Origin of the sequence: Acidovorax sp. Root70 (assembly GCF_001428225.1) — a bacterium.
Classification (GTDB): Bacteria; Pseudomonadota; Gammaproteobacteria; order Burkholderiales; family Burkholderiaceae_C; genus Acidovorax.
On sequence record NZ_LMHQ01000032.1, the window covers coordinates 221,886 to 273,785 of the forward strand.

A 51,900-nucleotide genomic window follows, 5' to 3' on the forward strand; every position below is an offset into this window, starting at 1 on the left:
GGTCACGCCATTGCTGGCGGTCTGGCCGGGCAGGCCATCAAAGACGTAGTCGGGACTGCTGCTGAGGGGCCCCAGGAACGGCGCCAGGGCGCTGCCCAGCGCGCCCAGCAACGGGATGCCATTGGTGTCCTTGCGGTTGGCCACTTCCACCAGCTGTTCGCGCAGGCCCTGCAGCTGGTTGGCGATGGTGGCGCGGTCGTTGGTGGTGAGCGTGGCGCTGCCCGCATTCACCACCAGCTCGCGGAAGCTCTGCACCAGGCCCACCGCGTCGCCCAGCGTCGATTCGGCCTGCGCGATGGCATTGCGCTGGGTTTCCAGCGCGCGCTGCTCCGTCTGGATGCGCGACAGGCGGTTGAGCGCACGCTCGGCCTGTGCGGCCGACACCGGGTCGTCGCTGGCACGTACCACGCGTTTGCCCGAAGTCAGGTTCTCCTGCAACGTGGTCAGGCTGGTCTGGCGCGCGCCCAGATTGCGCAGCGCGTTGTCATACATGTTGGCCGTGCCGACGCGGTAGATATTTGTGCTCATGTCGAACTCCTCACACTGGGGCGGCGGTTAGCGGCCCAGGCCCTGGATCAGCGAATCAAAAATGTTCTGTGCAATCTGGATCATCTTGGCGGATGCCTGGTAGGCCTGCTGGTATTGGATCAGCTTGGCCGCCTCTTCGTCCAGGTTCACGCCCGAGACCGCCGTGCGGTCGCGCTCCAGGTTGGCCGCGATGGTGGAAGACAGCTGTTCCGCAAACTTGGCGCTCTGGGTGCGCGTGCCCACCTGGGCAATGGCGCCCGCGTACCCGTCGGTGAGGGTGGATTCGTCAAACATTTTCACGTCGCGCAGGCCCATCAGCGCACTGGCATTGCCCGCGTTGCGGGTAAAGGTGTCGCCGTATTGCGGGTCCACCGCATTGCCGATCACCACGGTATCGCCCGTCTTGGGCGTGCCCTGCAGCGTGATCTCCCAGCCGTTGATCGAGATGGGCTGGCCCGAGGTGTAGGGCTGCGCGGTGGCCAGCGACGTGGGGGGTGCGGTGCCCCGGTCCAGCACGTCGTACGTCGTGGGCGGCCCGGCGTTGAACTGCAGCTGGATACCCCCCAGGATGGGCGGAATGATGGCCGGATTGGCGTTGGCTGGCAGCACCAGCCCCGGCGGGTTGGGCAGGCCCGTGGCCTTGAGGTTGCCCAACTGCATGGTGCCGCCGTTGGCGGTGCCCATGGCCGCGTTGATGGGGTTGGCGGCGGCCAGGTCGCGCGGCGAATACACCAGCGCCTGGATGTTGTTGGCGGCCGTGCTGAACGGCTTGAACAGCATGCGCTCGCCGGGGTTGCCCGGATTGCCGGGAGGGGTCAGGTTGAAGGTGAGCCCGTCAATCTGCAGCGTGGCCAGATTGGCCGCGTCAGTGAACGGGGTCGATTTGCCATCGGACAGGCGCACCACCTGCCCGGCGGTACCTGTGGTGAAGCGGATTTCATAGTCCGAGGCCGCGAATTGCGTAGGGCCGGTGAACGACACCGTGCCCACACCTGCACCGTTGGTGTACCCCGGCATGCTGGTGGGCAAGGCGAACAGGTCCTTGCCCGGCACGCCGTCGAGCGTCAGGCCCAGGTTCTGCTGGTCGTTCATCGTCATGCCGATGGCCAGCGCCATGCGGCCCAGCAGGTTGCGTCCTTCGCTCAGGTCGGTGTTCTGAAAGCGCAGCAGGCCCGAGACAGTGCCGCCGCCCAGCACGTTCTCGTCCAGTTCGACGGGGGTGGCTCCGGGGCGATTGAAAAACAGCTTGGACTGGCCGCTGCCCGGGAAGGCCGTCGCATCCCCGATCGACAGGCTGGTGGCCGTGGAGCCCAGCACCAAGGGCTGGCTGCCCGCCACAAAGAGGCCCACGGTGCCGTCATCCGCCGGGATCTGGGTGGTCTGCACGTACTGGTTGATGTCGCGGATGATCTGGTCGCGCTGGTCCAGCAGGTCGTTGGGGCTCTGGCCATTGCCGGTGGCACGGGCGATCTGCTCATTGATGGCCGCCATCTGGGTGGCCAGGCTGTTGATCGCGGTCACGCTGCTCTGCAGCTGTTCCTTGACGGTGTACTCGATCTCGTTGATCCGGTCGCTGGCCGTGCGCATGCGTGCGGCCGTTTCGTCCAGCCGCGTGAGCACCACCGTGCGTGCGGTGATGTCGGTGGGGCTGCTGACCACGTCCGAGAACGCGTTCATCATGTCGTTGATGGCGGCGCCCAGGCCCTGGGTGCCGCCGCTGAACACTTCCTGCAACTGGCTCAGGCGCTCGGCGCGCACGGCGTCGGCCGCCTGGGTCGATCCGGCAGCGGCCGATTGGCGCGTGAGCAGCTCGCTCTGGTTGCGCAGGATGGTCTGCACGTCCACGCCCTGGCCGATGTAGCCACCGCCCGTGAACTGGCCCTGCACGGTTTGCAGCACCACGGTCTGGCGCGAATAGCCGGGCGTGTTGACGTTGGCAATGTTGTGGCCCGCCGTCTGCAAAGCCACCTGGTTGGCCAGCAGGGCGCGGGCGCCGACGTTGAGCAGACTCATGGCTTACCTCGGTTCTTCTGGTCCATCATGCCTGGGCGCGCTGCACGCGCAGTGCGCTGTTGATGGCGCCGCTGAGTTTCTTGGCGTACTCGGGGTCGGTCGCGTAGCCCGCCTTTTGCAGCTCGGCCGCGTAGGCCACGGCAGAGCCCGTCTTGGCGGTGGCCTGGGCTTTTTCGTAGCGCGGGTTGTCGGTGATCAGCTTGGCGTAGTCGCGGAACGAGTCCTCGTACGAGTCGTACGCACGGAACTTGGCCACCACCTTGCGGGGGGTACCGTTGATGTATTCGGTGGTGGTGATCTCGGCCACCTTGCCGGTCCAGCCCTTGCCTGCCTTGATGCCGAACAGGTTGAACGAGTTGCCGCCGCTGGCGGTCTTGATTTCGCTCTTGCCCCAGCCGGTTTCGTGTCCGGCCTGGCCAAGCATGAAGCTGGCGGGAATGCCGCTCTCCTGTGCCACGCGCTCGGCGGTGCCGCTCAGGTGCTGCACAAAGCCTTCGCGGCCTTTGGGGACCGGCAGGGTGGTATCGACGGACGACGTGGTGGAGGAGGTCGCAGACCGGGGCTGGGCCTGCGGCAGGCTCAGCGTGGAAGGCACCGAAAAGTTGGCGTCTGCGCCCCCCATCTGGCGCGAGAGCTGGCGGGCAATGGCTTCCGACAGGCCGCCCTGCTGGCCCGACATGTTGACCGACAGCTGCTGGTCCAGCATGTCCTGGCCCAGATTGGCCTGCTCGCCTTCCATGAGGCCCGACTTCATCGTGGCGTCGCGCATGCTCTTGATGAGTTCGCGCATGAACAGCGACTCAAACTGCTTGGCCGCCTCGCGCGTGACCTGTGCGCTGTTGGCGGTGCCCGCGTCGTACTTGAGGGAATTGAGCGAGCGGATATCGACCGCCAGCGCGTTCGATGGGCTGGTGGTGCTACCGGAGGAGGGGAGGGTGAGGGCCATGGTCAAGCCTCTTGCGGTGGGTCACCCACAGGCCGTGAATCCGGCGCGGCGCAGGCCAGCGCACCCGCGGAACTGGCTTTGCCAGGCCACCGGGTGCGTTCCCCTCCCGCAGGAGAGGGGGAAGGCGCGAAGCGACGCAGGGGGTGCTTCATTCAGATCACCTCGAGCTCGGCGTTCAGTGCGCCGGCGGCCTTGATGGCCTGCAGGATGGCCAGCAGGTCGCCCGGCGTGGCGCCCAGCGTGTTGAGGGCCTTGACCACGTCGGCCAGCTGCGGCGACGCGGGCATCTGGATCACGTTGCCCGGCTCCTGGTTGATGGTGATGTCGCTCTTTTGCGTGACCACCGTCTGCCCTTGCGAGAACGCATTGGGCTGGCTGACCACCGGTGTGGAGCTGATGGTGATGGACAGGTTGCCGTGGGCAATCGCGCAAGGCCCCAGCGTGACTGACTGGTTGAGCACCACCGACCCTGTGCGTGCGTTGATGACCACCTTGGCCGCGGGGGTGGACGATTCAAGCGGCAGCTCTTCCAGGTCGGCGATGAAGCCCACGCGGGCGCCGGGGTCGATGGGAGCCCGCACCTGTACCGTGCGGCCGTCCAGTGCGGTGGCCAGGCCTTGGCCCAGCTTGGCGTTGATCACCTGCGCCACGCGGCGGGCGGTCTGGAAGTCCGAGGCGTTCAGGCCCAGGTTGATGGTGTCGCCTTCGTTCAGGGGCGTGGGCACGGCCCGTTCCACCTGCGCACCCAGCGGAATGCGGCCTGCGCTGAGGTGGTTGATTTGCACCTTGCTGCCACCGGCCGACGCACCAGCGCCGCCGACCACCATGTTGCCCTGGGCCAGGGCATAGATCTCGCCGTCGGCGCCGCGCAGCGGCGTGACGATGAGCGTGCCGCCCTTGAGCGACTTGGCATTGCCCATGGACGAGACGTTCACGTCGATTTGCTGGCCTGGCTGGGCAAAGGCAGGCAGTTGCGCCGTGACGATCACCGCCGCCACGTTCTTGAGCTGCAGCTGCGACGCCGTGCCGGGTGGCAGGCTGATACCCATCTGTTGCAGGTAATTGGACATGGCCTGCGTGGTGTAGGGCATCTGCGTGGTCTGGTCACCCGTGCCGTCCAGCCCGACGACCAGGCCGTAGCCCGTCAACTGGTTGCTGCGCACACCCTGCACCGCCGCCACTTCCTTGACGCGCAAGGCCTGCGCGGGCGTTGCCAAGCCTGCGGCCACCAGGGCCAGCAGCAGCCACAGGGCGCGCACGGTGCGGGGCAGGGGGGAGTGGGACGAGGCTTTCATGGCATCCATTGTGGTGGGCCATGGCCAGAACTAAAACCCAAAAAGAAGCAGGTTCACCGGCTTATTGGATGGGTCTGGAGCGCGCTTTCCCAGGGTGAGCGCAGGCGTGGGCTGTACGCGCTCTGGCGAATGAATTTTGAACAAAAACAGCCGGATGTGCTGGTGCTATATGCGCAAGCAGCTATCAAATTGGTAGTGATGACTGGCGCGCGCGCCGCCGCCGCCCGAGAGGGCGCCGATGGGGCGCAGCGCGCAGCGCCGATGTCCCGGCGGCAAGGGCGTGGGAATGCCAGCGCCCTGGGCGGTCAGAACGGCGTGACGGTGTTGAAGAACCTGCCCAGCCACCCCATGGCCTGGGCTTCGTTCTGCGCGCCGCGTCCGCGCGACTCGACGCGCACGTTGGCCACCTGGGTCGAGTTCACGATGCTGCCGGGCTGCAGCGCGCGTGGGTCCACCGTGCCCGAAAAGCGCAGCACATCCACGTTCTGGTTCACGCCGATCTGCTTCTCGCCGGCGATGACCAGGTGGCCGTTGGGCAGCACATCCACCACCGTGGCGGTGATGGAGCCGGTGAAGGTGTTGGCGCTTTCGGTGCCACCCTTGCCCGAGAACGCGTTGCCGGACGAAGCACCCACGCCCAGCTTGTCGGTGAAGCTGGTGCTGGTGAAGGGCAGGGCGGTCACGCCCGCGGAGACCTTGGAGTCGCGGTCCACCGTGGACGAGGACTTCTGGCTGGCCGTCACGTTCTCCACGATCTGGACGGTCACGTTGTCGCCCACCAGGCGTGCGCGGCGGTCTTCAAACGCGGGGCGGTAGCTGGCGTTGTGGAACAGCCCGCCGGTCACCGGGGGCGGGGTGCGCGGTGCAGCGGCCAGCGGCGGCGGAGTGGTGGGCAGGATATCCACCGGCGGCGGTGGCGACAGGGTGGCGCAACCGGCGCACAGCAGTGCTGCGCCCAGGGCGGGAACGCCCGCGCGCAGCGAGCCAAGTGCCTGCAGCAGGCGAAGGGAGCGTGTGAAAGTGCGCATGGCGAAGGTCCTGGGCGAAAGCGCGGGCGAAAGGGAGGTCACAAGGGGGGTCACAGCTGGGCCAGCTTGGCCAGCATCTGGTCCGAGGTCTGAATGGCCTTGGAATTCATCTCGTAGGCGCGCTGGGTCTGGATCATGGTGACCAGCTCTTCCACCACGTTCACGTTGGAGGCTTCCAGAAAGCCTTGCTTGATGATGCCCAGGCCGTTCGTGCCAGGGGTGCCTTGCTGGGGCTGGCCGGACGCGGCGGATTCCTTGAACAGGTTCTGCCCGATAGGCTCCAGGCCGGCCGGGTTGATGAAGCTGGCCATGGCCAGGTTACCCACGGTCTGCGGTTGCGTATTGCCCGGGACGGTAACAGCCACGGCGCCTTCGGCGCTGATGCTGACGCTGGTGGCGTTGGCCGGAATGGTGATGCCGTTGACCACGGGCAGCCCGCTGGATGTGACCATGCGGCCCTGCGCATCGACCTGGAAGGAGCCGTCGCGGGTGTAGCCCACGGTGCCGTCGGGCATGGTCACTTCAAAGAAGCCGTTGCCGTTGATGGCGACATCCAGGTTGTTCTTGGACTCCTGCAGGCTGCCCTGCATGAAGTTGCGGCTGGTCGCCACGGTGCGCACGCCCAGGCCCAGGTGCAGGCCGGTGGGCAGCTGGTTCTGCTCGGTGGTGTTGGCGCCCACCTGGCGCAGGTTCTGGTAGATCAGGTCTTCGAACACCGCGTTGTTGCGCTTGTAGCCGGTGGTGGAGACGTTGGCCAGGTTGTGCGAGATGACGTCGAGCTGGGTCTGTTGGGCAGACATGCCGGTCTTGGCGATCCAGAGGGAGTTGATCATGGTGCTTCCTTATGGCGGGTGCGTGCGTGGGGTGGCAGCGGCATCAGCCGTTCATGCTCAGCAACTGGCTGGCGGTCTTGTCGTTGGTTTCGGCGGTCTGCAGCAGCTTCATCTGCTGCTCGAACTGGCGCGATGCAGCGATCATCCCGACCATGCATTCGACCGGGTTCACGTTCGAGCCCTCCAGCGCCCCTGACAGCATGCGCGCGTTGGCGTCATTGGGCATGGGGTCGCCCGAGGTGGTGCGAAACAGCCCGTCGTCGCCGCGCTTGAGCGGATCTTCGGGCGCGGGCGTGGCCAGCTTGAGGCGGCCGATGGCCTGGGCGGGTTGGCCCGGAATCTTGGAGGTCACGGTGCCGTCCGACCCGAGCGATACATCGGCCCCGGGTGGCACGTCGATGGGCGCGCCGCCGTCCGACAGCACGGGCAGTCCGGTGGGGGTGAGCAGCTGGCCCGTGGCCGACACTTCAAAGCTGCCGGCGCGGGTGTAGGCCTCGGTGCCATCCAGCCCCTGCACGGCAAACCAGGCGTTGCCCGCGGCCATCGCGTCGAGGTTGCGGCCGGTGCGCTGCACGGGGCCAGGGGTGTTGACGTAGCCCGAAGTGGCCTCCAGCGCAAACACGCGCGTCTTGGCGCCGTCGCCCTGCAGGGGCACCGAGCGGAAGGTGGACATCTCGGCGCGGAACCCGCCGGTGGACACGTTGGCGAGGTTGTTGGACAGCACCGCCTGCCGGTGGGCGGCGGCGTTGGCGCCTGTCATCGAGGTGTAGATGATGCGGTCCATGGGGGCTCTCCGGTGTCCTGTACGGGTTCAGTAGGGGCTCAGCCGGTCAGCGCAGGTTGACCAGGGTGGACATCACCTGGTCTTGCGTCTTGATGGTCTGTGCGTTGGCCTGGTAGGCGCGCTGGGCGGTCATCATGTTCACCAGCTCGGCCGTGAGGTCCACGTTGGAGTCTTCGAGGGCGCCCGAGCGCAGCGAACCAAAGCTGCCATCCGTGGCGGTGCCGACGACTGGCTGGCCCGACTCGAACGTGGCCACCCAGTTGTTGCTGCCCACCGAGGCCAGGCCCTGCGTGTTGCGGAAGCTGGACAGCGCGAGCTGGCCCTCGGCACGCGTCACACCGTTGGAGTAACGGGTCATGATCATCCCGTTGTTCTCGATGTTGATGCCGGTCAGCTCGCCCGAGGTGTAGCCGTCCTGGCTCAGGTTGGACACCGCGAACTTGGTGCCGAACTGGGTCACCTTGTCCAGGCTCACGTCCACCGTGTAGGTGGGCAGGTTGTTGGGGTTGGGCGGCGTGGGGTTGACGGTGAGCGGCAGCGAGAAGCCGGTGGCGGGTGGCGTGGCCACCGGGCCGGTGATGGCGCCGTTGTTGTCGAACGTGATCTGGCCGATGGGCGTGGCCACCACAGGCGGCACGGCCGTGGGGTCGTCCAGGGCGTCGTACACGTCCCAGGTGTTGTCGGTGGCGGTTTTCTGGAAGTACAGGCTCACCGGCTTGGCAACCCCCTGGCTGTCGAACACGTTGATCGACGTGCCATAGGTGGCGCGTGGCGTGGCCGGGATGGGGGGCGTGGCCGCAGGGTCGCCCGCGGCGTCGGTGGCGCGGGCGTCCAGGTTGAAGGCTGCCGTGATCTTGGTGGTCTGCTTGGCAGGGATCGGCTCGGAGGTCGGGAACACCATGGGGATGGGGTCGGTGCCGGAGCGCAGGCCGGTGACCGGGTCCACCGGGAAGCCCATCACCTTGGCGTTGTCGTTGGTGATCATGTTGCCCTCCTTGTCCAGCTTGAAGTTGCCGGAGCGGGTGTAGGCGGCGGTGCCATCGGGCAGGGTCAGGCTGAAGAACCCGTTGCCGTTGATGGCCACATCCAGGCTGTTGCCGGTGATGGTCAGGTTGCCCTGGGTGAACTGCTGCGCCACGGCAGCGACTTCCACCCCGATGCCCGCGTTGGAGCCACCGGCAGAGCCGATGGCCGAGGCCACCATCTCGGCAAACTCGGCCCGCGAGGCCTTGAACCCGACGGTGTTGGAGTTGGCAATGTTGTGCCCGATGACATCGAGGTTCTTGCTGGCGGCGTTCAAGCCGGACAGGCCTTGCTGAAAACTCATGGTGTTCTCCTGTTGACGCGATACGAAGCGGGCTGGTGTTACACCAAGGCCTTGATCTGGCTGTAGTTGATGGTTTTTCCGTTGGACAGGCTCAGCACCAGCTGTCCGTCCTCGGCGCCTGCGGCCGTGACCTTGGCCAGGCTCAGAGCGGTGGAATCCAGCTTGGTGGAGCCATTGACGGCGGTCACGCGGAACTGCAGTGCATCGGTGGCGCCGGTGTACTTGCTGGCGTCCCAGTCGAAGGTGTGGCGGCCTGCTGCCTTGGCGCCCAGGTCGATGGTGTCCACCACCTGCCCGCCTGCGGTCGTGACCTCGATCTTCACGTTGGTGGCAGCCGAGCCCAGCTCGAAGCCGCCCTTGCCCGCCTTGTCCGCCACCGCCAGGTTGGAGCCCTCGGTCAGCACGTTGCGGCCGACCAGCGCGGTGCCCTGCATGACCTGCAGCGAGTTGAACTGCGCGGCCATGCTCTGCATGGTCTGGTTCAGCTGCTGGATGCCGGTCACCGTGTTGATCTGCGCGATCTGCGAGGTCATCTGGGCGTTGTCCAGGGGGTTCATCGGGTCCTGGTTGTTCAGCTGCGCCACCAGCAGTTTCAAGAAGCGGTCCTGGGCCGCCGAGGGGTCGCTTGCGGCATTGGCTTTGGTGGACGCATCCGTGGTGGTGGTAACGGCGTTGGTGGCACTGAGAATCATGGTGGGGTCTCCCGGGAATTACTGGCCCATCTGCAGGGTCTTGAGGAGCAGCGACTTGGCCGTGTTCATGACCTCGACGTTGTTCTGGTACGAGCGCGAGGCGGAGATCATGTTGACCATCTCCTCCACCGCATTGACGTTGGAGTGGGTCACGTAGCCCTCGGCGTCTGCCGACGGGTGGCTGGGGTCGTGCACGCGGCGGCCGGGCACATTGCTTTCGCTGACGCCGCTGACCTTGACGCCCGCAGAGCTGTCGGCCCCCATGGGTGCCGTCTGGAAAACCACCTGGCGTGCCTTGTAGGCCTGTCCGTCGGGGCCAGCCACGGCATCCACGTTGGCCAGGTTGCTGGCCACCACGTTGAGCCGCTGCGACTGCGCACTGATGGCGCTGCCCGACACGTTGAAGATCGAAAACATGGACATGGGGTGGCTCGCTTTCTGCGCTGCAGGTCTGGCTGCTTACTGGCCCTGGATGGCGCTGAGCATGGTTTTGGCGTTGCCGTTGATGAACCGCAGCGTGGCTTCGTAGCGCACAGCGTTGTCCACGAAGTTGGCGCGCTCGCGGTCCAGGTCCACCGAGTTGTTGTCCAGGCTGGGTTGCGTTTGCACGGCATAGCCCAGTGCGCCCTGCCGGTCGATGCTGGTGCTGGAATTCACGGTGGGCAGCGGGATATGGTGCGGATCGGTGGTGCCTGCGGTTCCGTACGAGCCGCCGGTGGCCAGCCGCGTGACCGCTGCTCCAGCGGTGCCCGTGGCGGAAGAGGTCATGCCCGTGGCCTCGCGCAGCGCGTCGCCAAACTTGAAGTCGCGGGCCACGTAGCCGGGCGTGTCGGCATTGGCAATGTTGCTGGCGATGGCGCGCTGGCGTTCCCCGCGCAACACCAGGGCGTTGCCGTGAAAATTCAGCTGGTTGGTCATCTTGTCAAGCATGTGTGCCTCACACCGTCGGTTGCAAAGTCGCCAGCCCCGGGGGGCTTTTTGGCGTTGCTCGATTATGGAAACCGCGCCCTTTTTCTAAAGCGCGAAGAACTGGCAAATGGATGCGCAGTTCCGGGTTTTGCGCATGGGCCATCTGCCTATAGTTCCAGGGGTGAAATGGCCCCTGCCTTCCGTAGCGCACCGTGCGCGGGCAGCCTGGCCAGCCGATGCCCAGGAGGCTCCCATGACCATCCGTTCCTTTTTCTCTCCTGCCAACCATGGCGCCGCGCTGCGCAGCACCACCCGGTCGTTGCTGGCTGCGCGTACCCGCGCCGCCGTGTTGCGTCGGTTGTGCCTGGTGGGCGCCGTGGCTGGGGCCGCGCTGGGCGCGGGTGGTGCTGTACACGCCCAGTCGGCGGCAGACCCCGCGGCAGATCTGGGCCCACTCACCCAGCGCTGGCTGGACGATGCGATGTCCCGCAACCCGTCCTCTGCACTGCCTCTGCGTATGGAAGTAAGTGTTGGCTCACTGGATTCGCGCCTGCGGCTGGCGCCCTGCGCGCGCGTTGAACCTTATCTCCCCGTGGGGGCCCGCCTGTGGGGTCGCACACGCCTGGGGCTGCGCTGCGTGGAGGGCGCCACCGCATGGAATGTGTTTTTGCCAGTGACCATCAAGGCGTTTGGCCCGGCCTGGGTACTGACCAACAATGTGGCACCGGGCGCCGTGCTGACGGCCAATGACGCCACCGAGGCCGAGGTAGACTGGGCGGCCGATGCCTCTCCTGTCATGGCCAATCCCGACCTGTGGGTGGGCCAGACCGCTGCCCGCCAGCTGGTGGCAGGGCAGGCGGTGCGCCAGGCCATGGTGCGAGCCCCTCTGCTGTTCAAGGCCGGCGCACAGGTGAAGGTGGTGGCCCAGGGGCCGGGTTATGCGGTCAGTTCAGCGGGTCAGGCACTGACCGCAGGCTCTTCCGGGCAGACTGTACGCGTTCGCATGGAGAATGGACGCATAGTAAGTGGAACTGTGAATGATTCTGGGACAGTGGACGTCACTCTGTGATGACGCCCTGGCAATAAATGGCTAAAGTCCGGGCCAAATGGGTCGAAAACATTGCTACTGATGCCCCACATCCAACGGGGTGGTGGAGAGAGCGATGAAGATAGGTCAAACACCGGAACTGCCGGGCGGGTTGCCGCCGACGGGGCTTGCCAAGCAAGCCAAGGCCCCAGCAAGCGCTGCTGAAGGCGCCGCCAAAGACGCGCTCGTTGCGTCATCCGCCGGTGTGCCTGTCACTGTTTCTACCGCTGCCCGGGCGCTCAGCCCTTCCACCCGCAGCACGGCTGATTTTGATGCGGGCAAGGTCAAGGCCGTGCGCGCTGCCATCGAAAAGGGCGAATTTTCGGTGGATGCCGAAGCCATCGCCGACAAGCTGTTGTCCAACGCCCAGGAGATCCTGTCCCGCTCGCGGGGCTGATCGGCGTTTTGCTCCCCGGCGCAATCCATCGCACAATGCGCCATGTCTCTGGAAGAATCCCTCTCTGCTGTTGAGCAGCTGATCGAACAAGTCTCGACCGCACTCCTGGCGGCAGACCCTACCTCCCTGGAAAAACACAGTACGGCCTTGCGTGATGCAGCGGCCGATTTTTCGCGCGCTCTGGAGCAAGCGGCCGCGCGTGGCATGCCCCTGCCGGCGTCGCTGCAAAAGCGCGCGGATGCTATCCGCACCATGCTGGCCCTGCATCGTGAAAGCCTGGCCCGGCTTGCCGCCAGCACTGACCGCCAGGCCGCCGGCCTGCTGCCTCCGTCCAATGCGGCGTCTACCTACGGTGATGGCCTGGGCACGCGTGGTGCTGCGCCGGGCGTCGCGCGCATCTACCGCTCAGCGGGCTGAGCGCGCCTCATTTCTCAAAAGGGGTTTTGTGGCCGGGGGCCACATGCGACACCCTAGGAGCCTAGTTGGCACACGCCACGGCCCTCGCGGCGCCCGGCGTGGTTGGCGTACGCGCTCAGTGCGCGCGCATCTTGGCCCGCAGCCGGGCGATGGACTGGCTGTGTAGCTGGCACACGCGCGACTCGGTGACGCCGAGCACGGCGGCGATCTCCTTGAGGTTCATGTCATGTTCGTAGTACATGCCCATGATGTGCTGCTCGCGCTCTGGCAAGGTTTTGATGGCGTTCACCAGCGATGTCTTGAGCCGCTGATCGCGCAGCAACTCCACCGGGTCGGCTGCGCTGTCGGCAACGTGGCGGTCCAGAAAACCATCCTCGTCGTCGTTGCCATGCGTCATGTCTTCCAGGTACACCAGCTGGGTACCCCGCACCTTGCCCAGCAGATTCTGGTAGTCCGCCAGGCCCATGCCCATTTCGCCCGCTATCTCTGACTCCAGCGGGCTGCGGCCCAGCTTTTGCTCCAGCCGGTGCACGGCATGTTCAATGTCTTTCTGGCTCTTGCGCGAGCTGCGGCTCATCCAGTCACCCTCGCGCAGCTCGTCGAGCATGGCGCCCCGGATGCGTTGGGTGGCAAAGGTTTCAAACTGCACGCCCTGGGCGACTTCGTAGCGGGACAGTGCTTCGGCCAGGCCCATCATGCCGACCTGGATCAAGTCGTCCAGCTCGACGTTGGGAGGCAGCTTGGCGATCATGTGGTGCGCAATCCTCCGCACCAGCGGTACATGCTGGCGGATCATGGCATCGCGATCAAGCTGGCCTTTGGCGGTGTACATAGAGAGAGTGTTATGCACTGGTAGGGCGAGTAGGCAATCTTGTTCTCAAGCCGCAGGAGGGGCCATCGGAGTGCTTCGGGTCAACGTGGGTACGTAGAGATGCATCACAGGCGCTGTTCAATGGCTCCGCACAAAATGCGCAGGCATGCCTGCCAGGTTGCTGGTGGGCAGCGCAGCCAGCGCTCCGTTCATAGTGCCCGCATTTTCCAGCAGTTGCAAGGCCAGGCGCTGTAGCTCCTGGGGGCTCTGCGTGGCAATGGTGGTGGTCCGTATGGGGCCGCCCAGATGGCGCTCGGCACAGGCCTGCAGCGTCATCAACTGGGACTGGGCCTTGCGGCGTTCAGCGGCCGTGTTGTTGTGCAGCAAAGCCGCCACCATGCACGGCAACCCGGTGTGCAGTGCAATCTGCTTGAGGCTCTTGTAGCTGGTCATCACGCCCGCTGCGCCGCTGCCCATGACCACCAGTGGCACCGTGGCCGTGTGGGTAAGGAGGGGCCCCAGGGTGGAGGCGGGGGCGTGAATCACCATCAGGCCGTAGGTTCTGAAGTAGGGCAGCAGGCTCTCCATGGGCGAGCGTGTGTCGCCGCTTGCCTTGCGGCTCAGGTGCTGCAGCCCCTTGGCCGCCGGAATCACGGCGAGCGAAGAGGCCGTGGCGCCCAGGTTGAGGCTGGCACCGTCGTTCCATGTGGCATGTTGCAGCAGGTGCAGCAGCCCGGGGCTGTCGTCGGATTCCTGCGCCGTTCCGTCAAGCACCACCACCGGATAGCCCAGCCGCTGCAGGCTCGCACAGATCTGCCACAGCGTTTCCAGTCCGTTCGCCGTGTTGCCCTGGCTGGCGACCGCCAGCAACCGCAGCTCCGCCTGCGGAGTGAGGCTGTGCAGACTCGCGGCTTGGTGAAAACCCAGATCAAGCATCGACCAGCCCCCCCTCCGTCACCGTGTCGGGAGAGTGCGAGAAAAAGAAGTTCAGGTCCGTGGCCTTGGGATCGAACGCCGACTTGGCCGGCGCACGCATGGACGCGCTGATGAGCTGGTGCGCGTTGGCACGTTCCCAGTCCTCGGGTACGCGCTGGCCGTTGGTCACGCCGCGCAGCACCATCTGGTGGCGGATCAGTGCATCGATGGCGGGGCCCAGCTTCACGGCTTCGTCCACCTTGGACAGGATGGCTTGCTGCGATCCGTCGGTTTTGAAGGCGGTCAGCACGTCGTCCAGCGTGTCGCCGTGGCAGCCCGCATTGAGCACCAGCAGACGGTTCACGTTGGGCAGGTCCAGCACGTCCAGCATGTCGCGCTTGCGCGGGTCGCGGGGTGCCACACCGGTGGTGTCGATCAGTACCATCTTCTTGCCGCTGAGCAGGCCCAGTAGGTCTTGCAGGGCAGCGCGGTCGTGCGCCAGGTGGGCCACGATGCCCAGCATGCGGCCATAGGTGCGCAACTGGTCGTGGGCGCCCACGCGGTAGGTGTCGAGTGTGATCAGGCCCACGCTGCCAGGGCCGTGGATGCGTGCGCACATCGCTGCCAGCTTGGCGGTGGTGGTGGTCTTGCCCACACCGGTGGAGCCGACCATGGCGAAGATGCCGCCCTGTTCGTAGAGGGGTGGATCGGTCTGGTCGGTCTTGAGGTTGCGCTCCAGCACCTCCATCAGCCAGCGCACCGATTCGCCGGCCGACAAGTCTTCCGGCATGCGTTCGAGCACAGCACGGGCCAGCGACGGGGAGTACCCGGCACGGATCATCTTGAGCATCAGGTTGGACTGGATCGGGTTCTGGCGCGCTTGACCCAGCCAGGCCAGCGTGTTGAAGCGGTCTTCGATCAGTTCCTTCATCGCGTGCAGTTCGTTCATCACGCTCTGCTGATTGTTCGACTGGATCAGGTGGGCGCTGGGGGCCTCTTGCCGACGGCGCGGTGGCTCGGGCGGGATGTCCATCGGGATGGTGCGCAGCGGGTTGTGGCGTGCCACGGAAGGCGCGGGCATGCGCTCGCGTTCGGGCTCCTGGTCGCGGCTGCGTTCAGACAGTGTCTGGGGCTCCGACGGGCCGTTCAGTGCCTCGTGGCGGCGGCGCAGCATGCGTTCGCGCACATAGTCCTGGAACGACAGGGTGCTCATGGCCAGCTGCTCGGTGTCTTCCTCGACCGGGTTGCGGCCCAGGCCCGACGCCGCTGCCGGCTGGCTGGCGCGTTGTAGGGCGCTGCGCGCGGTGCTGGGCGCCAGCAGGGGCGCGTTGGAAGAGGCCATGGGCGCACCACCGTCCAGGGCTGACAGTGTGTCCTCGGCCGTGGCCACCACTTCGACGCCGTTGGCCGTGGGGCGGTTGGACAGGATCAGCGTGCCGTCGCCAAAGGCCATGCGCGCCTTGGCCAGAGCCTCCCGGGAGGTGGGGGCGGTAAAGCGTTTGATGTTCATGCTGATGCACCTTTAAGGATCGGCCCAATACGGATGGTGTGGGTCTCTGGAATTTCACTGTGTGCCAGCACCTGCAGGCGGGGCGCTACGCGGCGCACCAGGCGGGAGATGGCATTGCGGATCTGGTCGGGAACCAGCAGGCAGGCGGGCAGGCCCATCTCTTCCTGCTTGAGGGCCACTTCGGCGGCCTTCTGTGTGAGGATGTCGGCCACGCCCGGGTCCAGCGCGGGCCCGGCGGTGTTGCCCAGGGCTTGCACCAGCAGGCGCTCCAGGCCGGGCTCGATGGCAATGACGTTGAGCTCGCGGGTGGGGCCGTAGATCTGTTGCACGATGGCGGGCGAGAGCGCGATCCGCACGCGGCGGGCCAGCTCGACGGGGTCCGAGACACCACCGGCATGCTCGGCCAGCGTTTCGATGATGGTGCGGATATCGCGGATGTGCACAGACTCTTCCAGCAGCAGCTGGAGGACTTTCTGGAACGTTGCGATGGAGACCATTTTCGGAACCACTTCTTCGATGAGCTTGGGGGCCAGCTTGGCCACGTGTTCCACCAGCTGCTGCGTTTCGGTGCGGCTGAGGAGCTTGGCGGCTTGCACTTGCATCAAGTGTGACAAATGGGTGGCCATCACGGTTTCGGAATCAACGACGGTAAAACCCGCCATTTGTGCGGCTTCCTTTTGCCGGTCGTCGATCCAGTGTGCTGGCAGACCAAAGGCGGGGTCGGTGGTGGCCGTGCCGATCAGTGGTGTGGTGATGCCGCCGGGGTTGATGGCCAGGAACATGCCGGGGAAGGCCTCGCCTTCGCCCACCACCACGCCACGCAGCGTGATGCGGTAACCGCTGGGCTTGAGTTCGAGGTTGTCGCGCACGTGCACGGCAGGGGGAAGGAAACCCACTTCCTGCGCAAACTTACGGCGCACGCCCTTGATGCGGGTGAGCAGATCGCCCTGGCGGCTCTTGTCCACCAGGCTGATGAGGCGGTAGCCCAGCTCCAGGCCCAGCAGGTCCACGGGCTGCAGGTCGTCCCACGTGGCCTCGCCATCGGTGACGGGTGGGGGTGGAGCTTCGACCACGGGTGGCACCTTCTGCCGTTCGTACAGCACCCAGGCGCCGTAGCCCAGCAGGCTGCCCATGGTCAGGAACACGACATGCGGCATGCCGGGGATCAGGCCCAGCAGGATCAGGATACCGGCCGTGACACCCAGCACGCGGGGCGACATGAACAGCTGCTGCACGATCTGGCGGCCCATGTCATGGTCCTTGCCCACGCGCGAGATCACCATGGCAGCCGCCACCGAGATCAGCAGGCCCGGAATCTGCGCCACCAGCGCATCGCCAATGGCCAGCAGGATGTAGCTGTCTGCGGCTTGCTTGGCCGACAGGTCGTGCTGCAACACACCAATGGCAAAGCCGCCAATGATGTTGATGAGCAGGATCAGGATGCCCGCGACGGCGTCGCCGCGCACGAACTTGGAGGCGCCGTCCATGGAGCCGAAGAAGTTGGCTTCTTCTGCCACTTCTGCGCGACGACGCTTGGCTTCTTTTTCGTCGATCAGGCCGGCGTTAAGGTCGGCGTCCACCGCCATCTGCTTGCCGGGCATGGCGTCCAGGGTGAAGCGGGCCGACACTTCGGCAATGCGCTCCGCGCCCTTGGTGATCACCACGAAGTTGATCACCACGAGGATCGCAAACACGATCAGACCAACGGCGAAGTTGCCGCCGATCAGGAAGTGGCCGAAAGCCTCGATCACTGCACCCGCTGCACCCGGGCCCTGGTGGCCTTCGAGCAGCACCACACGCGTAGAGGCCACGTTCAGCGACAGGCGCATCAGCGTGGTCAGCAGCAGCACCGAAGGGAAGGCCGCGAAGTCCAGCGGACGCAGCATGTACGCCGCCACCATCATCACCATCAGCGCGACGGCGATGTTGAGCGTGAAAAATGCATCCAGCAGCCAGGGCGGAATTGGCAGCACCATCAGCGCCAGAATCGCCACCACCAGCAGCGGTGCCGACAGGCCCTGCAGGGCGCTGGCATTGGTGCCCGCCCATTGCTGCAATGACTTTACGGAGGTGTTCATACGGCAGCACCTTGCACCGTGGTGCGGTTCAGCGGATCGAGTTCAGGCGGCACGAAAGGCTCTACCAGGCTGTCGGGCATGCGGCCTTCGCCACGCAGCGCGGCCTTCAGGCGGTACACATAGGCGAGCACCTGGGCCACGGCGGTGTAGAGCGTGGCGGGGATGGCCTGGTCCAGCTCGGCATGGGCATACAGTGCGCGGGCCAGCATGGGCGACTGCAGCACGGGCACGTTGTGCTCCTTGGCCACGTCGCGGATCTTCATGGCGATGAGGTCGGTGCCGCGCGAGATGACCTGGGGCGCGCTCATGGTCTTCTCGTCGTATTTGAGGGCCACCGCATAGTGGGTGGGGTTCATCACCACAAAATCGGCCTTGGGCACGGCGCCCACGCTGGCGCGATCGGCGATCTCGCGCTGCTTCTGGCGGATGCGGCCCTTGGTGTGGGGGTTGCCGTCCGATTCCTTGTGCTCCTGCTTGACTTCCTCGTGCGACATCTTCAGTCGCTCCTTGAAGAAGTACGCCTGCAAGGGCACGTCCACCAGCGCCGCCAGGAACACGACCAGCAGCAACAGGCTCATGCCCGAGGTCAGCCAGTCGGCAATCTGGCGAATGGCCATGGGTGAGGGCTGCAGCACCAGCATGGCGACGGTTTCGATGCTGTTGCCCAGGAACTTCCAGGCCACATAGGTCAGGATGGCCGTCATCAGCACCATCTTGGCCACGTTGGCCATCTGCTGCTTGGAAAACAAGTTGGCCAGCCCCGAGATCGGGTTGAGGCGGCTGAACTGGGGGGTGATGGGCTTGGCGCTGAGGATCCAGCCGCCCGCTCCGATGGCGCTGATCAGGGCCGCCGCGCTGGTCAGCGTGGCGAACACCGTGCTGGCGATCACGCCCACGATGACCATGTCCTGCAGCCGCGACAGCATGGTGCCCGGCGCCATCACCGTGGCCGCATTGAACGCCAGCTGCTGGCTCATGGCCCACTGCATGCGGTCCATCAGCTGCGGGGCCAGCAACAGCATGCATGCAGCGCCCGCGCCCAGAATGGCCAGGTGCGACAGATCGCGCGAGCGCGCCCCCTGGCCGTCTTCGCGCGCTTTTTGCAGCTTGCGCTCTGACGCGGGGAGGCTTTTTTCTTGGCTGGATTCCATGGTGGCATGACGGCTGGTGTCATGCCATTGTCGTGAGCGACCTGGAAATCTAAAGGCTGATAAGGGGGCTGCAGCCCCCTCTTTTCGGTAGTGCCCGGGGTGCTTTCAGTGGAGGGGCTTCACCTGGGCTGCACCTTATACCCTCACCCTGGTACTTCAAAAATGATAGCGCTCCGCGCATGCTGCATTAGCACTTGAAGCCAAAAATGCTGAAATTTCAGGGTCAGAAGCCCAAGCTGGCCAGCAAATCGTCCACCTGTGACTGGTCGGTGACCACGTCGGGGGTGTTCTCCGGGTCCACGACGGGACCTTGCAGATGCGCAGCGCGAGCGGGTTCGGTGGTGACCTGAGCGTTGGGAGGGGCCGTCTGGATGAGCAGTTGCACCAGCTGCTCTTCGATGGTGGCCGCCAGATTCACCACGCGCGCAATCACCTGGCCGGTGAGGTCGTGAAAATCCTGCGCCATCATGATTTCCGTGAGGTGCGTGTCTGCCTCTTTGGTCACGCGCTCCACGTCGGTCAGGAAGTTGAAGATCTCGCCCTTGGCCACGGCAGCCACCGGGTCGGCCACCAGCGAGGTGACAACCCGCCGCGTTTCCGTCGCGATGTAGTCGTGCTGGGCCTTGGCCTGTTCGACGCGGTTGAGCACCTTTTCGGCGGCTTCCCCGGTCAAGCGCGCGATGTAGGACAGTCGGCTCTGGGCGTCCGGCAACTCGCCCATCGAGCCGCGCAGCTTGTCGGCATAACCCAGTTCGTTGAGGGAATCGTGAAGCTGGCGCGTCAGCAGGCCGATCTTGTGGTGAACATCGGCAGGCTGGCTGTTGTCCGGTGTGTCGTCCATGGTGTCATAGCCCCATCTTCTTCAGAATCAAGGTCACCTTCTCTTCCAGAGTCGCCTTGGTGAAGGGTTTGACGATGTAACCCGCTGCGCCGCCCTGCGCGGCGGCAACGATATCTTCCTTGCGGGCTTCGGCAGTCACCATCAGGACGGGCAGGTGCTTGAGCTTGTCGTCCTTCTTGATCTCGGCCAGCAGCTGGAAGCCGTTCATGTTGGGCATGTTGATGTCGGTTACCACAAAGTCAAACTTGCTGTTGCGCAGCTTGTTGAGTGCAGCGACGCCGTCCTCGGCTTCATCGGCGTCAGCAAACCCGCTCTCTTTGAGCAGATTGCGAACGATGCGTCGCATGGTGGAGAAGTCGTCAACGATCAAAAAACGAAGGGCTGTGGTCACTTGGGACCCTTTCAGTCGAGATTTACTGTAAGCATTGTCATGGGCGGCAGGTTTGGTGACAAGTCGTAACCGTTACCTGCTTGGGGGGGGATTTTCCCGCTTTTCCGTCAACAGTTCTGTGGATGTGATTTCGGGGATCCCTTTGCCCATGAGCCGTTCTTCGGCCTCGCGGGTCAACACCGTGATGGTGATGCGCCGGTTGGAGGGAGAGCGTGGGTTCTTGGGATCCAGCAGGTCGCTGGCAGCCAAGCCCACCACGCGGCCCAGTTTAGCGTCTGGCATGCCGGCAGACACCAGCTCCCGCCGCGAGGCGTTGGCGCGGTCTGCCGACAGCTCCCAGTTGCTGTACCCCTTTTCGCTGTTGCCATAGGGCACGGCGTCGGTGTGGCCCGCGAGGCTGATGCGGTTTTCGACGCCTCCCAGGGCGGCGCCGATTTCGCGCAGGATGTCCCGCATGTAGGGTTTTACCAACGCACTGCCGCTGTCGAACATGGGGCGGTTCTGGTCGTCGATGATCTGGATCTGCAGGCCGTCGGGCGTGATGTCGATGCGGATCTGCGATTTGTACTCGTTCAGGCGCGGGTTTTCGGTGATCAGTGCATCAATCTTGGCCTCCAGGGCCTTGATGCGTTCCTGGTCCTGCTTGGCGCGTTCTGCCCGCGCTGCATCGATGCTCATGCGGCGCTGCTTGGCCTCTTCCACGTCGGAGCGGCGCACCTGACCATGCACCTTGGCCAGATCGTTGCCACCACCCGGAATCACGCTGGAGCTGTTGCCAGCACCATCCCCGCCCGTCATCGCCACCTTGAGCGGTGACGAAAAATAGGCGGCAATGCCCTGCAGCTCGCCCTTGGCCGTGGACCCCAGCAGCCACATCAGCAGGAAAAACGCCATCATGGCCGTCACGAAGTCGGCGTACGCGATCTTCCAGGCACCGCCATGCACCGCATGGCCGCCTTTCTTGATGCGCTTGATGATGATGGGCTGGAGTTTCTTTTCTGCCATGGTGCTGGGGCGTGGCGAGGCCGGTGTGCTGGCTGCGAAGGCTTACTTTTTGCCCTTTACATGCCCTTCCAGTTCCGTGAAGCTGGGGCGAACGTTGGAGAAGAGCACCTTGCGGCCAAACTCAATGGCCGTGGCGGGGTTGTACCCCTGCATGCTGGCCAGCAGGGTGGACTTGATGCATTGCAGCTCCTTGGCGGCGTCCTCGGTCTTTTGCTCGACCAGACCGCCCAGGGGTTCCACCACACCGTAGGCCAGCAAAATGCCCAGGAACGTGCCCACCAGCGCCGAACCGATCATGCCCCCCAGCACCGAAGGCGGCTGGCCCACCGAGCCCATGGTGTTCACCACCCCCAGCACGGCGGCCACGATACCGAAGGCGGGCAGGGCGCCCGCCAGGCGCGCGAGGGCCGCGACGGGGGCATGGGCCTCCTGGTGGTGGGTGTCGATCTCGCTGTCCATCAGCGCCTCGATCTCGTGGGAGTTGAGGTTGCCCGACACCATCATGCGCAGGTAGTCGGTGGTGAACTCGATCACATGGTGGTCGCTACCCACCGTGGGGTATTTCTTGAATATCTCGGATTCGTGGGGCGCTTCGACATCCTTTTCAATCGCCATCAGCCCCTCCTTGCGGGCTTTCTGCAGGATGTCATAGAGCATGGCCATCAGCTCCATATAGCGCTCCTTGGTGTACTTGGAGCCCTTGAGCGCCATCGGAAGGGCCGCCAGGGTGGCCTTGATCACCTTGGGCTGGTTGTTCACCACAAACGCACCCAGGGCGCCACCCAGGATGGTGACGATCTCAAAGGGCAGTGCCTTGAGAATCACGCTGATATTGCCCCCGTGCATGATGTAAACACCGAAGATGCAGCCGAGGCAGACGACGTAACCGATGATGACGAACATGCTGTGTGCGGTATGAGATACGGCTAATGGAGAGGCGCTGCCGACAGTGCGCCTGCAGAAGGAACATCAGGGCGCGAGCGCATTGTTCTTAAATGTATCGGATTGCAGTAGCCGGGGCCAAGGACCGAATGACTGTAGGGGCTCGACAGTTCACTCATGCTAGCGCATGGCACGGGCAGGTGGTTCAAAAAAAAGAGGCCAAATTGGCCTCTTATGCTCTGTGGGTGGGCTATGGCTGCTCATTTGTTTGAGGCGCCGGCTTGTCCACTTGGCGCTTAACCCTTCAAAAGTGCCAATACGCCCTGGGGAATCTGATTGGCCTGGGCCACCATCGCGGTACCGGCCTGCTGCAGGATCTGGGCACGCGACAGGTTGGCAGTTTCAGCGGCAAAGTCGGCATCCTGAATGCGGCTGCGCGAGGCGGACATGTTTTCGGAGGACAGTTGCAGGTTTGAGATGGTGGTCTCGAATCTGGCTTGCAAGGCGCCAAAACTCGCTCGCTGACCGTTTACCGCCGCCAGAGCCGAATCGATGATCTTCAGTGCCTTGGTCGAACCGTCGACCGTTGAAACGTCGATTACGTTCACTGCATTGAGCGTGGATGCAGTTGCCGTCACCGGGGGGGTGCCAGTCAGGTTGGTGATGGCAAACCCCTTGTCGGAACTCATCTCCAGATAGCCGGTGGCTGTTGCAAAGCCGCCTGCGGGTGCGGCGGCAACACCCGCAACAAACGTGGGAGTGCCTGTAGACGCCGAGGTTGCTGCGTCATAGGCTCCCACTGCAATAGTGTTGCCCGCCAATGAGTTGTTTTGAATCTGGATATTTGCACCCGACTCATTGATGAGCACAACACCATCGCCTGCGTCGTTGAGTTTCGCCGTGATGCCGGTTTGTGACGATACGTCGTTGAATCCCTTGATGGCCTCTGCAAGCCCGCCTGCGGTGGCGCCGGCAGCTGAGACGCTGAATGTCACGTTAGCGGCTGTCGTGTTATCTCCCTTGACTGCCAGCGAGTAAGAGCCACCTGCTACGAAGGTTGTCAGGTTGACCTGGTTGCGTGCCGATGCGGAGACGCCGGTGGACTCAGACAAAGCATTGATCTTGGCCGCAGCAGTAGCCATCGTGTCAGCGGCTGTGAGAGTCACTGTTTTCGTTTGCAGCCCGGCGACGTCAAAGGTGCCTGTCAGGGCGGTTGGTGCCGCTGCCGCCGTGACAACGACGGGTGCCGATTGCTTGAGCTGTGCGCCATACGTCGTGGTGCGGAAATTGCCTGTGGTGGCCGTGATGGTCTGGTTGGCATTGGCTCCCACCTGGAAGGTGGCGGAACCGAACGAGCCATCGAGCAGCTTCTGGCCGTTGAACTCCGTGGTCACAGAGATGCGGTCCAGCTCTGACAGCAACTGGCCCACCTCGGCCTGGATCGCCTTGCGGTCGCCGGCGGAATTGGATGCATTGGCGGACTGTACGGACAATTCGCGCACACGCTGCAAAATGTTGCTGGCTCCCGCCAACGCGCCTTCCGCGACCTGGGCCAGGGAAATGCCGTCGTTGGCATTGCGCACGGCTTGGTTCAGGCCGCGAATCTGGGTGGTAAAGCGCTCCGAAATGGCCAAGCCGGCAGCGTCATCTTTCGCGCTGTTGATGCGCAGGCCCGACGACAGGCGCTGGATGGACGTGCTGAGCGATGACTGGCTCATGCCCAGATTGCGCTGGGCGGTCAGGGAACTGACGTTGGTGTTGATAGTGGCTGCCATGGATATGCTCCTTGAAGGCTTGAAAAACCAAATCTGCGCCGGTAGAAGCCCCACCGTCCGGCAGACAAGACGGGAACGATGGCTGAATTGTGAAAGTGCGGCGCCCGGCGCAGTGGCGCGATAAAGCGCACAAAAACCCTGCAACTTGTGCGTTTCGCCCTAAAGTTTTCGCCGCTGCGTCCGAAAACATTTGCAACGGGACGTAAATGCCCGCCGTTCATCAGAAGGCCATGTCGGCGCTGTGAACCGTATGGCCGGGTGCCTTGCCTGGCACCAGGTTGGCGGCAACGCCATATTCAGTCAGTTCTTTTCAGGAGATTTGCAAATGGCAGCTACCATCAACACCAACGTCGCCTCTTTGACCGCCCAGCGTAATCTGGGCATGAGCCAGGCATCGCTGAACACGTCCATCCAGCGCCTGTCGTCGGGCCTGCGCATCAACAGCGCGAAAGATGACGCTGCAGGCTTGGCCATTTCCGAGCGTTTCACCTCTCAGATTCGCGGCCTCAACCAGGCTGTGCGCAATGCCAATGACGGCATCTCTTTGGCGCAAACAGCTGAAGGAGCGCTCAAGGCTTCTGGCGATATCCTGCAGCGTGTGCGCGAACTGTCGGTTCAGTCCGCCAACGCTACCAACTCCGCTGGTGACCGCAAGGCGATCCAGGCTGAAGTGGGTCAACTGCTCTCCGAACTGGATCGTATTTCCACCACGACGGAGTTCAACGGCCAGAAGCTGCTCGACGGTTCGTTCGGCTCCGCCACTTTCCAGGTGGGTGCCAATGCCAACCAGACCATCACGGCCACCACAGGCAATTTCCGCACCACGACCTACGGCGCTCAGCTGAAGGCCTCCGCCAGCGTCCCAGCAGCAGCTGCAGCACCCGCTGCGGCCGCCGCGACCGTTATCGTGAATGGTTTGCAGAGCAAGACGGTGAACGTTGATGCGGCTGACACTGCCGCCAAGATCGCCGCGTCGGTCAACGCCGCAGCCGAAACTACCGGCGTGACGGCTTCGGCGCGCAACCTGTCCGAGTTCAAGATCACCACCGCAGGTGCCGTGTCGCTGGCCATCAAGGGCGACAACACCACGACCGCCGCCAACATCACCTTCAGTGCCACCACGGCGACCGATCTGGGCGAAGCCGTCAAGGCATTCAACGATGTGGCATCGCAGACGGGCATCACTGCCAAGCTCAATAGCGCTGGCGATGGCATTTTGCTGACCAACGACGCAGGCTCGGACATCAATATCGTCAACAATTCGACGGTGGCCGTGACAACCCTGGCATCGCAAGACGCGACGGCCGCGACCCTGACCTTCTCTGCTGCACAGTCGATGGCAGTTGCTGGTGGCACGGCCAATTCGCGCGGCACGGTGGAGTTCAGCTCCGACAAGGGTTTTTCTCTGGGCGGAACATCTGCTTACGTGGCGGCTGGCGCCTCGACCCTGAAATCTGTCAACACCATCGACGTGTCCACGGTCGACGGATCGACCAAGGCCCTGAAGATCATTGATTCCGCTCTCTCCGCCGTCAATGGCCAGCGCGCGAGCTTCGGTGCTCTGCAATCGCGCTTCGAGACTACCGTGAACAATCTGCAAAGCACGTCGGAGAACATGTCTGCTTCGCGCGGTCGCATTCAGGATGCCGACTTTGCAGCAGAAACCGCCAACCTGTCGCGCTCGCAGATCCTGCAGCAGGCTGGCACGGCGATGGTGGCCCAGGCCAACCAGTTGCCGCAAGGCGTGCTGGCCCTGCTGCGCTGATCGATCTTCGGCCGCAGGCTAACCAGATGGGGTAGGTTCTTTGAACAAGCCCTTTCTCTCTCAAAGCGGAGGCGATTTGGTCGCCTCCGCTTTCCGCTTTTTGCCAATCGCGCGGCAACGCGGTAGATTGATGCGTTTCTTGGGGGCTTATCGGCGGGATGCAATGGGCCAAAGGCTCGGATAATTTCTGGCGATTCAGCCCGATACGGATTCAGGAGGTGAGATATGGCTAGCTTTTCATCCATAGGCATTGGCCTCGGCGGCAACGTTGATGTCAATGGCTTGATCAAGGCGTCGGTGGATGCTGTCAAGGCTCCTATCACCAAGACCGGTGGTTTGAGCCAGCAGGCGGCCATCACCAATGCGAAGGTGTCCGCCTTCGGGCAATTCAAATCCCTGGTTTCAACGCTGGCCGATGCGGCCAGCAAGTTAGGTAGCGTCACCGGCTGGAACGGCGTGAGCGCTACCTCGGCCAAGCCAGAAGCCGTGACGGTCTCTGCCGTCGGCGGTGCTGTGGCGACGTCATTCAATGTGCAGGTTCAAAATCTGGCAAAGGCCCAGTCGTCCATTTCTGTGGCACTGTCGCCCGTCAGTCAAGCGGTGGGCGCAGGGACCCTGTCCTTCGAGGTAGGTAAGTGGTCTGGCGAGCCCAAGGTCTTTACGATGGGGAGCGCGGGAGCGGTCAATGTCGAAGTCAGTGCCACGGATACGTTGGCCGACATCGCAAGCAAGATCAATGGATCAAAAGCGGGCGTGACGGCCACCGTTCTGAGCGACGCTTCGGGTGAACGGCTGATGTTGCGCAGCAAGACCACGGGTGAGGATGCGGGATACCGCATGAGTGCAGTGGATGCAGACGGCAATTTGGCAGATGGGGCCGGTTTGTCGCGATTGGTCCAAGGAGGCACGACGGAGTACGCAGCAAACGCCAATGCAACTGTCAATGGCGTGCCTGTCACTTCTGCAAGCAACGCTTTTGCCAATACCGTTGCGGGCGTGACTTTCACGGCTGTGCAGGTCACCACGGGTGATGTGGCTGTGACCGTGAGCAAGGATAACTCTGCCGTCAAGACGAACATTAACGCGTTTGTGAGCGCATACAACGCCATCAATCAGGCGTTGAATGACATCACCAAGTATGACCAGGGCACCAAAACGGGGGGGTTGCTGCAGGGGGACAGTGCTGCCGTGACCTTGCAAAATACATTACGCATGGCGCTCCAGTCCGTGAATAGCAGCGGCGTGTTTCGCAATCTGTCTGCCGTGGGTGTCGTCTCGGAAGGCGGGCTCGGCAACGTAACGCCCACGGGCAACCTGACGCTTGATGCGACCAAGTTCAACAAAGCCATGGAAAGTCCTGACGAAGTCAAGGCGTTCTTCCGCGGCACCGAGGGTGGAAACGGAGAAGACGGCTTTGCCGGGAAATTCAAGTCCGTGACGACCAAACTGCTAGCGACCGATGGCTTCTTTGCGAGCAAGGCAAAAATCTACGAGCAATCTCTCAAACTCAACGCCAAGGATGTAGAGACGATCAATGATCGTGCGGATCGTTTGGAAAAGAGCCTGACGGCGCGCTATACCGCTCTCGATACAAAGATGTCGAGTTTGAATGCGCTTAACGCATACATCTCGCAGCAAGTGACGGCCTGGAACAAGTCGTCGGGCTGATATGGCTTTAGTTTTTCTGGCAGTGGCCGATAACTTTAATAACACATTGCAAGGATTGCCAGCATGTTCAGCGCCTACAGCCCCCGTGCAGCCAACGCTTACCAGCGCATCAACGTAGAGACCAGCATGCACACGATCGACCAGCACCAGCTGGTCAGCTTGCTGTATGAAGGTGTTCTCAACTCCATTGCCACGGCCCGAGGCGCCATGGCGCGTGGTGATGTGCCGGGCAAGGTCAATGCCATTTCCAAGACCATACGGATCCTTGAAGAAGGTCTGAGCACCTCGCTCGACAAGGTGGATGGTGGTGAGCTAGCCCAAAACCTTGGCGCTCTTTACGACTATTGCATCCACCGTCTGATCCTGGCCAACGCCCGCAACGACGATGCCATGATGCAAGAAGTCATGCGCCTGATCGAGCCCGTGGCAACGGGATGGAATGAAATCAAGAAGTCGGGTGCAGGTGCTGTCGAAGCACCCGTCTCGGGCCAGCCAGTGCTGGTGGAGGCCTGACCATGTCCCACATGCTGATTGACTATTACAAGGCGATTGAAGACAGCAGCGCCAAGATGTTGGAGGCTGCCAAGCTCAAGGATTGGGACGGTGTGGTGCGTTACGAGGGCGCTTGTGCCGTGTTGATCGAGCAGTTGCGCTTCAAGTCCCAAGAGCACGAGTTGCTGCCCGAGCACCGCCGTGAAAAGACCCGCATCATGCAGCGCATATTGCGAAACGATGCGCAGATCCGCTGCCTGGCCGAGCCTTGGCTCGCGCAGTTTGAGCATTTGTTCGAGGGTCAGCCCCAGATGATGCATTGAGTGCGTGCTGCGCGGCACGCACAAGCTGTTGCGAGGCAGTGGCCTGACCGTCGAAGGGGGCGTCTATAGGGGTTGAGTGGCTTGTGGGGTGCTGGCCTAGTAGCCAGGCGGTGCCAACCGCACGCTCTTAAGGCGCGCAGCGCTGAACACAGGGGGCAATTTCGGTCTACAAACGCTCAAATCTCAGGGGTTTGAGCCAAATTCGCACCAAGCGCTAGTGCGATATGCCTTTGTTGCTATCAAAAATATAGTTTCTTGTGTTGGCGCAGCGTGATGCCACACAGTTGCCGGTTGAGAGGCGAGGGCTCACTGCCCCGCTCATCGTCACACCTGCATGTTCATGATGTCTGTGTACGCCTGCACCATGCGGTTGCGTACATGCAGAGTGGCCTGAAAGCCGATTTGCGCTTTCTGGATGGCCACCATGGTCTCCTCCAGGCTCACGGAGGGGTTTTCCATTTGCACCTCCTTTTGCATGTCGGACGATTTGTTCTGTGCGGCGCTCACAGATTGCAGTGCGCCCTTGAGTGCGCCGGAGAAACCGACTTCATTGCCCGTGGTTTGCGGCGCTGCGGCACGGCGCGCGACGCCAGCGCCCGTCAGTGGGGCGGTTGAGCTGGAGATGCGAAGGTCCATGGCGGTATCCGTAGGGGAATGGCGGTATGCTGCGTATCCTAGCTACCGGCCCAACATGCATCGCGCTGAATAGATGGACAAACGGACGGCTTATCCAGCGAACATTTTGGGGGCGTGACCGAATAATCGACCCCACGCTAGGTCTGTTGCAGGGCCTGCTTTAATGGAAAGCAAGATGTCTGCTGTTGCTGAAGTCCCTCTCAATCCGCTCCCGACGCCGGCCAGCCCCAATTGGCTACAGCGGCTGTCCGCCCTCGACCGGGCGCAGCGCATGCGGCTGGGTGCGGGCGTGGCGCTGCTGGTGGCTGCAGCCGTTGCGGCCATCGTGATGGGGCGCCAGCCTGACTACCGGGTGCTGTTTTCCAATCTGGGTGACAAGGATGGCGGGGCTGTGGTGGCCCAGTTGTCCCAGATGAATGTGCCCTACAAGTATTCGGAGGGCGGCGGCGCCATCCTGATCCCTGCGGAGCGGGTGCACGATGTGCGCCTCCGGTTGGCCACTCAGGGCTTGCCCAAGGGCTCCGTAGCGGGTTTCGAGCTGATGGAGTCCAGCAAGTTCGGGATGACGCAGTTCCAGGAGCGCCTGAACTTCCAGCGCGGGTTGGAGGGTGAACTCACCCGTTCCATCCAAGCCCTGTCGTCGGTGCAAAGCGCCCGTGTGCATCTGGCCTTGCCCAACCAGAATGGATTTTTCCGTGAGCAGCAAAAGCCCTCGGCCTCGGTGCTGGTGAGTCTGCACCCCGGCCGCATTCTGGACCGCGCCCAGCTCGCGGGCATCGTGCACCTGGTGGCTTCCAGCGTGCCTGAGCTGGCGCCGTCGGCCGTGAGCGTGCTGGACGACACGGGCAAGCTGCTCTCTCAGTCGCCCGACAGCACGGCCGGTGCTGAAATCAATGCCCAGCAGCTCTTGTATGTGCAGCAGCTGGAGCAACAGTATTCGCGCCGCATCATGGACATCCTGGAGCCTGTGGTCGGCCGCGACAACGTCAAGGCCCAGGTCACGGCTGAGGTGGATTTCTCGCAGACCGAGTCCACCTCCGAGCAATTCCGCCCCAACCAGACACCGGACTCCAGTGCTGTGCGCAGTCAGCAAGTGCTGGAAAGCCGTGGCAGTGCGACCAAGACCGCCACGGGTGTGCCGGGCGCTGTCGCCAACCAGCCTCCTGCTCCCTCCGCAGCGCCCATCAACGGTGCCAACCCCGCGCCCAATGCGGGCGGGCAGCAGGGCACCGAAGAGCAGTCCAACAAGCGCGAGTCCACCACCAACTACGAAGTGGACAAGACGGTGAAGGTGGTCCGTGGAAGCACGGGCGCCGTCAAGCGGCTGAGCGCTGCGGTGGTGGTCAACTACCAGTCGGCTGAAGACAAGGGCAAGACCGTGACCAAGGCGCTCACGCCCGAGCAGATCGAGCAGATGACGGCGCTGGTGCGCGAGACCATTGGCTTCAACCGTGAACGTGGCGACTCGGTGAACCTGATGAACACACCGTTCCAGGTCACTGCTGTGCCCGCTACCGATACCCCGCTGTGGAAGCAGCCTGAGGTGGTGGACCTGGCCAAGACCTTTGCCTGGCCGGTCGGCGCGGTTCTGTTTGCCGCTCTGGTGCTGATGGGGCTGGTGCGTCCCGCACTCAAGGGCGCGGCGCCTGTCAAGGCGGGTGGCGCCAAGTCGGTGGCTGGCGGTCAGCTGGATGCACTGGAAGCAGAGACCCCCGAGCGTCCGGCATTGGCGGCACCCGTCCGCAAGGACGAAGTGTTGCCAGCGACCCCCGAGCAGCTGCGCCTGGAAGACGCGCGCACGCTGGCCAAGGAAAACCCGGTCGCGGTCGCCAATATTCTCAAGACCTGGCTGAACGGCGACCCCGTTTAGTAGCCGATACCGATTGCACGGACGACAACCATGGACGACCAAGGACTCCACGACGCCGCCATCATGCTGATGTCCCTCGGCGAGGAAGAGGCCGCCGAGGTGTTCAAGCATTTCTCGCCCAAAGAGGTGCAGAAGCTGGGCGAAACCATCGCGCGCATGCGCTCGGTGTCGCGCGAGAAGGTGGACGAGGTCATCAACAAGTTCTCCAACGCAGCCGCGGCGCAGAGCCTGCTGGTGTCCGACACAGGTAACTATGTGCGCGCCGTGCTCAAGCGTGCCCTCGGCGACGACAAGGCCGGGCTGCTGATTGACCGGATCTTGCAAGGTGGCGATGTCTCGGGCATCGAGAGCCTCAAGTGGATGGACCCGCTGTCGGTGGCCGAGCTGTTGCGCAACGAGCACCCGCAGATCGTCGCCGCCATCCTGGTGCACTTGGACAGCGACCAGGCTTCGGGCATCCTGATGCACCTGACGGACCGCCAGCGCAGCGAGATCCTGCTGCGCGTGGCCACCCTCGAAGGTATCCAGCCCACGGCCCTCAAGGACCTGAACGAGGTGTTGTTCAAGGTCCTGGCGGGTGGCGACAAGATCCGCAAGAGCTCTCTGGGCGGCGTCAAGGCGGCCGCAGAAATCATCAACATGCTGGGCGGCAACATGGATGCCGTGGTGCTCGAGTCCATTCGTGGCTACGACCCTGACCTGGCCCAGAAGATCATGGACAAGATGTTCGTGTTCGAAGACGTGCTCAAACTCGACGACAAGGCCATTCAGACGGTGCTCAAGGAAGTGGCTTCGGAAACCCTCATCGTGGCCCTCAAGGGTGCGGTGCCCGAACTGCGCGAGAAATTTCTGTCCAACATGTCTTCACGTGCCGCAGAAGCGCTGCGTGAGGACCTCGAGTCGCGTGGTCCGATGCGGCTGTCCGAGGTGGAGGCGCAGCAGAAGGAAATCCTCAAGACGGTGCGCCGCCTGTCCGACGAAGGCCAGATCGTGATCGGAGGCGGTGGTGATGATGCCTTCGTCTAACCAGCGGTCCTATTCGCGCTTCATTCCCAGCGAGGAGGTCGGCGACTTCAAGCAGTGGAAGTTTGCCGCAGTGGATGGCTCCGACCTGGTGGAGCCGGAGCCTGAACCGGAGCCTGTGGCAGAACTGCCGGTTGAGCTGGACGAAGCGGCACAGCAAGCGCTGGTCCAGCAGGCCTGCGACGATGCCTATGCAGAGGGTTTTGCCCAGGGGCAGGCACAGACCGCGCTGGAATGGCAGCGCCGCATGGATGAATACATTGCCCTGCAGGGACAAGAGGCGGCCCAGCGCCTGCAGGGCGTGTTGCAGACCCTCGACGCCAGCCTGATCGACATGCAGCAGCAGATGGCGCAGCAGGTGCTGGAACTGGCGTGCGACATCGCGCGCCAGGTGGTACGCCAGGAGCTGTCGGTCAACCCCAATGCCTTGCTGCCTGTGGTGCGGGAGGCTGTGGGCATGCTGGTGAACGAGGGGCGTCCTGCCACGGTGCGGCTCAATCCGGTGGACATGGAGGCCATGGCCGAACCCCTGCGGGAAGAGATCAATGCGCCCGGTGTGCAATGGATGGCCGATGGCACCGTGCCTGCTGGCGGCTGCCTGGTGGAGTCGGCGGGCGCGGTCGTGGATGGCAGCATCGACAAGCGCTGGCAGCGCGCGATCGCGTCGTTGGGGTTGCAGTCTCCCTGGGACGATGGGGATCGCGGAGATGGCGATGACCGTTGAAACCCCCACCGCCTGGGACCGCTTCATGGACGACGCGCGCGAGCGAGTTGCAGAAGGCGCGCCGCTGGAGACGCGCGGTACGCTCACTCGCCTGACGGGTCTGGTGCTGGAGGCGGTAGGTATCCGCGTGCCCGTGGGTTCGCAATGCATGGTGCAAATGCCCGGACATGCGCCAGTGTTGGCTGAGGTCGTCGGATTCTCTGCCGACCGCGCGTTCCTGATGCCTGCGGGCGATATCCACGGGTTGTCCAGTGGCGCCAGCGTGGTGCCGGCTGTGCCCTATATCCCTATGCCTCGCCTGGGAGAGCCTGCTCGACCGGTGCAGCGCGCTGGTGTGCTGCGTTTGCCCATGGGTGACGGGTTGCTGGGGCGCGTGGTGGATGCCCAGGGCCTTCCTCTTGACCACGGAGGACCTGTGCAGGATGTGGTGTCCGAACCCATGGGCCGGCGCCAGATCAACGCCATGGACCGCGACCCGGTGCGCGAGCCTCTGGATACCGGCGTGCGCGCCATCAATGCCTTGCTGACCGTGGGGCGCGGTCAGCGCCTGGGGTTGTTTGCGGGCTCTGGCGTGGGCAAGAGTGTGCTGCTGGGCATGATGGCCCGCTACACCCGTGCCGACGTGATTGTGGTGGGGCTCATTGGCGAGCGGGGACGCGAAGTCAAAGAGTTTGTGGAAGACATCCTGGGCGAGGAAGGCCGTGCGCGGTCAGTGGTGGTGGCTGCACCTGCCGACGCGCCGCCCCTGCTGCGCATGCAGGGGGCGGCCTATGCCACTGCGGTGGCAGAGCATTTCCGCGACAAGGGCCAGCATGTGCTGTTGCTTATGGACTCGCTCACCCGCTACGCAATGGCGCAGCGGGAAATAGCTCTGGCCATCGGCGAGCCGCCTGCGACCAAGGGGTATCCGCCATCGTGTTTTGCCAAGTTGCCACAGCTGGTCGAACGCAGTGGCAATGGTCTGCATGGGGTGGGCTCCATCACCGCGTTCTATACGGTGCTGTCGGAAGGCGATGACCAGCAGGACCCGATCGCGGACGCAGCGCGTGCCATTCTGGACGGCCACATTGTGCTGTCGCGCGCCTTGGCGGAGACTGGGCATTTCCCGGCCATCGACATCGAGCAATCGGCATCGCGGGTCATGCACAACGTGGTGTCGCGCGGGCACTTTGATCTGGCGCGGCGGTTTCGTGCGGTGTATTCGCGCTATCAGAAGAGCCGTGATCTGGTGCAGGTGGGGGCTTACATGAGCGGTTCCGACCCCGCGCTGGATGAGGCGATCCGTTTGCAGCCGCAGATGGCGGGTTTTCTGCAGCAGGACATGTTCGAGGCAGCCTCCATGGACCACAGCGTCGGCGCAATGGCGGCGGTGCTGGACCATTGAGGGCGGAACAGGTAAGTCTTCATGTCCAGTCTCAACGCCCTGTCTGTCGCCGTTGAAGTGGCCTCCCGCAAGCGGGACGAGGCCCGTCAAGTGCTGCAGGACACCTTGGCTGCAGAGCAGGCGGCACGCGCTCAACTCGATCAGCTCCAGGACTATGCCCGTGAAACCGAGTCCCGCTGGGGCATGAAGGCCAACACCGCCGTGCAACCCGAAGTGATGTACCACCACTATCACTTCATGGACCGGCTGGGTCATGCGGCCGGCATCCAGACCGGGGTGGTGGGTGACCATTCAGCGCGGGTGCAGGCTGCGCAGCGTGCTTTGCTGGATGCAGAGCTACGTTTGGCCAGTCTGCGCAAGGTGGTGGACAAGCGGCGCAATGACCTCGCGCTGCAACAACTGCGCAGGGACCAGAAGCAGACCGATGAACGCGCCGCGCTGCAGTACCGCACCGCGGGCCAGGAGAATTGAATATGGAACCGACCAAAGTAGCTTCCTCGCAAGGGACCCAGCCCGCGCACGCGGCCCGCGCCAAATCGCCGTCCCAGTCGGCTGCAGATGCTGGCGACCCGACCGCCGCAGGCGGATTCTTGGCGCTGCTGGCGGCGTTGGGGGACGGGGCGGACGGTGAGATCTCGGGCGATACCGTGATCTCTTCGGCCGAAAACGGCGCTGATCCTGCCTCGTTGGCTGCGGCAGATGCTTCAGCGATGGCTGCATGGCAGGGGTTACTTGCACCGATGCAAAGCCTGAACGAGCCCGGTGGGGCCAATGGGCAGACAGGCTTGGGGACGTCTCAACTTGCCAGTTCAGGTTTGGGAGGAATCACGGCGGTGGCGCAGCCGGGTTCGCAAGGCAATGCGCTCAATGACCTGCTGCTGGGGGGTATTCCCCAGGGTTTGGTTGCTGAGACTGCGAAGCTGGATGCCTCTGCTGACCTCAGGGAAGAGCCTTCGCAAGGAGCATTGGCTGCATTGGGGCGCACATTCTCGCGTTTGCAGAGTGCCAGCGCTCAACGAGCAGGTGGCGCGGGTATGGCCGATGCAGCGCTGGGTTCAGCCACCGTGCGGGACTCTGCAGCGCATTCCAGCGCGATTCATGGCGGCTCGGTAGCGTTGGCGTCCTCCGCGGGAGAACGGGCGTTCTCCGGGTTGCCCGTAGGCTCTGTGGTCGAGCGATCAGGCGTTGCCCATTCCAGTCCCACTGGGGCCGAGGGCGGGACGCCCATCCCTGACGGTTTGTTGGCGGCTGCTGCCTCAGCGCGCGCGACAGAGGCCTCGGCTGGTGGACGTTCGCATGAAGATGGCGCGGGCGGTGGCGCATGGTCTGAAGGTGCATCGGGCGCTTCGCCTGTGGAGTCGGGTAATTTCACTGATGCAACGACATTGACCGACCCTGCCGCCCTCGGCACAGAAGAACAGGTTGCCGAGCAGGTCGCCTACTGGGTGAATCAGAAGACCCAGAACGCGGAGTTGACCCTGCAGCGGGATGGCCAGCCTGTGGAGGTATCCGTGTCTCTGTCGGGCAATGAGGCGCATGTGTCATTCCGCAGCGACCAGCCGCAGACGCGGGAGCTGCTCGACCAAAGCATGGCGCAGCTGAGCGATCTGTTGCGCAGCGAGGGATTGGTGCTGTCCGGCATGTCCGTGGGTACATCGGCACGTGACAGTGGAGGGGGCCGGGAGACCGATCAGCAGCGCCCCCGTGAGGGAGTGCGCCAGGCACAGGTAGTGTCTGCAGTGCCTGGGGGCACGGCCTCGCTGGCGCGCAGCGGTGGGGCGGCAGATCGCGCCGTGGACGTCTTCGTCTGATTTGATGGGGGCGTGGACAGGCTGCGGTTTGACTTGTCTCGCCCGGCTGCGCAGATGAGCGCGGCGAATGCCATGGTTTTGGGCTTTTATTCTGGCTATTATTGGTTGCACCCCCGTCCAATAATGAGCTACCCGGTTGTGCTTGCACTTTGATAGCGCTTGCACAGCAGCTCCCTACCGCAAGGAATTCCATCGTGTCAGCCAATACTCCCGCAGCAGCGGCGCCCGCCAAAAGCAAAAAGATGCTGTTGATCATCATCGGCGTGGTGGTGGCCGTGCTGGTGATCGGAGGGGGGGCTGCAGCGTGGTTCATCTCCAGCCGATCGCACGCCGCTGAGGATGAGGAGGGCGGCGCCCCTGCGGCACACAAGGAGGCTCCAAAAGTTGCCCCTACCTTTCTGCCCATGGAAAACATGGTGGTCAACCTGGCCGATCCTGGCGGGGACCGTTTTGCGCAGATTGGCATCACCCTGGAGCTGGAAGACGCCAAAACGTCTGACCAAGTCAAGCAATATCTGCCTTCGATCCGTAGCGGCATCCTGATGCTGGTGTCGCAGCGCACGTCCACCGAGCTGCTGCAGCGCGAGGGCAAGGAGAAGCTGGCCACCGACATCTTGCGCGAGGTCTCGCGGCCTCTGGGCTACTCGGTGCCGTCAGAGCGTGAGCGTGCAAAGGCTGCAGCCGCCGCCGAGCAGGACGGAGATGCCGAGGAGCGTCCCGCCGCGCGCAAGCGCACGGAGCGCAATCCGGTGCGCAGGGTGCTCTTCTCGAGCTTCATCATCCAATGAGCCCGCCGGGTAAGGAGCAGCCATGAGTGATTCATTTCTTTCGCAGGAAGAGGTCGATGCCCTTCTGGAAGGGGTCACTGGTGAAAGCCAGAAGTCGGTCGAAGAGGTGGCCGAGGCGGGCTCGGTCCGCAACTACGACATCTCCAGCCAGGAACGCATCGTCCGTGGCCGCATGCCGACGATGGAAATCGTCAATGAGCGGTTTGCGCGCAACTTCCGCATCGGGCTGTTCAATTTCATCCGCCGCAGCCCCGAGATTTCGGTGGGGACCGTGTCGGTGCAACGCTACAGCGCTTTCCTGCGGGAGCTGGCGGTGCCCACGAACTTCAACATCGTGGCGATTCGGCCCTTGCGCGGTAGCGGGCTCATCGTGTGCGAGCCTTCGCTGGTGTTCGGCATCATCGACACGCTTTACGGCGGGGTCGGCAAGTTCCAGACCCGCATTGAGGGCCGTGATTTTTCGCCCACGGAGCAGCGTGTCATCAACCGGTTGGTGGATGTGATCTGTGCGGAATACAAAAAGGCGTGGCAGGGCATCTATCCGCTGGAGCTGGAGTACCAGCGCTCGGAAATGCAACCCCAGTTTGCCAACATTGCCACGCCCAGCGAGATTGTGGTGTCCACGGCATTTCAGTTGGAAATTGGTGACCTTTCAGGCGCCATCCATATCTGCATGCCCTATGCAACGCTGGAGCCGATCCGCGATGTGCTGTATTCGTCCACCCAGGGAGATTCCATCGAGGTGGACCGCCGCTGGGTGAACGTGCTCAAGCGTGAAATTCAGTCTGCAGAAGTTACGCTGGTGGCGGAGCTGGCGAAAGCCGATGCCACCGTCGAGCAACTGCTGGCGATGAAGCCGGGTGACTTCATTGAACTGGACCGTGAGCCCCGTATCCGTGCGTCGATCGGAGGGGTTCCAATTTTTGAATGCCAGTATGGAACCCACAATTCCAAGTACGCCATTCGCATTGAAGAGTGTCTGCGTACTTCGGACATGAGCTGGCTGGGAGAGAAAAATGGCAACTGAAGAAGACAACAAGGACGCAGGCGCGGATGATCCGTTTGCGGGTTGGGCCGAGGCGCTGGAAGAGCAGAAGCGAACGGACGAAAAGCCGGCGGATGCAGAGCAGGGCGGGCCGCTGTCGGGAGAGCCTGTACGGCCGTTTTCTGGCGCTGCGGGCGGTGACTCCGTCAACGACATCAACATGGTGCTGGACATTCCAGTGCAACTGTCGGTGGAGTTGGGGCGCACCAAGGTACCTATCAAGTACATCCTGCAGCTGGCACAAGGCTCGGTGGTAGAGCTGGATGCGCTGGCAGGCGAACCCATGGATGTGCTGGTCAACGGCTACCTCATCGCACAAGGCGAGGTGGTGGTGGTCAACGACAAGTTCGGTATCCGCCTGACCGACGTGGTGACTCCGTCGGAGCGTTTACGCCGGGTCAGCCGTGGATAGTGGGAGCATGACCCAGACGCTGCTGGTGGTGGTGCTTTTTGTGGGCGCCATGGCCTTGCTTCCCTGGGCGGTGCGTCGCTTGCAGCAGCGCCAATCCTCCGGGGCGTTGGCCTCCGGGGTGGCATCACGCGTGGTGTCTGCCGTGGCCGTCGGACCCCAGCAGCGGGTCGTCACGGTGGAAGTCGGCCCGGAAAATGCGCGCACATGGCTGGTGCTGGGAGTGACGGCGCAGCAGGTCAGTTGCCTGCATGTGCTGCCGCTGGCCGGCAAGGGGGCGGGTGATGCGGTGGCTGCTGCGTCGCCAGCGGGGTCATCGTTTGCCCGGGAGATGCAATCAGCCTCCGCTGAGGTTGGAAAGTCTGCCCATGTCTGAGCGCGAATCCTCGTTTCTAGCCAAAGGGGCGCGATGGGCCGCGCGCTCGTGGCCTTGGGCTGTCGCTGTGCTGGGGCTGGGACTGGGAGTTCAGGGCTCGGCCTGGGCGCAGACGGCGGGGGCGTTGCCATTGGTGGTGGGCAGTGGGCCCTCTGGCGCAAGTTACTCGGTACCGATACAGACCTTGCTGTTTTTCACGGCGCTGTCATTTTTGCCCGCTGTGCTCCTGATGATGACGGGTTTTACCCGGATCGTGATCGTGTTGTCCTTGCTGCGCCAGGCCTTGGGAACACAGTCGGCGCCCCCCAACCAGGTCATCATCGGTCTGTCTTTGTTCCTTACCTTTTTTGTCATGGGGCCGACCCTGGATCGGGTGTACCAGGATGCTTATGTCCCCTACACCAACAATACGATCAGCTTTGAACAGGCGCTGGACCGGGCGGAGGCGCCCATGCGCAGCTTCATGCTCAAGCAGACGCGTCAATCGGACTTTGCGCTGTTCTCCCGGCTCGCACGTCTGGATCCCAGCGTGACGGCAGAGACTGCACCGATCCGTGTGCTCGTACCGGCTTTTGTGACCAGTGAGCTCAAATCGGCGTTCCAGATCGGGTTCATGATCTTCATTCCATTCCTGGTCATCGACATGGTGGTGTCGAGCATCCTCATGTCGCTGGGCATGATGATGTTGTCGCCGGTGTTGGTGGCATTGCCATTCAAGCTCATGCTGTTTGTTCTGGCCGATGGTTGGAATTTGCTGATCGGATCATTGGCTGCCAGCTTTGTCACCTGAAAGATTTCGCCATGACCTCACAAATGGTGCTGACCATCGGGCGTGATGCCCTCACCTTGTTGTTGATGATCTCGATGCCTGTGCTGGGGGTGGTCATGGCCGTGGGGTTGTTGGTCAGTATTTTCCAAGCGGTCACACAGATCCATGAGGCCACGCTGGCCTTTGTGCCCAAGTTGATTGCTGCCATGGTGGTGTTTGCGATTGCGGGGCCCTGGATGCTCAGCACGCTGGTGGATTTCATCCGCAGGACGATCGAATCAATCCCGTCGATGATTGGGTAGCTCCATGTCAATCTGGGCAACTGGCTGCCTGAGGACCGTGCGGCCGGCTTGGCGCTCGTGGGAATCCGTGCCCCATGGAGATCGGTCGCCATCGCTTTCAAGATACCTCGGCGACGCCAGGGGAGAGGGCCGATGATTACCTTTTCCGAAGCACAGATCATGGGCTGGCTGTCGCCCATCCTGTGGCCCTTTTTGCGGGTGTTGGCGTTGTTCTCTGTGGCCCCGGTGTTTTCCATGCGTGTGGTGCCCATGCGCGTCAAGATCGGCCTCGCATTCCTGGTGGCCTTGTGCGCGCAAGGTGTGCTGGGTGAACAGCCGGTCATCAGCGTGAATGGTCGAGGCGCTCTGGGTGCGGTCGCTCAGCAGGTGGCCGTGGGACTCGCCATTGGCTTTTCGGTGCGACTGGTGTTCACGGCGGTCGAGCTGGCGGGCGAAATCATTGGGCTGCAGATGGGGCTCAACTTTGCTTCATTTTTTGACCCCACCTCCAATGGACAGATCAGCGCTGTGGCCCGTTTCTTTGGTCACATGTCCATGCTGCTGTTTGTCGTCATCAATGGCCATTTGTTGATCCTGATGGCCGTGGTCAAGAGTTTTGACCGCTTCCCGGTCGACGGCAATTTTCTGCAGGCGTTGGGGCAGATGCGGTTGCATGAGCTGGGAGCTTCACTCTTCTCCAGCGCGCTCTGGATCGCCATGCCCATGATTGCGTTACTGCTGTTCGTCAACCTGACCATGGGGATCATCTCGCGCGTTGCGCCGCAGATGAACATCTATGCGGTGGGTTTTCCGGTCACGCTCACGGTGGGGATGCTGGGCATCGCGGCAACTCTCCCGATGCTGGAACAGCCCGTGCTGGCGTTGATGCAGCAGGCGGTGGATCTTTTTGCGGCCGGCAGATGAGGCTGGCAGCTACACAAGCTGGTTGCGGATGGCGTATACAGTCAGCTCCGCGTTGTTAGAGAGCTTCAGTTTTTCGAGAACCCGTGAGCGATAGACGCTCACGGTTTTGGGACTCAGCATCAACTCTTCGGCAATGTCCGACAAGCGCCGACCCGAGGCAATCTTCACCAGGGTTTGCAGTTCGCGCTCGGAAAGCGCCGCATGGGGCACCTCTGGCGTGGGTTGGGCCAAGCTGTCCGCCAGCATCTGAGCCACTTCGGCAGTGAGGTATTTGCGCCCTTGCATCACTGTGCGTACGGCAGCAATGAGCTCAACCGGGTCGCCGGCCTTGTTTGCATAACCCTGGGCCCCTGCCTTGAGGCAGCGCAATGCGTATTGGTCCTCGGGGTACATCGAAACCACCAGCACCTTGATGGTGGAGTGGGTCTCTCGCAGGCTGGCCAAGACTTCCAGGCCGCTGCGTCCAGGCATGTTCAGGTCCAGCAGCAGCACGTCACAGGCGGCCGTACGCAGAACATCACGCAGTTCTGAATATCCGCCCGCTTCGCCGGTTACCTGAATGTCCGGCGCTTCGGTGAGTGTGTCGCGAATGCCGCGCCGCAGGACGGCATGGTCGTCGCACAAGACGACATGGATCACGGGGCATCTCCTGGTGCGGGTGTGAGGGGAGATGGTAACGGGATGGACAGGATGACCGACGTGCCCTGACCGGGCCGGCTGCTGATGTCCAGCCATCCCCCTACGGTGCGCGCACGCTCTTGAAGGCCCTTGAGCCCGAAGGCCTTGGGTTTGTCACGCACTGTGGCATCCATGCCACGGCCGTCGTCTGTGACCTCCAGGGTCAGCACACCCTCCTTGTCAGACAGTTCGATGTCCACCTTGCTGGGCTGCGCATGCTTGGAGATATTGGTCAATGCCTCTTGGGCGGTGCGGTACGCCACCAGTTGAATGTCGGCAGGCGTATCTATGGCGTCGCTGCTGCTCTGCACTCCAGTGGGGATGCCAGTCCTGCGCTCAAAGCCGGTGGCCAGCCACTGGACAGCAGCCACCAGACCTTGCTCCAGTATGGGTGGGCGCAGGTTCATCATGATGCGCTGGCTGGCGCCGATCGCATGTTGCAGCATGTCCGCCGCCGATGTTGCATGCTCCTGCATGATCGGGTCCGTGCTGTGGCGTCCGATCCAGGCCACATCGAAGCGCACGGCCGTCAGGGCACCACCAATGTCATCGTGGATTTCGCGTGCGATGGAGGCACGCTCTTGCTCTATGGAGGTTTGCAGGTGTTCGGCCAACTCAGCCAAACGGCGCTGGGACATCGCCAGCTCGGCAATGGCCTGCTCGCGCGCGTTGCGTGCTTCATGGACCTCCAGGGTCCGGGCGATCACGTGGGGCAGGCGCTGGATATCGTCTTTGAGCAGATAGTCCGCAACCCCTAGGCGCATGGCGTCTACTGCTGCAGGCTCGCCGATGGCGCCCGAGAGCAGCACGAAAGGGGGGTGCTGCGGTTTTTGCGCCACATGGGCCCAAGCATCCAATGCGGTGAAACCTGGCAGGCGGTAATCTGCCAAGATGATGTCAAAGCTGCCGTTATCCGTCAGCCTTTGGAACTCTGGAAGCGTATCGACCCGCTGGAGGTGGCACTGGAGCCCGGATCGACGCAACACACGCGCTGCCAATTCGTGATCGGCGGGTGAGTCTTCAAGATGCAGGATGTCAAGGGTCTGGTCTGGTGTTGCAGGGCCCATAGGAGCGCTATCATAGGATACAAATTGGAACAAACAACGGTGTTTGTCCGGTTGGGATGGTTTGCGCGTCAGCGTTCAATGGGCGCGGACGCTCCGGTTTGCTCGGGGGCCTTGGCAGGTTACTGATGCATGTATCGTAGTCCTGTGTATTTGCGTGTTTTGCTGCTACGTGCTGCGATGGAGAAACGATGCAATCTACGCTAACAACGCCTGGAGGACCTGCTGTCCAGGTTCCCGTCATGGTGGCGGCAGAGCTGCAGGACTCCTTGCTGGTCGTAATGCATGACCTGCACCGCCTGGAAGGTTTGCTGAACCACGCCACCGACAATCTGCTGGAGCGGTTTGGCGAGGCGAACTCCTTGTTGACCGATGCCGTGGTGGCAGACTCGCCGGAACTGGTGGCTGCACGTGCGGCGTTGCGCAGTGCGGTGACGGAGTTGCAGTTCCAGGACATGGCCTCCCAACTGATCTGGCATACCACCAAGGTGCTGCAGGGTTGCGCCTTTCGGCTGGCTTCGGAAGCCATGGGGCACGAAGAAGGTGAAGACGCGGCGCCCTTTGCTGAGATGGCGCCCGACAGGCCAAACCCTGTCACCCAAAGCGAGATGGATGCAGGTTCTGTGGACCTGTTTTGACGTTCACATCACTGGTTACCTTATATATTCAAGTCAGTTGGAGCCGTACATGCAATCGATCCTTGCCGTTGATGATTCACCTTCCATGCGAAAAATGGTGTCGTTCACCCTCACCGGTGCCGGCTATCACGTCGTGGAGGCAGTGGACGGGCAAGATGCCCTCGAAAAAGCCGAGACGCACAATATCGATCTGGTTCTGGCCGACCAGAATATGCCGCGCCTCGACGGCATTGGTCTGACCCGGAAACTGCGTGAGCACCCCAAGTTCAAGACGATCCCCATCCTGATTCTTACGACGGAGTCGAGCGACCAGATGAAGCAGGCGGGCCGCACGGCGGGCGCGACAGGCTGGTTGGTGAAACCTTTTGATCCGAATCGTCTGATCGAAGTCATCCAGAAAGTGATCCGCTGAGCCGGGTTGACTGAGAGCATTTAGTACACAGGAGCCCACCATGGCGGAAACCTACCAAGAAGGATCGGGTGCTGGCGCTGACTTCGATCTCAGCCAGTTCTATCAGATCTTTTTCGAGGAAGCAGGTGAGAACCTCGACCAGATGGAGCAGATGCTGCTCAATCTGGACCTGAGCAGTGCCAACGACGAGGAGCTCAACGGCATTTTTCGCTGCGCACACTCGATCAAGGGTGGCTCGGCCACTTTCGGCTTCTCTGATGTGGCCGAACTGACCCATCAGATGGAGTCCCTGCTCGATCGTCTGCGTCGCCATGAGCTGCAGCCCATCCCCCAGATGGTGGACGTTCTTTTGGAGTCTGCTGACGCATCCCGTAGCCTGTTGGCGCGCCATCAGGCAGGGGGGCAGGGCGAGGCCGTCTCGACCACCTCCCTGGTTCGTCGCATCAGTGACCTGGCCGCCGGCTTGGTGCCTGGCGACACCGCGCCGGTTGTGGCTGCTCCTCCCCCTTCGGCTCCAGCACCAGCTCCCGTTGCGGCGGCTCCAGCGCCCAAGCCTTCCTCCTCCTCAGCACCGGGGCAGGCGCGGCAACTGGAAATCCAGATCGGCCCCCTGGATCGCCCCGAGCAGGCCGATGCGATCAAGGAGTTGTTCCGGGATATCCCCGGCTTGGGCGCGATCCGCGATGTTCCGGGCAGTCCTCCCAATACGCGGGTCTTCGCGGTGGAAACGACTTCTACCAACGACGATTTGCTGGACCTGTTTGCCTTCCATGTCGCCAAGGAGCAGGTACTGATCCGCGATGCAGCGGGTGATGGTTCAGCGGGTGCCGATGATGAGGCCACAGCGGCCGTGGATACCTCCGGAGGAGAAGCACCTTACGGCTTCTTTAATGGTGCGCCCGGTGCGCCGCTCGGAGAGGCGACACAGGCCGTGCATGCGCCAGCACCGCAAGCCCCCAAGGCTGCCACCAGGGCTGCGGCGGAGCCCAAGGCTGCGATGCAGGCCCAGATGGAGTCCACCACCATCCGCGTGGATGTGAAGAAGGTCGATCAACTGATCAACCTTGTGGGTGAGCTGGTGATCACGCAGGCCATGCTGGCGCAGAACAGCCGGGGCCTCGATGCTGGGGCGTATCAGCAATTGCTGGCCGGGCTGGCAGATCTGGATCGAAACACGCGCGACTTGCAAGAGTCGGTGATGTCTATCCGCATGATTCCAATGTCCATCGTTTTCAGCCGCTTCCCCCGCATGTTGCGCGATCTGGCGAACAAGCTGGGCAAGAAGGTGGAACTGGTGACCCTGGGTGAAGCCACCGAGCTGGACAAAGGGCTTGTCGAGAAAATCACCGACCCGTTGACCCACTTGGTTCGCAACAGCTGCGACCATGGGATTGAAATGCCTGCCGATCGTCTTGCCAAGGGCAAATCCGAGCACGGAACGATCACGTTGTCCGCATCCCATCAGGGCGGCTCCATTGTGATTGAGGTGCGCGATGATGGCCGCGGTCTGTCGCGCGAGAAAATCCTCAGCAAGGCCCAGGAGCGTGGCATCGAGGTGTCGGAGCAAATGAGCGATGCCGAGGTCTGGCAACTGATTTTCGCCCCCGGCTTCTCCACGGCTGACGAGGTCACCGATGTGTCTGGGCGTGGTGTCGGTATGGATGTCGTCAAGCGGAACATTGCAGCGCTCAACGGCTCTGTCGAGATCGATTCTGCCGAGGGCTATGGCATGAAGGTGTCGGTTCGCCTGCCACTGACGCTCGCCATCATGGACGGCATGTCGGTGGGTGTGGGTGAAGAGGTTTACATCCTTCCCTTGTCATCGGTGGTCGAATCTTTCCAGGTCAACGCCGATGATGTCAGCACCGTGGCGCAAGGCTCGCAGTTGGTGAAGGTGCGTGACGAATACATGCCCGTCATCGCGCTGGAGAAGATCTTCCAGGTGCCGCGCTTCGATCTGAACAAATCCAGCAACATCATGGTGGTGGTGGAAGCTGACGGCAGCCGTGTGGCGCTGCTGGTGGATGAGTTGCTGGGCCAGCACCAGGTGGTGGTCAAGAACCTGGAGTCGAATTACCGCAAGGTGCCCAACGTGTCGGGCGCCACCATTTTGGGCGACGGCACCGTGGCGTTGATTCTCGACACGGGTGGCTTGGTCCGCCGGGCGCGCCACTAGATTCAGGCGTTGGCGCCGAAAGGCGCTGCGCCGTCATGAAAGGAGAATGCACCATGAGTGTGATCGGTAAAGCAGCAGATGCAGCGCCCACGGGCGCGCGTGAATACCTGACGTTTCGCCTCGACCAGGAAGAGTACGGCATTGATATCCTGAAGGTGCAGGAAATCCGTGGCTATGAGCCACCCACACGCATTGCGAACGCCCCTGATTTCATCAAGGGCGTAGTCAATTTGCGCGGCACGATCGTTCCCATCGTTGACATGCGCATCAAGTTCAATTGTGCGCAGGCGGACTACAACAGTTTCACGGTGGTCATCATCCTCAACTTGCGCAACCGGGTGGTCGGCATCGTGGTGGATTCCGTGAGCGACGTGATGGAGCTGACGCCAGAGAGCATCCGCTCAGCGCCAGACATCGAGAGCGCCATCGACAACAGCTGCATTCTGGGTCTGGGGTCTGTGGGCGAGCGCATGCTGATCTTGCTGGATATCGAAAAACTCATGTCCAGCGTGGACATGGGCCTGGTGACCGCCAACGAATAAGGCGCAATAGTCAGCAGCCAGTGGTGGCTCAGGCACATGTCAGGCTGTGAGCAGAGCTTGCAGACCTTTTGGAGCGAACAGGACTTCCTCTCGGACGATCAATATGGCCCAAACCACCAGTGCTTCGGCGTCAGCCCGGTCAGGGCCGGCCAGGGGCGATCCCGCGCAGGCCGCAGCGGCAGCGCCCTCAGGCCCCCTGGCCCAGGGGCGGGAGTTTGTCTGGACCAATGCGGACTTTGCCCGGGTTCAGGCCCTGATCTACCAGCGCGCGGGCATCAGCTTGCACGATGGCAAGCATGCGATGGTGTACAGCCGCCTGTCCCGGAGGTTGCGCGACACCGGGCACACCAGCTTTCACGACTACCTGAGCTGGCTGGAGACCCACGATGGGCCGGAGTGGCAGGAGTTTGTGAATGCGCTGACCACCAACCTCACGGCATTTTTCCGTGAGCAGCATCACTTTGAAATCTTTGCGTCGCACCTGCGGTCCAAGCCATCGGCCAACTGGAGGGTTTGGTGCAATGCAGCGTCCACTGGCGAAGAGCCCTACTCCATCGTGATCACCGCACTGGAGGCGCTGGGAGCCAACGCTTCTTTCAAGTTGACGGCCAGTGACATTGATTCGCGCGTGCTGGCGACGGCTGCTCAGGGTGTGTACCGGCTCGACAGCGTCAAGGGCTTAAGCCCTGAGCGCCTGCAGAAGTTCTTCCTCAAAGGCAAAGCCGGGAACGCTGGCATGGTCCGTGCCAAGCCTGAACTGCGGCGCGCCATTGACTTCATGAGCGTGAATCTCATTCGCGACGATTGGCCGTTCAAGGAGCCCTTTGATGTGGTCTTCTGCCGTAACGTGATGATTTACTTTGATGCCCCTACGCAGCGGCGCGTACTCGAAAGAATCCACCGAGTGCTCAAGCCCGGCGGTATGCTGTTTGTAGGGCACGCCGAAAATTTCAGCGAGTCCAAAGACCTGTTTACCCTGCGTGGCAAGACGGTGTACGAGCGCCGCTGACCTGTCCATGTTGTCCTGCACATTGCACCCATGACCAACATCTACACAGGTTCATCTCCTACCAGTGCGCCTGCTGCGCTTGGCACCTCCGAAAGGCGCCGCGCTCCCCGCATTGCACCGCTGAGTGCCGACATTTATGCGTCCGGCAACACCCCTGCGCGGGAGTCATCGCTGCAGGAACTCAAGGCACGCAGCCGCAAGCCAGGCGAGGCCTCGTTTTTCTACCTCGATCACCACTTTCAGCACAACGCGGTGAAGGTGCTCCCCGGCGAGTACTTTGTGTCGGACGAGAACATGGTCATCATGACGGTGCTGGGGTCATGCATCGCGGCCTGCCTGTGGGACAGTCGCGCGCGTATCGGGGGCATGAACCATTTCATGCTGCCCGACGGTGATCTGGCGGATGCGTCGGGGCGGTACGGCTCGTATGCCATGGAGCTATTGATCAATGAAATGCTCAAGCTCGGCGCCCGCCGTGAAACCATGCAGGCCAAGATTTTCGGGGGCGCCCAGGTCATGCACAACTTCACCACCATGAACGTGGGGGAGCGCAACACCAATTTCGTGTTGAACTATTTGCACACGGAGCGCATTCCGATCGTCTCCGAGGATGTGCTGGATATCTACCCGCGCAAGGTGGTTTTTTTCCCGGTGACCGGCAAAGCCATGGTCAAGCGGCTGGCACATGCCCATCCCGAAGCCCTGGTGGCCCAGGAGGTCCGTGGCAATGCGGCCACTGTGGCAAAGACCACGTCGGGTGGTTCTGTGGATCTGTTTTGATAAGGGTGTGAGTGAATGAGCAGGAAAATCCGGGTGATCGTGGTGGACGATTCGGCGCTGGTCCGCAGTCTGCTGTCAGAGATCATCAACCGCCAGCGTGACATGGAGTGCATTGGCACTGCCAACGACCCTCTGGTGGCGCGCGAGATGATTCGCGAGCTGGATCCGGATGTCATCACCCTGGATGTCGAGATGCCGCGCATGGACGGTATTGATTTTCTGGGGCGCCTCATGCGCCTGCGGCCCATGCCGGTAGTGATGATCTCCACGCTGACCGAGCGCGGCGCGGAGGTCACGATGAAGGCGCTGGAGTTGGGCGCTGTGGACTTTGTGGCCAAGCCGCGCGTGGGGCTGGCCAGCGGGCTCAATGAACTGGCGACACAGATTGTGGACAAGATCCGTGTTGCTGCCGTCGCGCAGGTGCGCCGTGCGCCCGCGCGCGACGCTTTACCTGCCAGCGGTGCCGTTGGGGCTCCCGTGTCGCACGCCGTGCCCGCAGTAGGTTTGCTGGGGCGCCTGTCCACCGAAAAGCTCATCTGCATCGGGGCGTCAACGGGCGGCACGGAAGCCATTAAGGAAGTGCTGGTCCAGATGCCGGCGGACTCGCCGGCGATCGTGATTACCCAGCACATGCCCCCCGGGTTCACCACCAGTTTTGCAGCCCGCTTGAACGGGCTGTGCCAGATCACGGTGAAAGAGGCCGTGAATGGCGAGCGCATTTTGCCTGGCCACGCGTATATAGCCCCGGGCGGGACCCAGTTCCATGTGGCCCGCAGTGGCGCCAACTATGTGGCGGTGGTCGATGATGGTCCGCCGGTCAACCGCCATAAGCCCTCAGTGGAGGTGCTCTTCAAGTCCGCGGCGACCGTGGTGGGGCGCAATGCTTTCGGCATCATGCTCACGGGCATGGGCAATGACGGTGCGGTGGCAATGCGTGAGATGAAAGACGCAGGCAGCTACAACTACGTTCAGGACGAAGCGACCTGCATCGTCTTTGGCATGCCGCGCGAGGCCATTGCCCACGGCGCTGCCGATGAAGTGCTGCCGCTGGGGCAGATTGCCCCTGCTTTGATTGCCCGATTGCGCGGAACGACAGACCGCCTCCACCACCGGATTTAAGGGGTATCGTTGGGAGCAGGAGAGGCACAGCGGTCTGTCCGCGGCCGGAGGAGCTCCCCCGCCGGGCGCTCGCTAGTGCCTCTGTGCCTATTCGGAGAGGGCTGTCCAGCGCTCCAGGGCCGTCATGAGTTCCTCGTCGATGGTTGCCGCTCTGGTCGTCATGGCGGTTGCGCGGGCTGGGTCGGTGCCAAACAGTGACCCGTCCGCCAGGGCCTCCTGGAGGGTCTTCTGTTCAGTCTCCAGCGAGCTGATCAGGTCGGGCAGTTGTTCCAGCTCGCGCTGCTCCTTGTAGCTAAGCTTCTTTTTTGATAGCTGCACAGGCTTATTTGATATGCGCTCCGACGCGTTTTGGTCTGAATTCTCTGAGGTGGATGGTTTGGCGGGTGCTGACGCAGCCGCCTGCAACGACCGACTGCGTTTGGATTGCAGCAGCCAGTCCTGAACGCCACCTTCGTACTCGCGCCACAGGCCATTGCCCTCAAAAGCGATGGTGCTGGTCACCACGTTGTCGAGGAAGGTGCGGTCATGGCTGACGAGGAACACTGTGCCCTCGTAGTTTTCGAGCAGTTCCTCCAGCAAGTCCAGGGTGTCGATGTCTAGGTCGTTTGTAGGTTCGTCCAGAACCAGCACATTGGCAGGGCGGGCGAACAGCCGGGCCAGCAGCAAGCGGTTGCGCTCGCCGCCGGACAGAGACCGCACCGGAGAGTGAGCGCGTGCCGGGGAGAACAGAAAGTCGCTCAGATAGCTCTTGACGTGTTTGCGCTGGTTGCCGATCTCGATCCACTCGCTACCGGGACTGATGAAGTCCTCCAGGGTGGCGTCTAGGTTGACGGCGTGGCGCATCTGGTCAAAGTAGGCTACCTGCAGGTTTGCTCCCTGCCGGATGGTGCCCTTGTCGGCCTGCAATTCGCCCAAGATCATCTTGAGCAGTGTGGTTTTGCCAGCGCCGTTCGGGCCGATCAAGCCCACTTTGTCACCGCGCAGAATCGTCCCGGAAAAGTTGTGAACGATGGTTTTGTCGCCGAAGGATTTGCCCACTCCTTCCAGTTCCGCAACGATCTTGCCTTGGTACCCGTTGGAGCTTCCGGTGGCAACGTCCATGCGCACGCTGCCGACGACTTCGCGGCGGGCCTCGCGGCGTGCGCGCAACTGTTCGAGTCGGCTGATGCGGCTTTGGCTGCGGGTGCGGCGCGCTTCCACGCCGCGTCGTATCCACACTTCCTCTTGCGCGAGGAGCTTGTCGGCCTTGGCGGCGATCACCGCCTCTTGCGCCAACTGCTCCTCCTTTTGTATCTGGTACTGCGCAAAGTTGCCAGGATAGGAGCGCAACTGCCCTCGGTCCAACTCTACGATGCGGGTGGCCACACGGTCCAGGAACGACCGGTCATGGGTAATGGTCACGACGCTGCCGGGAAAGTCCAGCAACAGGTCTTCCAGCCATTCGATGGAGTCCAGATCAAGGTGGTTGGTTGGTTCATCCAGCAGCAACACATCAGGGCGGGCCACCAGCGCCTGTGCCAGCGCTACGCGCTTTTTGGTACCGCCCGAGAGTGTGCCCACCACGGCTTCGGGGTCCAGATGCAATCGCTGCAGGGTTTCTTCTACGCGCTGCTCCCAATTCCAGGCGTCGTAGGCCTCGATTTCGGACTGCAGGGCATCCAGATCCAGCCCATCTGCGCCCGACAGGTATTGATCGCGGATGGCAATCACGCGTTGCAGGCCTTCCGACGCTGCCTTGAAAATGGTGGCGCTAGGGTCGAGCGTGGGCTCTTGCGCCACAAAGGCAATGCGCACCCCTTGTTGCACCTGCAATGAGCCATCGTCCGGTTTGGCAAGCCCTCCCAGAATTTTGAGGAGGGATGATTTGCCCGCGCCATTGCGCCCGATCAGGCCGACACGCTCTGCGGTCTCCAGAGAAAAGCCGGCGTGATCCAGCAGTGCAACATGCCCAAATGCGAGCTGGGCGTCCAGTAAGGTGATAAGTGCCATAGGGCGGGATTATCCTTGCCGCACTCTGGCGAGGCATTTTCTCGGCCCTGAATGACCTGACGGCGCGGCAATCAGTGCTCTTTGGGCAAGGCCTCGGCCAGCACTAAATTTCAGCGCCCATACCGCCGCGATGGCGTCAGAACCTGTCGCGTCCCTGCACGCGAGCAAGAATGCGCAAGTCGTCCCCCAATCGGTCCACCGAGTGAAAGCTGAGGGCATGTGCCTCGGAAAGCGCGGTCATGGGGTTCATCTGGGCCAATCCGAGACCCTCGCCGATCAGTTTGGGGGCGAGGTAAACCAGCAATTCATCTACCAGTCCCTCGCGCAGGAGCGAGCCATTGAGCTTGTATCCCGCTTCTACGTGCAGTTCATTGATGTCCCGGCGTCCAAGGTCTTGCACCATGGCTGCCAGATCCACCTTGCCAGCCTTGTTGGGCCGGCTGATCACAGTGGCGCCTTGGGCTTCCAACGCGCCGCGCTTCTCCCCATGCGCGGCTGCTGTATAGATATAGACCGGGCGTTTCGCCGCGAAAAGTTGGGCGCTGAGGGGCACCTCCAGCGCGCTGTCCACCAAAATCAACGTTGGTTGACGTTCGGTAGGTACATCCCTCACATCCAGTCTTGGGTTGTCCGCGAGCACGGTCCCGATGCCCGTGAGCACCGCGCAGGCCCTTGCGCGCCAGGCATGTCCGTCAGCACGCGCCGCCGGTCCGGTTATCCATTGGCTGGTTCCGTTGGGCAATGCGGTGACACCGTCGAGCGAGGCGGCCGCCTTCATCCGCACCCAGGGCCTTTTGCGAATCATCCGGCTGAAGAACCCAAGATTCAGTTCACGCGACGCCTCTGCCCCGGGGCTCACCTCCACCGCTATCCCTGCAGCACGCAGTCGCGCGAACCCGTTGCCCGCCACGGCGGGGTTGGGGTCAGCAATCGATGCGACGACTTTGGCGACTCCCGCCTGGATCAATGCGTCGCAGCAAGGGCCGGTACGTCCGTGGTGCGAGCAGGGTTCCAGCGTGACATAGGCCGTGGCGCCTTGGGTCGAATGACCTTGCTGCGCGGCATCGCGCAGCGCCATGACCTCCGCATGCGCCTCTCCGGCGCGTTGGGTGGAGCCTTTGCCAATGATGGCACCGTCCTTGTCTACGAGTACGCAGCCCACGCGGGGGTTGGGGGAAGTGCGGTACAGGGCCTCGTGAGCGAGATCCAGGGCCGTGTTGATGTAGTCCATGGTGGTCAGTTGGGATGAAAGAGCGAACGGTCCGAGCCGCCGATATGGCAGCTTAAGCGACTTAGGATGTGCGGGAGGCGCGTACCCAATCCAGCCTGTGGGGAGGGTAGGTGGAATCTTCCAGGGCTGATAACGTCGTCGGGCTCAAAAAAGCTGCGGTGGGCGCTTAGCAGCGGTACCTCTTCTGCGTGATCAGCACAACCTCTAATGGTGCGCCGCCGGAGGAAGAATGGATAGGGTGAGATTAGGTGTGCAAAGCCCCTGGGGTTTTCCCTGCCGTTCATTGAAACCGTGCTATAGTCGAGGGCTTCGCTACTGAGACTTGAGCGCAAAAGTGTTCAGGTGCTATGGGTGGTTTG

53 protein-coding genes (1 of these 53 cut by a window edge) are annotated in these 51,900 nt (G+C 62.8%); 27 read left to right on the plus strand and 26 right to left on the minus strand.

Going from position 1 to position 51,900, the window contains the following annotated elements:
• The 11 genes from flgL to ASD94_RS22725 form a co-directional block, all read right to left on the minus strand.
• Positions 1-528, minus strand: partial view of a flagellar hook-associated protein FlgL gene (gene flgL / locus ASD94_RS22675; RefSeq protein ID WP_056648201.1) — the beginning only. The gene continues 726 nt to the left of window position 1, outside the view; the window shows 528 of its 1,254 coding nt (coding positions 1-528); the start codon lies at positions 526-528; the stop codon falls past the left edge of the window.
• Between the two features lie 27 nt (positions 529-555).
• On the minus strand, positions 556-2,541 hold the full coding sequence (flgK, locus tag ASD94_RS22680) for a flagellar hook-associated protein FlgK (RefSeq protein ID WP_056648204.1): 1,986 nt from the start codon (positions 2,539-2,541) through the stop codon (positions 556-558).
• 25 nt (positions 2,542-2,566) lie between these two features.
• Entirely contained in the window at positions 2,567-3,487 is a 921-nt protein-coding gene (flgJ, locus tag ASD94_RS22685; protein ID WP_056648206.1) for a flagellar assembly peptidoglycan hydrolase FlgJ, read from the minus strand.
• Between the two features lie 152 nt (positions 3,488-3,639).
• Positions 3,640-4,782: a flagellar basal body P-ring protein FlgI gene (locus ASD94_RS22690; protein ID WP_056648396.1), complete on the minus strand. Its 1,143-nt coding sequence runs from the start codon at positions 4,780-4,782 to the stop codon at positions 3,640-3,642.
• 305 nt (positions 4,783-5,087) lie between these two features.
• Positions 5,088-5,810, minus strand: a complete 723-nt coding sequence (locus ASD94_RS22695) for a flagellar basal body L-ring protein FlgH (protein ID WP_056648208.1) — start codon at positions 5,808-5,810, stop codon at positions 5,088-5,090.
• Between the two features lie 50 nt (positions 5,811-5,860).
• Positions 5,861-6,643 carry a flagellar basal-body rod protein FlgG gene (gene flgG / locus ASD94_RS22700; RefSeq protein ID WP_056648212.1) on the minus strand — a complete coding sequence of 261 codons (783 nt, stop codon included), beginning with the start codon at positions 6,641-6,643 and terminating at the stop codon, positions 5,861-5,863.
• A 43-nt stretch (positions 6,644-6,686) separates the two neighbouring features.
• Positions 6,687-7,427, minus strand: coding sequence for a flagellar basal-body rod protein FlgF (gene flgF / locus ASD94_RS22705; RefSeq protein WP_056648214.1), 741 nt, complete (start codon positions 7,425-7,427; stop codon positions 6,687-6,689).
• Between the two features lie 46 nt (positions 7,428-7,473).
• Positions 7,474-8,754: a flagellar hook protein FlgE gene (gene flgE, locus ASD94_RS22710; RefSeq protein WP_056648217.1), complete on the minus strand. Its 1,281-nt coding sequence runs from the start codon at positions 8,752-8,754 to the stop codon at positions 7,474-7,476.
• A gap of 38 nt (positions 8,755-8,792) precedes the next feature.
• The gene (locus ASD94_RS22715) at positions 8,793-9,446 is read right to left on the minus strand and encodes a flagellar hook assembly protein FlgD (RefSeq protein ID WP_056648219.1); all 654 of its coding nucleotides are present in this window, start codon (positions 9,444-9,446) and stop codon (positions 8,793-8,795) included.
• An 18-nt stretch (positions 9,447-9,464) separates the two neighbouring features.
• Complete coding sequence (gene flgC, locus ASD94_RS22720; protein ID WP_056648222.1) at positions 9,465-9,869, minus strand: flagellar basal body rod protein FlgC; 405 nt, start codon at positions 9,867-9,869, stop codon at positions 9,465-9,467.
• Positions 9,870-9,905: 36 nt separating this feature from the next.
• Positions 9,906-10,376, minus strand: a complete 471-nt coding sequence (locus ASD94_RS22725) for a flagellar basal body protein (RefSeq protein WP_056065666.1) — start codon at positions 10,374-10,376, stop codon at positions 9,906-9,908.
• Between the two features lie 232 nt (positions 10,377-10,608).
• On the opposite strand from ASD94_RS22725, the gene flgA reads away from it, so the two are divergent.
• From flgA to ASD94_RS22740, 3 genes are all read left to right on the plus strand, one after another.
• Complete coding sequence (gene flgA / locus ASD94_RS22730) at positions 10,609-11,424, plus strand: flagellar basal body P-ring formation chaperone FlgA (protein ID WP_082576978.1); 816 nt, start codon at positions 10,609-10,611, stop codon at positions 11,422-11,424.
• A 94-nt stretch (positions 11,425-11,518) separates the two neighbouring features.
• Positions 11,519-11,839 (plus strand): flagellar biosynthesis anti-sigma factor FlgM, encoded by a 321-nt coding sequence (gene flgM, locus ASD94_RS22735; protein WP_056648228.1) that lies wholly within the window; start codon positions 11,519-11,521, stop codon positions 11,837-11,839.
• A 42-nt stretch (positions 11,840-11,881) separates the two neighbouring features.
• Positions 11,882-12,256, plus strand: a complete 375-nt coding sequence (locus tag ASD94_RS22740) for a hypothetical protein (RefSeq protein ID WP_056648231.1) — start codon at positions 11,882-11,884, stop codon at positions 12,254-12,256.
• A gap of 115 nt (positions 12,257-12,371) precedes the next feature.
• Here the strand turns inward: ASD94_RS22740 and ASD94_RS22745 are convergent, their stop codons facing one another.
• From ASD94_RS22745 to ASD94_RS22790, 10 genes are all read right to left on the minus strand, one after another.
• Positions 12,372-13,088, minus strand: coding sequence for an RNA polymerase sigma factor FliA (locus tag ASD94_RS22745; protein WP_056648234.1), 717 nt, complete (start codon positions 13,086-13,088; stop codon positions 12,372-12,374).
• 117 nt (positions 13,089-13,205) lie between these two features.
• Positions 13,206-14,003, minus strand: coding sequence for a hypothetical protein (locus ASD94_RS22750; protein ID WP_056648237.1), 798 nt, complete (start codon positions 14,001-14,003; stop codon positions 13,206-13,208).
• Positions 13,996-15,492 carry a flagellar biosynthesis protein FlhF gene (flhF, locus tag ASD94_RS22755; RefSeq protein WP_056648240.1) on the minus strand — a complete coding sequence of 499 codons (1,497 nt, stop codon included), beginning with the start codon at positions 15,490-15,492 and terminating at the stop codon, positions 13,996-13,998. Before flhF ends, ASD94_RS22750 begins: the two co-directional genes overlap by 8 nt.
• Positions 15,489-17,570, minus strand: coding sequence for a flagellar biosynthesis protein FlhA (flhA, locus tag ASD94_RS22760; protein ID WP_056648243.1), 2,082 nt, complete (start codon positions 17,568-17,570; stop codon positions 15,489-15,491). The genes flhF and flhA overlap by 4 nt, the downstream gene beginning before the upstream one ends.
• Positions 17,567-18,721, minus strand: a complete 1,155-nt coding sequence (locus ASD94_RS22765; RefSeq protein ID WP_056648246.1) for a flagellar biosynthesis protein FlhB — start codon at positions 18,719-18,721, stop codon at positions 17,567-17,569. The genes flhA and ASD94_RS22765 overlap by 4 nt, the downstream gene beginning before the upstream one ends.
• A gap of 223 nt (positions 18,722-18,944) precedes the next feature.
• Entirely contained in the window at positions 18,945-19,562 is a 618-nt protein-coding gene (locus tag ASD94_RS22770; protein ID WP_056648248.1) for a protein phosphatase CheZ, read from the minus strand.
• A gap of 4 nt (positions 19,563-19,566) precedes the next feature.
• Positions 19,567-19,953 (minus strand): chemotaxis response regulator CheY, encoded by a 387-nt coding sequence (gene cheY / locus ASD94_RS22775; protein ID WP_010466076.1) that lies wholly within the window; start codon positions 19,951-19,953, stop codon positions 19,567-19,569.
• 72 nt (positions 19,954-20,025) lie between these two features.
• The gene (motB, locus tag ASD94_RS22780; RefSeq protein WP_056648251.1) at positions 20,026-20,958 is read right to left on the minus strand and encodes a flagellar motor protein MotB; all 933 of its coding nucleotides are present in this window, start codon (positions 20,956-20,958) and stop codon (positions 20,026-20,028) included.
• A 42-nt stretch (positions 20,959-21,000) separates the two neighbouring features.
• Complete coding sequence (motA, locus tag ASD94_RS22785; protein ID WP_056648254.1) at positions 21,001-21,861, minus strand: flagellar motor stator protein MotA; 861 nt, start codon at positions 21,859-21,861, stop codon at positions 21,001-21,003.
• Between the two features lie 275 nt (positions 21,862-22,136).
• Positions 22,137-23,615, minus strand: coding sequence for a flagellin (locus tag ASD94_RS22790; protein WP_056648257.1), 1,479 nt, complete (start codon positions 23,613-23,615; stop codon positions 22,137-22,139).
• Positions 23,616-23,940: 325 nt separating this feature from the next.
• Between ASD94_RS22790 and ASD94_RS22795 the strand changes: the two genes are divergently transcribed.
• The 4 genes from ASD94_RS22795 to ASD94_RS22810 all read left to right on the plus strand — a co-directional run bounded on the left by ASD94_RS22795 (position 23,941) and on the right by ASD94_RS22810 (position 27,863).
• Positions 23,941-25,380 carry a flagellin gene (locus ASD94_RS22795; RefSeq protein ID WP_056648260.1) on the plus strand — a complete coding sequence of 480 codons (1,440 nt, stop codon included), beginning with the start codon at positions 23,941-23,943 and terminating at the stop codon, positions 25,378-25,380.
• Between the two features lie 225 nt (positions 25,381-25,605).
• The gene (gene fliD / locus ASD94_RS22800; RefSeq protein ID WP_056648267.1) at positions 25,606-27,048 is read left to right on the plus strand and encodes a flagellar filament capping protein FliD; all 1,443 of its coding nucleotides are present in this window, start codon (positions 25,606-25,608) and stop codon (positions 27,046-27,048) included.
• 63 nt (positions 27,049-27,111) lie between these two features.
• Positions 27,112-27,561 carry a flagellar export chaperone FliS gene (gene fliS, locus ASD94_RS22805; protein WP_056648272.1) on the plus strand — a complete coding sequence of 150 codons (450 nt, stop codon included), beginning with the start codon at positions 27,112-27,114 and terminating at the stop codon, positions 27,559-27,561.
• Between the two features lie 2 nt (positions 27,562-27,563).
• Entirely contained in the window at positions 27,564-27,863 is a 300-nt protein-coding gene (locus tag ASD94_RS22810; protein WP_007860919.1) for a flagellar protein FliT, read from the plus strand.
• Between the two features lie 324 nt (positions 27,864-28,187).
• Here ASD94_RS22810 and fliE read toward each other — a convergent pair whose 3' ends face one another.
• Positions 28,188-28,499, minus strand: a complete 312-nt coding sequence (gene fliE / locus ASD94_RS22815; RefSeq protein ID WP_056648275.1) for a flagellar hook-basal body complex protein FliE — start codon at positions 28,497-28,499, stop codon at positions 28,188-28,190.
• Positions 28,500-28,674: 175 nt separating this feature from the next.
• Here fliE and fliF point away from each other — a divergent pair, with 175 nt between their 5' ends.
• From fliF to fliR, 13 genes are all read left to right on the plus strand, one after another.
• The gene (fliF, locus tag ASD94_RS22820) at positions 28,675-30,369 is read left to right on the plus strand and encodes a flagellar basal-body MS-ring/collar protein FliF (protein ID WP_056648401.1); all 1,695 of its coding nucleotides are present in this window, start codon (positions 28,675-28,677) and stop codon (positions 30,367-30,369) included.
• Between the two features lie 30 nt (positions 30,370-30,399).
• A complete protein-coding gene (gene fliG / locus ASD94_RS22825) occupies positions 30,400-31,395 on the plus strand; it encodes a flagellar motor switch protein FliG (protein ID WP_056648278.1) in 996 nt (331 codons plus the stop codon).
• Entirely contained in the window at positions 31,382-32,116 is a 735-nt protein-coding gene (locus tag ASD94_RS22830) for a flagellar assembly protein FliH (protein WP_056648404.1), read from the plus strand. The genes fliG and ASD94_RS22830 overlap by 14 nt, the downstream gene beginning before the upstream one ends.
• Entirely contained in the window at positions 32,106-33,500 is a 1,395-nt protein-coding gene (fliI, locus tag ASD94_RS22835) for a flagellar protein export ATPase FliI (protein WP_056648281.1), read from the plus strand. The genes ASD94_RS22830 and fliI overlap by 11 nt, the downstream gene beginning before the upstream one ends.
• A 21-nt stretch (positions 33,501-33,521) precedes the next feature.
• Positions 33,522-33,971, plus strand: a complete 450-nt coding sequence (locus ASD94_RS22840; RefSeq protein WP_056648286.1) for a flagellar export protein FliJ — start codon at positions 33,522-33,524, stop codon at positions 33,969-33,971.
• Between the two features lie 2 nt (positions 33,972-33,973).
• Entirely contained in the window at positions 33,974-35,311 is a 1,338-nt protein-coding gene (locus ASD94_RS24155) for a flagellar hook-length control protein FliK (RefSeq protein ID WP_235510748.1), read from the plus strand.
• 194 nt (positions 35,312-35,505) lie between these two features.
• Positions 35,506-36,099 carry a flagellar basal body-associated protein FliL gene (fliL, locus tag ASD94_RS22850; protein WP_056648290.1) on the plus strand — a complete coding sequence of 198 codons (594 nt, stop codon included), beginning with the start codon at positions 35,506-35,508 and terminating at the stop codon, positions 36,097-36,099.
• A gap of 22 nt (positions 36,100-36,121) precedes the next feature.
• Complete coding sequence (gene fliM, locus ASD94_RS22855; protein ID WP_056065744.1) at positions 36,122-37,126, plus strand: flagellar motor switch protein FliM; 1,005 nt, start codon at positions 36,122-36,124, stop codon at positions 37,124-37,126.
• Positions 37,116-37,556, plus strand: coding sequence for a flagellar motor switch protein FliN (fliN, locus tag ASD94_RS22860; protein ID WP_056648293.1), 441 nt, complete (start codon positions 37,116-37,118; stop codon positions 37,554-37,556). Before fliM ends, fliN begins: the two co-directional genes overlap by 11 nt.
• 7 nt (positions 37,557-37,563) lie before the next feature.
• Positions 37,564-37,929 carry a flagellar biosynthetic protein FliO gene (locus ASD94_RS22865; RefSeq protein WP_056648297.1) on the plus strand — a complete coding sequence of 122 codons (366 nt, stop codon included), beginning with the start codon at positions 37,564-37,566 and terminating at the stop codon, positions 37,927-37,929.
• Positions 37,922-38,719: a flagellar type III secretion system pore protein FliP gene (gene fliP / locus ASD94_RS22870; protein WP_235510762.1), complete on the plus strand. Its 798-nt coding sequence runs from the start codon at positions 37,922-37,924 to the stop codon at positions 38,717-38,719. Before ASD94_RS22865 ends, fliP begins: the two co-directional genes overlap by 8 nt.
• Before the next feature lie 11 nt (positions 38,720-38,730).
• Entirely contained in the window at positions 38,731-39,000 is a 270-nt protein-coding gene (gene fliQ / locus ASD94_RS22875; RefSeq protein WP_015015801.1) for a flagellar biosynthesis protein FliQ, read from the plus strand.
• Between the two features lie 132 nt (positions 39,001-39,132).
• Positions 39,133-39,903: a flagellar biosynthetic protein FliR gene (fliR, locus tag ASD94_RS22880; RefSeq protein WP_056648300.1), complete on the plus strand. Its 771-nt coding sequence runs from the start codon at positions 39,133-39,135 to the stop codon at positions 39,901-39,903.
• Between the two features lie 9 nt (positions 39,904-39,912).
• On the opposite strand, the gene ASD94_RS22885 is transcribed toward fliR, so the two are convergent.
• Together ASD94_RS22885 and ASD94_RS22890 are read right to left on the minus strand one after the other, a co-directional pair.
• Positions 39,913-40,542 (minus strand): response regulator transcription factor, encoded by a 630-nt coding sequence (locus ASD94_RS22885; RefSeq protein ID WP_056648301.1) that lies wholly within the window; start codon positions 40,540-40,542, stop codon positions 39,913-39,915.
• Positions 40,539-41,648, minus strand: coding sequence for an ATP-binding protein (locus tag ASD94_RS22890; protein ID WP_056648302.1), 1,110 nt, complete (start codon positions 41,646-41,648; stop codon positions 40,539-40,541). The genes ASD94_RS22885 and ASD94_RS22890 overlap by 4 nt, the downstream gene beginning before the upstream one ends.
• A 188-nt stretch (positions 41,649-41,836) precedes the next feature.
• Between ASD94_RS22890 and ASD94_RS22895 the strand changes: the two genes are divergently transcribed.
• From ASD94_RS22895 to ASD94_RS22925, 7 genes are all read left to right on the plus strand, one after another.
• Positions 41,837-42,283 (plus strand): hypothetical protein, encoded by a 447-nt coding sequence (locus ASD94_RS22895; RefSeq protein ID WP_056648303.1) that lies wholly within the window; start codon positions 41,837-41,839, stop codon positions 42,281-42,283.
• A 49-nt stretch (positions 42,284-42,332) separates the two neighbouring features.
• Positions 42,333-42,695 (plus strand): response regulator, encoded by a 363-nt coding sequence (locus tag ASD94_RS22900; RefSeq protein ID WP_015015796.1) that lies wholly within the window; start codon positions 42,333-42,335, stop codon positions 42,693-42,695.
• Between the two features lie 40 nt (positions 42,696-42,735).
• Positions 42,736-44,871 (plus strand): chemotaxis protein CheA, encoded by a 2,136-nt coding sequence (locus tag ASD94_RS22905; RefSeq protein WP_056648306.1) that lies wholly within the window; start codon positions 42,736-42,738, stop codon positions 44,869-44,871.
• Between the two features lie 53 nt (positions 44,872-44,924).
• A complete protein-coding gene (locus ASD94_RS22910) occupies positions 44,925-45,413 on the plus strand; it encodes a chemotaxis protein CheW (protein ID WP_056648307.1) in 489 nt (162 codons plus the stop codon).
• Between the two features lie 103 nt (positions 45,414-45,516).
• Positions 45,517-46,422, plus strand: a complete 906-nt coding sequence (locus ASD94_RS22915; protein WP_056648310.1) for a CheR family methyltransferase — start codon at positions 45,517-45,519, stop codon at positions 46,420-46,422.
• A gap of 30 nt (positions 46,423-46,452) precedes the next feature.
• A complete protein-coding gene (gene cheD / locus ASD94_RS22920; protein WP_056648313.1) occupies positions 46,453-47,202 on the plus strand; it encodes a chemoreceptor glutamine deamidase CheD in 750 nt (249 codons plus the stop codon).
• A 15-nt stretch (positions 47,203-47,217) separates the two neighbouring features.
• Entirely contained in the window at positions 47,218-48,321 is a 1,104-nt protein-coding gene (locus ASD94_RS22925; protein ID WP_056648315.1) for a chemotaxis response regulator protein-glutamate methylesterase, read from the plus strand.
• Between the two features lie 87 nt (positions 48,322-48,408).
• Here the strand turns inward: ASD94_RS22925 and ASD94_RS22930 are convergent, their stop codons facing one another.
• Both ASD94_RS22930 and ribD read right to left on the minus strand, forming a co-directional pair.
• A complete protein-coding gene (locus ASD94_RS22930; protein ID WP_056648318.1) occupies positions 48,409-50,310 on the minus strand; it encodes an ATP-binding cassette domain-containing protein in 1,902 nt (633 codons plus the stop codon).
• Positions 50,311-50,446: 136 nt separating this feature from the next.
• Positions 50,447-51,541 carry a bifunctional diaminohydroxyphosphoribosylaminopyrimidine deaminase/5-amino-6-(5-phosphoribosylamino)uracil reductase RibD gene (gene ribD / locus ASD94_RS22935; protein ID WP_056648320.1) on the minus strand — a complete coding sequence of 365 codons (1,095 nt, stop codon included), beginning with the start codon at positions 51,539-51,541 and terminating at the stop codon, positions 50,447-50,449.
• Positions 51,542-51,900: the final 359 nt, after the last annotated feature.

Coding starts and splice junctions, on each gene's coding strand:
- ASD94_RS22910 (WP_056648307.1), top strand. CDS start 44,925: ATGAGTGTGATCGGTAAAGCAGCAGATGCAGCGCCCACGGGCGCGCGT.
- ASD94_RS22915 (WP_056648310.1), top strand. CDS start 45,517: ATGGCCCAAACCACCAGTGCTTCGGCGTCAGCCCGGTCAGGGCCGGCC.
- flgM (WP_056648228.1), top strand. CDS start 11,519: ATGAAGATAGGTCAAACACCGGAACTGCCGGGCGGGTTGCCGCCGACG.
- fliS (WP_056648272.1), top strand. CDS start 27,112: ATGTTCAGCGCCTACAGCCCCCGTGCAGCCAACGCTTACCAGCGCATC.
- ASD94_RS22810 (WP_007860919.1), top strand. CDS start 27,564: ATGTCCCACATGCTGATTGACTATTACAAGGCGATTGAAGACAGCAGC.
- ASD94_RS22900 (WP_015015796.1), top strand. CDS start 42,333: ATGCAATCGATCCTTGCCGTTGATGATTCACCTTCCATGCGAAAAATG.
- ASD94_RS22770 (WP_056648248.1), bottom strand. CDS start 19,562: ATGGACGACACACCGGACAACAGCCAGCCTGCCGATGTTCACCACAAG.
- flgJ (WP_056648206.1), bottom strand. CDS start 3,487: ATGGCCCTCACCCTCCCCTCCTCCGGTAGCACCACCAGCCCATCGAAC.
- ASD94_RS22895 (WP_056648303.1), top strand. CDS start 41,837: ATGCAATCTACGCTAACAACGCCTGGAGGACCTGCTGTCCAGGTTCCC.
- ASD94_RS22925 (WP_056648315.1), top strand. CDS start 47,218: ATGAGCAGGAAAATCCGGGTGATCGTGGTGGACGATTCGGCGCTGGTC.
- ASD94_RS22725 (WP_056065666.1), bottom strand. CDS start 10,376: ATGCTTGACAAGATGACCAACCAGCTGAATTTTCACGGCAACGCCCTG.
- flgG (WP_056648212.1), bottom strand. CDS start 6,643: ATGATCAACTCCCTCTGGATCGCCAAGACCGGCATGTCTGCCCAACAG.
- ASD94_RS22890 (WP_056648302.1), bottom strand. CDS start 41,648: ATGGGCCCTGCAACACCAGACCAGACCCTTGACATCCTGCATCTTGAA.
- flgA (WP_082576978.1), top strand. CDS start 10,609: ATGACCATCCGTTCCTTTTTCTCTCCTGCCAACCATGGCGCCGCGCTG.
- fliR (WP_056648300.1), top strand. CDS start 39,133: ATGATTACCTTTTCCGAAGCACAGATCATGGGCTGGCTGTCGCCCATC.
- ASD94_RS22765 (WP_056648246.1), bottom strand. CDS start 18,721: ATGGAATCCAGCCAAGAAAAAAGCCTCCCCGCGTCAGAGCGCAAGCTG.
- ASD94_RS22745 (WP_056648234.1), bottom strand. CDS start 13,088: ATGTACACCGCCAAAGGCCAGCTTGATCGCGATGCCATGATCCGCCAG.
- ASD94_RS22715 (WP_056648219.1), bottom strand. CDS start 9,446: ATGATTCTCAGTGCCACCAACGCCGTTACCACCACCACGGATGCGTCC.
- ASD94_RS22690 (WP_056648396.1), bottom strand. CDS start 4,782: ATGAAAGCCTCGTCCCACTCCCCCCTGCCCCGCACCGTGCGCGCCCTG.
- ASD94_RS22865 (WP_056648297.1), top strand. CDS start 37,564: ATGACCCAGACGCTGCTGGTGGTGGTGCTTTTTGTGGGCGCCATGGCC.
- ASD94_RS24155 (WP_235510748.1), top strand. CDS start 33,974: ATGGAACCGACCAAAGTAGCTTCCTCGCAAGGGACCCAGCCCGCGCAC.
- ASD94_RS22695 (WP_056648208.1), bottom strand. CDS start 5,810: ATGCGCACTTTCACACGCTCCCTTCGCCTGCTGCAGGCACTTGGCTCG.
- fliG (WP_056648278.1), top strand. CDS start 30,400: ATGGACGACCAAGGACTCCACGACGCCGCCATCATGCTGATGTCCCTC.
- fliD (WP_056648267.1), top strand. CDS start 25,606: ATGGCTAGCTTTTCATCCATAGGCATTGGCCTCGGCGGCAACGTTGAT.
- motA (WP_056648254.1), bottom strand. CDS start 21,861: ATGTTCGTCATCATCGGTTACGTCGTCTGCCTCGGCTGCATCTTCGGT.
- fliQ (WP_015015801.1), top strand. CDS start 38,731: ATGACCTCACAAATGGTGCTGACCATCGGGCGTGATGCCCTCACCTTG.
- fliI (WP_056648281.1), top strand. CDS start 32,106: ATGACCGTTGAAACCCCCACCGCCTGGGACCGCTTCATGGACGACGCG.
- fliN (WP_056648293.1), top strand. CDS start 37,116: ATGGCAACTGAAGAAGACAACAAGGACGCAGGCGCGGATGATCCGTTT.
- cheD (WP_056648313.1), top strand. CDS start 46,453: ATGACCAACATCTACACAGGTTCATCTCCTACCAGTGCGCCTGCTGCG.
- ASD94_RS22795 (WP_056648260.1), top strand. CDS start 23,941: ATGGCAGCTACCATCAACACCAACGTCGCCTCTTTGACCGCCCAGCGT.
- ribD (WP_056648320.1), bottom strand. CDS start 51,541: ATGGACTACATCAACACGGCCCTGGATCTCGCTCACGAGGCCCTGTAC.
- ASD94_RS22905 (WP_056648306.1), top strand. CDS start 42,736: ATGGCGGAAACCTACCAAGAAGGATCGGGTGCTGGCGCTGACTTCGAT.
- motB (WP_056648251.1), bottom strand. CDS start 20,958: ATGGCAGAAAAGAAACTCCAGCCCATCATCATCAAGCGCATCAAGAAA.
- ASD94_RS22750 (WP_056648237.1), bottom strand. CDS start 14,003: ATGCTTGATCTGGGTTTTCACCAAGCCGCGAGTCTGCACAGCCTCACT.
- flgK (WP_056648204.1), bottom strand. CDS start 2,541: ATGAGTCTGCTCAACGTCGGCGCCCGCGCCCTGCTGGCCAACCAGGTG.
- flhF (WP_056648240.1), bottom strand. CDS start 15,492: ATGAACATCAAACGCTTTACCGCCCCCACCTCCCGGGAGGCTCTGGCC.
- flgC (WP_056648222.1), bottom strand. CDS start 9,869: ATGTCCATGTTTTCGATCTTCAACGTGTCGGGCAGCGCCATCAGTGCG.
- fliM (WP_056065744.1), top strand. CDS start 36,122: ATGAGTGATTCATTTCTTTCGCAGGAAGAGGTCGATGCCCTTCTGGAA.
- ASD94_RS22840 (WP_056648286.1), top strand. CDS start 33,522: ATGTCCAGTCTCAACGCCCTGTCTGTCGCCGTTGAAGTGGCCTCCCGC.
- ASD94_RS22740 (WP_056648231.1), top strand. CDS start 11,882: ATGTCTCTGGAAGAATCCCTCTCTGCTGTTGAGCAGCTGATCGAACAA.
- fliP (WP_235510762.1), top strand. CDS start 37,922: ATGTCTGAGCGCGAATCCTCGTTTCTAGCCAAAGGGGCGCGATGGGCC.
- fliF (WP_056648401.1), top strand. CDS start 28,675: ATGTCTGCTGTTGCTGAAGTCCCTCTCAATCCGCTCCCGACGCCGGCC.
- ASD94_RS22790 (WP_056648257.1), bottom strand. CDS start 23,615: ATGGCAGCCACTATCAACACCAACGTCAGTTCCCTGACCGCCCAGCGC.
- flgF (WP_056648214.1), bottom strand. CDS start 7,427: ATGGACCGCATCATCTACACCTCGATGACAGGCGCCAACGCCGCCGCC.
- ASD94_RS22930 (WP_056648318.1), bottom strand. CDS start 50,310: ATGGCACTTATCACCTTACTGGACGCCCAGCTCGCATTTGGGCATGTT.
- flhA (WP_056648243.1), bottom strand. CDS start 17,570: ATGAACACCTCCGTAAAGTCATTGCAGCAATGGGCGGGCACCAATGCC.
- fliE (WP_056648275.1), bottom strand. CDS start 28,499: ATGGACCTTCGCATCTCCAGCTCAACCGCCCCACTGACGGGCGCTGGC.
- flgE (WP_056648217.1), bottom strand. CDS start 8,754: ATGAGTTTTCAGCAAGGCCTGTCCGGCTTGAACGCCGCCAGCAAGAAC.
- ASD94_RS22830 (WP_056648404.1), top strand. CDS start 31,382: ATGCCTTCGTCTAACCAGCGGTCCTATTCGCGCTTCATTCCCAGCGAG.